Consider the following 56,958-nt stretch of genomic DNA (forward strand, 5'->3'; position numbering starts at 1 on the left):
GCTGGTGGGTTCCACCGTTGCCCAGACCGTGTTCGACGGTGGCCGCAACAGCTCGAACCTGGCCGGCGCGCGCGCGGCGCACGAGGAAAGCGTGGCGCGATATCGCCAGACCGTGCTGGTGGCGTTCCGCGAGGTAGAGGACAGCCTGGCCGACGTACGCTGGCTGAGCCAGCAGGGCACGGCGCTGGACAGTGCATTGGCCGGCGCGAAGCGCGCGCAGCGCACTTCGCGCAGTCGCTATGACGCGGGCGCGGTGGACTACCTCACTGTGATCGACGCCGACCGCACGGTGCTGCAATCGCAACGCGATGCCAATGCGGTGGCCGGGCTGCGGGCGGCGGCAACGGTGTCGCTCGTGCGTAGCCTCGGTGGCGGTTGGGGCCCTCTGCCGGAGAATGTGGCGAAGAACTGAGAGCCGTACGCCGCAGGTAACATTTGGCGGCAATTTCACGCTGGCGTGGCGTTTCCGGAGCACTACACTGGAAACGTCGCGCCAGCTTTCGTTTGGAGGGCCCATATGCGACATCGAACAAGATCACATAGCGGTACGAATCCGCTTGCGATGGCGGTCGCCGTTGTCGCCGTTGCCGCCGTTGCATTTGGCATGACGGTGTCATGGCCCGCCGACGCGCAGCCGGCGAACACTGGCCCGATCATCGTCGGCGGATCGGCGCGGGTCGAAGGGCCGGCCACCATCATGGGCACGCTCCGCGTTGACGGCAACGTCTTCGCCAATGGCCCGCTCACCGCAGACTGGTTTGCCTCGCCTGGCGGCTATGGCCGCCCTTCCTCCCAGGGCTTGCTCAAGGTGTTCCATGGTCCGCTGACCGTGCAGGGGCCAATGGCGGTGCACGGCGACCTATACGTCAACGGCCCCTTGACCGTGAATGGCGCCCTGGAGGCCGCCGGCAATATCAACGCAAACGGACCGATGGTCGAACGGCAGGGCGGACGCTAGCGCCGCCGCCCGGATGACAGCACAATGGCGGCTTCGCACATTTCATCGATTCCGCCATGGCTCACTCCGGCTCGCCACTGGGGCTCAAGGGTATTGCACTGTTCGAAGCCGCCAAGGGGGCGCTCGTCATCCTGGCCGGTGTCGGCCTGATGGCGCTGCTGCACCATGATGCGCAGGAAATCGCCGAGACCATCATCCGGCGGATACACATCAATCCCGCCAGCCACTATCCCACCATCTTCCTGTCCTTGCTGGCGAACCCAGGCGATGGCCGTCTCTGGGCCATCGGCGGGTCCGCGTTCGTCTACGCGCTGATGCGGTTTGCCGAGGCCTATGGCCTGTGGCGGGGGCTGGCGTGGGGTAACTGGATCGGTGTCTGGTCCGGTGCCATCTATATTCCAGTGGAGCTTTACGAGGCGATCCGGCATCCCACATGGCTGCACGGCGGCCTGGCCATTGCGAATGCGCTGGTGGTCGTTTATCTTGCGCAAGGCCTGGCCCGGCACAAGGTCAGTGGCTGAGCCAGCCATGCGAATCTGCTAAGGTAGACGCCATGTGGCGCACGCCGGCGCCGCGCACCGTATCAGACTCCCGTCGACGAAGAACCTGAAGAGAGACCCATCATGATTCACGAAATCGCCCAGATCACCATCAAGCCCGGCATGGAAGCCCAGTTCGAGGCCGGCGTGGCGCAAGCCAAGCCGCTGTTCCTGCGCGCCCGCGGCTGCCACGGCCTGAACCTGCAGCGTTCGATCGAGGAGCCGTCGCGCTACACGCTGGTGGTGGCATGGGAGACCGTGGAAGACCATATGGTCCATTTCCGTGAGTCGGACGACTTCCAGGCCTGGCGCAAGCTCGTGGGGGACTGCTTCGTCGCGCCGCCGCAGGTGCATCACGTTAATACCGTCATCTGATCACTGCTTCAACCGGACCGATTCCATGTCGACGCCTCAACCGCGCCCCCGGCATTTCTCGATGCTGCGCGATCTGCAACTGGCCGATTTCTTCACGCTGGCCAACGCGGCGTGCGGCATGGGTTCGGTGTTCTTCGCCATGTTCTTCGTGGCGGAGCCTTCGCTCCGGACCTTCTATATCGCGGCGGCGCTGGCGCCTGCCGCGTTCATCTTCGATGTGCTCGACGGACGCATTGCCCGCTGGCGCCACGCGCATTCGGCGCTCGGCCGGGAGCTCGACTCGCTCTCCGACATCATCTCGTTCGGCGTCGGCCCGGCCACGCTGGCGTTTGCGGCCGGCATGCGCGGCGGCTGGGATCTGGTGGCGCTGATCTACTTCGTCTGCTGCGGCGTGAGCCGTCTTGCCCGATTCAATGTCACCGCCGAGTCGATGGCCGAGGGCACCGGCAAGGTCAAATACTTCGAGGGCACACCGATTCCGACCAGTGTCGTGCTGACTGGCGTGCTGGCCTGGTGCGCATCCCAGGGCGGGATCGGCGATGCGCTGTTCGGTGGCGCGTGGGAGATTGGCCCCGGCACGCTGCATCCGATGGCGCTGCTATTCGTGCTGTCGGGCTCGCTGATGATCTCGAAGACCCTCCGCATTCCCAAGTTCTGATCGCCTTTCTCCCGCGCGTGTCGTCAGACCGCTCATGGTGGCGGTAATGGTGTGGCGGTATCGGCACGCCATCTGGCGGGATAGGCTCTATCTGTCACCCCCCGGTTTGCCTGACCATTGCCGATGGCTCGCGGTGCGCGAGATTGCCCGCCGCAGCCACGACAACAACAAAGCAAACAGGAGAGAGACAGATGACCCCACGCATTGCGCGCGGCGCGGTCGTGCTCGGCACGGCCACGCTGGCGGCTGCGGCCTTGAGCGGTTGCGCCACTGGCAACGGTAACTGGAGCGAGCAGGGCCTCAGCGCCGAAATCCGCCGCACGTCCTACGGCATTCCCCACATCCGCGCCAACGACTACGCCAGCGTCGCCTTCGGCATGGCGTACGCCTATGCGCAGGACAACGTCTGCCTGATGGCCAGCCAGGTGGTGACGGTCAGCGGCGAGCGCTCGGCGACGTTCGGGCCGGACGGCACCACCGAGGTGTCCTTCAAGCCGATGCGCAATGCGGACGCCGATGCGTTCTTCCGCGCCATTCTCGACGACGATGCCTTGCAGGTCAGCGCGACAAAGCAATCGCCCGAAGCGCATGAACTGCTGCGTGGCTATATCGCCGGCTACAACCGCTACCTGCGCGATACGCCGCCTTCGCAGCGTCCGGCGGCCTGCCGCGATGCGGCGTGGGTGCGCCCGATCACGGCACTCGACATGGCGCGGCTTGCCGAGGAAAAGAGTATCCAGGCCAGCGCCGGCGCGCTCGCGGCCGGCATCGTCGCGGCAGCGCCGCCACAGGTCACCAAGTCCGCCGCCAAGTCCACCGCGTTGACCGCACGTGTCGATATCGCCGCGATCGATTTCGAGGCGGTGAACCGCGACCTGCAACTGCTCGATCCGCCGATCGGCAGCAATGGCTGGGCGTTTGGCAAGGCTGCCACGGCAGATGGCTCCGGCCTGCTGCTCGGCAACCCGCACTTCCCCTGGACGACCACCAACCGCTTCTATCAGGCGCACCTGACGGTGCCGGGCAAGCTCGACGTCATGGGCGCGTCGATTGCCTCGTTCCCGATCATCAGCATCGGCTTCAACAAGGACGTGGCCTGGACGCATACCGTTTCCACAGCGCGCCGCTTCACGCTGTTCGAGCTGAAGCTGGCCGATGGAGATCCGACCACCTATCTGATCGACGGCAAGCCGCGCAAGATGACCACCAAGACGGTCAGCTATGCGGCAAAGCTGGCTGATGGCCGTACCGAGCAGCGTTCGCATACGTTCTACATGACCGAGTACGGTCCGGTCGTGGCCATGCCGCAGGCAGGGCTGCCGTGGACGGCGCAGAAGGCTTACACGCTGCGGGACGCCAACCAGAACAACACGCGCTCGATCGACACGTGGCTCGATATCGCGCGGGCGCATAACGTGGGCGAGATCCGCACCGCGATCGGCAACCTGGGCATTCCGTGGGTCAACACGATTGCCACCGACCGTTCGGGCCGCGCGATGTTTGCCGATGTCTCGGTTACCCCCAATGTCTCGACCTCGATGCTGGAAAGCTGCGCGCCGGCCGGAGACGGTGCCGTGCTGGCGAAGAAGCTGATGGCCGGCACGGGCATGGTGCTGCTCGACGGCTCGCGTGGTGCCTGCAACTGGACCGTCGACCCGGCGTCACCGGTGCCAGGTCTGGTCCCGCCATCGGCCATGCCGGTGCTGGAACGCGACGACTTTGTGGCCAACAGCAATGACAGCTCGTGGCTGGCGAATCCCGCGCAGAAGATGGAGGGCTTCTCGCCAGTGCTCGGGCCGCAGGCGGTGCCGCAGCGCTTGCGCACGCGTGTTGGCTTGATGGAGATCGGCAAGCGCCTGAACGGTGTGGACGGCCTGCCGGGCAACCGATTCGACATCCAGAACCTGCAGACGGTGCTGTTCCGAGATCGCAATCTGGCTGCAGAGCTTGTGCTGGACGACCTGTTGCGGGCCTGCCGCACCAAGGCTGTTCAGGGCGACAGCGATCTGCGTGACGGGTGCACGGCGCTGGGCAAGTGGGATCGCCGCAGCAATCTGGAAAGCCGGGCCGCGCCGCTGTTCCGCGAGTTCTGGATGCGCGCGCACGTCATTCCGAACGTGTATGCCATCGCCTTCAATCCTGCCGATCCGGTCAATACGCCGCGTGGCCTGCGCATGCAGGACGCCACGGTGAACACGGCCGTGCTGAAGGCGCTCAAGGATGCCGTGGGGGCCATGCGCAAGGCGGGCTTCGCGCTGGATGCCCCGCTTGGCGAGGTGCAGGCCGCGAAGTCGCCCAACGGTCTGATTCCGCTGCACGGTGGGGAGGAGTACGAGGGCGTGCTGAACAAGCTCCAGAGCCAGCCGGTGTCGGCCGACGGTCTGAAGGTGTACTTCGGCACGAGCTATGTGCAGACCGTGGGTTTCGATGCCAATGGGCCGGTGGCGCAGGCGCTGCTGGTCTACGGCCAGTCGATCGACCCAGCTTCGCCCCATGCCTGGGACCAGATGCGGCAGTTCTCGGCCAAGCGCTGGATTTCGCTGCCGTTCTCGGAGCAGGCCATCGCGGCGGATCCGCAACTGAGCGTCACCAAGCTGAGCCAGTGACGTAGCTCGGTGACGTAGCCGTATGCCGGCGGCATAAGGTGATATGGGGGCGGCCAGGGCCGTATCCCATGCCGCCGGCAGGGTCAGCAGGGTTTTTCAGTGGCGACTACAATCGCCCGGACCAGAACACCCCGCAAGGATGGCCCTCATGCCTCATCTCTTCGATCCGTACCGGATCGGCAATCTCGAGCTTGCCAACCGCATCGCCATCGCGCCGATGTGCCAGTACTCGGCACAGGAAGGCAATGCCACCGACTGGCACATGATTCACCTGGGCCAGATGGCGCTGTCCGGAGCGGGCCTGCTTATCATCGAAGCCACCGCGGTTTCGCCTGAAGGCCGCATCACGCCGGCCGACCTTGGCCTGTACAACGATGCCAACGAAGCTGCGCTGGGCCGTGTGCTAGACGCCGTGCGCAACCATTCGCCCATCGCGGTGACCATCCAGCTTGCCCATGCTGGCCGCAAGGCATCGAGCGAAGCGCCGTGGGACGGTGGTGGCCAGATTCGGCCCGACCAGCCGCGAGGCTGGCAGACCTTCGCGCCATCGGCAGTGCCGCATGCGGCGGGAGAAGTCCCGCCGGCCGCGCTCGACAAGGCTGGTATGAAGAAGATTCGCGACGACTTCGTCGCGGCTGCCAAGCGTGCGGCTCGCCTGGGTATCGAAGGCATCGAAGTGCATGGCGCTCACGGCTATCTGCTGCACCAGTTTCTTTCGCCCATCGCCAATCACCGTACGGACGAATACGGTGGCAGCCTCGAGAACCGGATGCGCTTCCCGCTGGAAGTGTTCGAAGCCGTGCGAGAGGCGTTCCCGGCCGAACGTCCGGTCTGGATGCGCGTCTCCGCCACCGACTGGGTGCCGAACGGATGGGACATCGAGGGGACGATCGCGCTATCGCATGAACTGAAGGCGCGTGGCAGTGCGGCGGTGCATGTGAGCACGGGCGGCGTGTCGCCGCAGCAGGCCATCAAGATTGGCCCGGGATACCAGGTGCCTTACGCGCAACGCGTCAAGGCGGAGGTGGGGTTGCCGACGATGGCGGTCGGGCTGATCACCGAGGCCGAACAGGCCGAAGCGATCATCGCCAACAATGAGGCGGACATTATCTCGATCGCCCGCGCGATGCTGTACGACCCGCGCTGGCCGTGGCACGCGGCGGCCAAGCTTGGCGCCAGCGTCAATGCGCCGAAGCAGTATTGGCGCTCGCAGCCGCGCGGGCTGGAAAAGCTGTTCAGGGACGCGCACTTCGGCCAGCGTTGATGAACGGCCGTTGAGCGGCTGGCCGGGAACGTAAAAGCGGGAAGGTAGATGCTGCCTTCCCGCTTTGTTCTTTATGGTTCCTGGATCCGACGTGTCAGATCAATATCAAGGGCGCGTCTTGCGCAGAATCGCGTAGAGCTCGTCCTTGATCCGCAGTTTTTCCTTCTTCAGCCTCTCGATCTCCAGCGGTGTGGCGGGGTCCAGACCCGCCTCCATGTTCAGGATCTTCTGGTCCAGATCGTTGTGCATGTCGAACAGCCGGGCGAAATGGGCGTCATGCACCTTGAGCATGGAAATCTGTTCGCGATATTCCGGAAACATTGGCAACTCTCCTGCGATGGATCAATGGATGGGCAAGGCTATGTTTGATTCTAGGCATGTCGCGACGGGTGCTGTTTGATATCGATCACGCCACACCGGGCGAGCTGTCGCCGCTGCGCGCCCGCACAATGCCTCCTTGACTTTTCCCGACGCGGAAAGCGGTGATTCCGGCGCCACGAAGTGCCGCGCCGCAACATCGAAAAATGCCAGAAACGAAGGGATTACCATGATTGTCGCCCCAGGGCGACAAGCGCGACCATGGCCTTAATAGATTGCGTTGGGCAGTAGAGACGGGCTCCCCCCCACGTGCAGGCCCGCCTTCACAGAAGTAGTCGAAGAACGAACTCTGGGAGACATCCATGCAAGTCTATGACGGCCTCGTCTTCGTTTGCGCCATGCTGCTGATCTGCATGTACGCCTATCTTGGCGTGCAGTCGCAGAGCATCGCGCTGAAGTATGTTTCGCCGGCGGTGGTCGGCGTGCTCACGGTCGTCTACTCGCTGTTGCCAATGCGGATGATTGGCTGACAGCCGCGTATCTGCGACAAAAACCCCGCCCATGTGAATCGGGCGGGGATGCGTCATGCGCACGCGCTACTTGTGCGCTACTGCGGCGTGCGCTGCTGTGTCAGCGCTCGTCTTATCGCAGCGAAAGCCAGATTGCCTTCGGTTCGGTGAAGTTCTCGATGGCGGCGTCACCGTGCTCGCGGCCGAGTCCGGAGTCGCCGGCGCCGCCCCAGGGCAGACGCACGTCGGTATAGCCGTACGTGTTGATCCACACCGTGCCCGCCCGCAATTCCCCGGCTACCTTGTGCACGCGCGCGATGTCCGCGCTCCATACCCCAGCGGCCAGGCTGAACGCGGTGCCATTGGCGATGCGCACGGCATCGGCGTCGTCTTCGAATGGAATCACGCTGGCCACCGGGCCAAAGATCTCTTCCTGCGAGATCCGCATTTCGTGCTCGACGTTCGCGAACACGGTTGGCTCGACGAAGAAGCCGCGCTGGCCGATGCGCGCGCCGCCGGTCACCGCGCTGGCGCCTTCTCGCTTGCCGATTTCCACATAGTCGAGCACGGTCTTCATCTGCGCCGCCGAGACGACGGGGCCCATCGTCGTGTCCGGCGAGGCCGGATCGCCGACCCGTATCGCGCGGGCGCGGGCAGTCAGCCTTTCCACCACTTCGTCGTACACCTTGCGCTGCGCCAGGATGCGTGACCCGGCCGAGCAGACCTGCCCCGAGTTGAAGAAGATTCCGGATGCCGCGGCACGCGTGGCCGCATCGATGTCGGCATCGGCAAAGATCACGTTGGCGGACTTCCCGCCCAGTTCCAGCGTGACGCGCTTGAAGTTGGCGGCCGCGCCCTGCATGATCCCGCGCCCGACCCCGGGCGATCCCGTGAACGTCACCTTGTCGATTCCCGGGTGCGCAACCAGCGCATTGCCCACCACGCTGCCCTTGCCGGTGACGACGTTGAAGACGCCCGGCGGCACGCCGGCCTCCAGCGCCAGTTCGGCCACGCGCAGGGCCGTCAGTGGCGTAATCTCGGCGGGCTTCACGATCAGCGTGCAACCGCAGGCCAGGGCGGGTGCGATCTTCCACATGCCGATCATCAGCGGGAAATTCCACGGGATGATGGCGGCGACGACGCCGACAGGCTCGCGCACCGTGTAGGTCAGCGCGTCCGGCCGCGTTGGAATCACCGCGCCGTGGATCTTGTCGCACCAGCCCGCGTAGTACCGCACGGTGTCGATAACCGCGGGCAGATCCTGCCGACGGACGGCCGCCAGCGGCTTGCCGGCATCCAGGCTCTCCAGCGTGATCAGTTCCTCGGCATGGGCTTCCAGCAGGTCGGCGAACCGGTTGAGGATGCGGCCGCGATCGGCGGCGCGCATGCCCGCCCAGCCCTTGAGTGCCGCGCGGGCGGCCTGCACGGCGGTGTCGACGTCAGCGGCGCTGCCTTGCGCCACCAGCGCGATGGGTTCCTCGGTGGCGGGGTTGATGTCGGTGGAATACTCACCGCTGCCGGGGGGCAGCCGCTTGCCGTCGATCAGCAGATCGTGCTTCGGCAAGTCGGGGCGTGTGGCGGTCATGGAAGGCTCCTCGCTTGAGTCATGGTTTGAAATGACGTGCGCGTTGGCCGAGGGAATCAGGCCCGCAGTGCCTTGCAGTGTGGTGGGCCGCCAGACCTAAGTCCAATTAATAGGACTGATCTATTCATGCTTTTAATGCATGAATATGGCTGATGCTTATTGTTGGACCCGATACCATTCGGAGCCCCGGAGCAGGGCGCCAATGGCCGAATGGAGTTCGCCCGGGACCACGGGCTTGTGCAGCAGCGCGGTGCCACCCGCGTGGACGTTGCGGAGCTGATCTGCCGCTGTGTCGCCGGTGATGATGATGGCCGGCAGCGCCTGGCCGGTGCGCTCGCGGATCGCGGCGATGGCTTCGTGGCCGGTGCGATGGCCGCGCAGCCGGTAGTCGGCCAGGATCAGGTCGGGGGCGAAGGTGTCGAGCAGGGCCAGCGCCTCGTCCTCGGATTCGGCGGGCCGGCAGTCGCAATCCCAGGCCGCCAGCAGTTCGGCCATTGCCTGGCGGATTGCCGGATCGTCGTCGATGACAAGCACGCGCAGACCATCCAGGCGGATCACGCTGCCGGGGAACGTGACTTCCTCGGGCGCGCCCCAGGCCAGTGGCAGTTGCAGACGGAATACCGAGCCGCGTTCCGCTATCGAATCCAGTGTTACGCGGGTCTGCATCGTGCGCGCCAACCCGTCGACAATGGCCAGGCCTAGCCCAAGCCCCTTGCGCTGGTCGCGCTCCGGGTTGCCGAGCTGGTGGAACTCGCGAAAGATCTCGCGGTGCTGCGCGACGGGAATACCGATGCCGGTATCCCAGACCTCGATCGAGGCATGGAAGCGCCGGGGCCGGCAGGCGATCAGCACGCCGCCGGTGTGCGTGTAGCGGATCGCGTTGGCGATCAGGTTACGCAGGATCAGTTCGACCAGCGCCGGGTCGCCGAACAGCGTGGCAGTGGTGTCGCGGGTGCGATAGACCAGTCCACGCGCATTCGCCTGCGGTGCGAACTCGTTCTCGAGCTTGTGCAGCATCGGCTGGAGCCTGAACGGGCGCGGCCGCGCGGTGATCACACCGGCCTCGAGCTTCGAGAAATCGAGCAGCGTGTTGAGCATCTCCCGCGCCGCGCCGGACGACGCCTCGATGTGGTCCAGCAACTGGCGCTGGTGCGTATCCAGCGGCGTGCGCCCGAGCGACACGAGAAACAGGCCCAGCGCATGCAGGGGCTGGCGCAGGTCATGGCTGGCCGATGCCAGGAACACCGACTTGGCGCGATTCGCGTTCTCGGCCTCGCGCAAAGCGTGACCGGCGCGCGCGGTCTGGTCGCGTAGCTGCGAGATCAGTTCGACATTCTCGAAACGCAGCGCAATCGAATGACGCGCCACGCGCGAGTAGTTGCGCGCGAAGATCAGCAGCACCACCAGATACAGCGGCGTGCCAAAGAACATCGGCAGGTAGGCAATGTCGCGCGTGAGCAGGAATACGATCCACACCGGCAGGATCGCGGGAATGAAGAAACCGATGGCCACCGGCAAGCAGGTGGAGAAGACCGCCAGCGCCGCCGCGCTCATGCCGGCAATCAGCGACAGCACGCAGATCACCACGGCGGGCGACCGGATATCAAGGTAGAGCCAGGCTACCAGTCCCCACAGGCTGCCGATCAGCACCAGCATGACGGTCATGGCGCGCGCATAGCGTCCCGCGCGAGCCTCGGTCAGACGGTCGGGCACGGCCAGCCGGCCGAAATGGGCGATGGCGCAGAGCACGACCATCGACGCGGCCCATGGCATGGCGCCGGGGTGTCCACCCGTGACCGTCAAGCCGACTGCCAGGATGATGGCTGCAAGCGAGCAGCCAAGCATCGCGATGCCGAAGCTCTGGTCGATCAGCTCCATCTGCGCCGCAAGCAGGCGCGGCTCGTCATAGTGAGGCAGCAAGGAGGGCCACATGCCGGGCGTGGGCGTCAGCGTTGTGCCTGCACCAGACCGCGGCGCTGGGCTTCGAGAATGGCTTCTACGCGGCTGACCACGCCGAGGTGGTCGAGAATCGCCGCCACGTGCACGCGTACGGTGTTTTCCGACAAACCGAGGTGATAAGCGATGACCTTGTTCGAACGCCCCAGATTGAGCTGGTTCAGGACCTCGAGCTGGCGCGGTGTGAGCTGGCTGGGCCTGTAGGCCCGGCTCTGGGGGAGGCGGTTGCAGGGCTGTTCGGTCGGAAAGTACGTGCCGCCCGCCAGGCAGCAGGCAATCGCTTCCTCGATCTCGCGCGGGTCGGCGGATTTCGGCAGGAAACCGGCGACTTCCTTGCGTGCTTCGTCGGGGATCGCGTCGATGCCAGACGTGCCGGAGACGATCACGATCGGTGCGCGGGAGAAATGCCGACGGAGCACCTTGATGCCCTCGATGCCATTCAGCCCAGGCATCTGGATATCCAGCAACAGGATATCGACGGGCTTGTCGCCATGCGCCTCGGTGGCCTCCATGACCGACCCCGCCTCCATGATCGACGCGACGTTCGGGCTGGCGGCCAGCAATAGCTTCAGTCCGGTGCGGAACAGCGTGTGGTCATCGATCAACAGTAGCCGGGCTTGCGACATGAGAAAGTGCGGGGGGCGACAGACAAGGACGATTGGACTCGATTCCAGCGTGCTTGTCCATGATGCTTACCCCCCGGCCGTCTTTCCGGCGTTGCCCCGCATTTGGGGTAGTCCGGAAAGATTATTGGCAACGCGTAAAGTCGCTGCCACGATGCTGACATGGACGAATTCCGCGACTTGTCCATACCACTTTGAGTACCCGCTCCACCCGGCAGCGGGTATTTTTTTGGCCTCGGCGAAGTATGCCGATTGGAATCATTCGTCGGCCTTCGCGCCGGAGCGATGCACGATCTCCGCCCACTTCTTGCCCTCGGAGACGTTGTACCGCGCGAAATCCGCCGGCGAGGACCCGACGGGTTCGGCGCCCATGTCGGCGTACTGCTGGCGCACGTCAGGGCGCTTCAGCGCGGCAGCGGCATTCGCGGCCAGCTTTTCGACGATCGGAGCCGGCGTGCCGCGCGGCGCCCACAGGCCATACCACGTGCTGATGTCGAAGCCCGGCAGGCCCGATTCGGCGACGGTGGGCACGTCAGGCAGGGCGCTGGCGCGGTGCGCGGTGGTCACCGCCACGGCACGCAGCTTGCCCGACTTGATGAACGGCATGGCCGACGGCATCGAATCGAACATCAACTGGATCTGTCCGCCCATCAGGTCGGTCAATGCCGGCGCGCTGCCTTTGTACGGCACATGCTGCATCGGCACCTTGGCCGCCAGCTTGAACGATTCGCCAGCCAGTTGCTGTGCCGATGCATTACCGGCCGAGCCGAAATTGAGCGCGCCACCCTGGCGCTTGGCGTACGCGATCAGGTCCTGCACGGTCCTGACCGGCGAATCGTTGTTGACCACCAGTACCAGCGGCACCTCGGCCAGTTGCGTGATCGGAACGAAGTCCTTGAATGCGTCGTAGCGCATCTTGGAGTAGATGCTCGGGTTGATCACGTGCAGCGAGGCATTGGCCAGGATCGTGTAGCCATCGGGCGTGGCGCGTGCGACCGCCTCCGCGCCGATCATGCCGCTGGCCCCTGGCTTGTTGTCGACGACAACGCTCTGGCCCATGCTCTCGCCCATCTTGACGGCGACCACGCGCGCGAGCAGGTCGGTCGGTCCGCCGGCAGGGTAGGGCAAGACCATGCGTACCGGATGTTGTGGAAACGTCTGCGCGGACGCACCGACGGGCAGCATGGCGATGGCCGTTGCCACGATTGCCAGCGCAACATGCAGCCGTGACCATGCCGGCTTCTTTGTAGATGGATGATTCATGTCTCTGTCTCCTTGATTTTTATTGCCACCTTGCCAACAACCTTGCGGGATTCCAGCGCGGCGAGGGCATCCCCCAGGCCGGTGATCGGATAGACAGCGGACACGGTCGGCTCCAGCTTCCCTTCCGCAGCCCACTGAAACAGGGTGGACATGACCTGCTGCAACGCCGGGGCGTGCTTGGCGCGCTCGTCGGACGGCGTCCAGCCGATGTATTGGCCGAAGAAGAAGCCGTGCAGTGTCAGGTTCTTGACCAGCAGCAGGTTGACCGGCGCCTGCGGGATGGACCCGCTGGCAAAGCCGATGCTGAGAATGCGCGCGTTCGGCGCAGCCGCGCGCAGCGCCTGGGCGAACAGGTCGCCGCCGACCGGGTCCACCACCACATCCGCGCCACGGCCACCGGTGAGTGCCTTGACTTGAGCGGCGAGGTCCTGGGGCGCAACCGCGTGCGTGGCCCCGCGGCGCAGCGCGTCGGCGCGTTTTGCCTCGGTGCTGGCGCAGGCAATCACGGTCGCGCCAAGTTGCCGCCCAATCTCCACCGCCGCGAGTCCGACGCCAGCGCCAGCGCCGAGCACCAGCATGGTGTCCTGCGGCGTCAGCGCGCAACGCCAGACCAGGCCGCAATAGGCGGTGCCGTACGAGAGCGGGATCGGCAGCGCGACCTTCGGCGGCAGCGAGTCGGGGACAGGGTAGACGGTGTACTCAGGCACCGTGAATCGCTCCGCGTAGCAGCCCCAGTCGGCGATGGCTACGACCCGGTCACCTGGGCGCAGTCGCGTGACGGCCTTGCCGCAGGCCACCACGCGTCCCACCGCTTCCGTGCCGGGCACGAATGGCAGCGGGGGGCGGCGCTGATACTGGCCGGCGATCATCAGGCCGGTGGCATGGCTGACGCTGGCGAACTCCACTTCGATCGTGACCGCATGGGGGTCGGCCAAGGTGGGCTCGGGCACGGTCGCGAGTTCCACATCCTCGACGCCGCCGAACTGCTTGCATACGAGCGCCTTCATCATGCAATCGCCTTCGCCGACGTGACCGTTGCCTGTCGCACCACGCCTAGCCGCAACCATTCGTCGATGACGTGGCTGCCGAAACCGGCCTCCTGCAGCAACTGCACGGTGTGTTCGCCATTCTCGGGGGCTGGCCCGGCGGGCCGCCGCATGTCCCGGGCCGGGATCCCGGCGAAGGGCAGAGCGCCCAGCCCTGGTTGCTCGATCGATTGGAATGTCTGGCGGTGCGCCGCCTGCGGGTGCTGCAGCACGTCGGCATAGCTGCGGACCGGGGCGTGAAGCACGTCGTGGCGGCTCAACTGCTCCTGCCACGCACTGGTCGTGCGGGTGACGATGATTTCTCCGACCTGCCGGTTCAGCAGCGCCGCGTGTTCCATGCGACTGGCGTTGTTGACGAAGCGCGGGTCAGCCAGCCAATCGTCGCGGTCAAGGGCGTGACAGAGTTTGGCGAACTGCGCATCGTTCAGGGCCAGCAGCGTCACACTGCCGTCACTGGTGGCAAAGACCCCGTTGGGCGCGCTGACCGGGCCGGCAACGGCCTGGCCCGCGATGGCGTGCTCGAGGAGATTGTTGGCCTGCAGCGCGCAGCAGGCGTCAAACAGATTCAGTTCGACATGGCCGCCGCGCCCGGTGCGGTACCGCCGGCACAAGGCGGCGGCGCAGGCCTGGGCCGCGTAGAGGCCGGTGGCGGCGTCCGCCAGCAACATGCCGATGCGGCGGGGCGTTCCGTCGACGCCACGGTTCGCGAACATCAACCCGCTGTCGGCCTGCATCACCGAGTCCGATGCCGGGTAGTCGGCGTAGGGGCCATCCGGGCCGTAGCCGCTGATCGAGACATAGACCAGCTCGGGGCGCAGCGCCGCCAGCGCGGCATGGCCCACGCCAAGCCGATCTGCCACCTGCGGGCGGAAGTTCTGTACTACCACGTCGGCCTGCAGTGCCAGCTGGCGCAGGACATCCCTGCCAGCTTCGACCGTGGCGTCCACGCAGATGCTGCGTTTGCCGCCGTTGTACGCAATGCTCAGCGCGCTCGTATCACCGCGCACGACCCCGACCTTGCGCCCCCAGTCTCCGGACGGCGGCTCGACCTTGATGATCTCCGCGCCCTGCTGCCAGAGGATATGCGCGCAGTACGGGCCGGCGATGCCCTGGCTGATGTCCAGCACACGCAGGCCGGCAAAAGGTAGGTCAGGCAGATCGAGCACGCCGGGCAGGTCGGGCAGGCCGTCATCGGCTGGATGGGTGGGGGCAAGGGCATTCGACATGGGCGGTTCGGCATGATTTAGCGCGATGCCTATGCTAGGGTTACGCCTCCGCCGTGACAATCCATCGTTTTGTGCCAGTGGTGTTGACTCATGATTGACAATAGCTTGGACCTCAACCTAGTACGGCTGTTCGTGACGATGGTGGAATCGCGCACGTTGACGGCGGCCGCCGAGCGCAGTGGCATGACCCGCTCCAATGTGTCCCGCCGTCTGAAGGTGCTCGAACAGCACCTTGGCGCTCAGTTGATGCGGAGGACAACCCGGCACGTCGAACTGACGGAGGCCGGGCAACTGCTCTACGCCCACGCGCTGCGGATGCTCGACGAACTGCAATCGGCCAAGACCGCGATCGACAGCCTCGGCACAGTGGTGCGTGGCGACGTGCGCATCCGCCTGCCGACCGGGCTCGGCCATCTCTACCTGACGCCGCTGCTGTTGGAGTTCGCCCGCATCTATCCGCAGATTTCGCTGCGCGTGGTCATCAACGACAACATCGGCGACCTGATTTCCGCGGAGGTCGACATGGCGCTGAAAATCACGTCCCAACCGCCAGATGACCACGTGGCGCGACGCATTTGCGACGTTGGCTGGTGCCTGTGCGCGACGCCGTCTTTCCTGGACAGTCGTGGCCCGATCCTGAGCGTGGCTGATCTGGAGAGTTGCGACATGATCGCGCCCGCATCGCTGGGCCGGCGCTTCACGCTCAAGGTGTGGATGGCAGGCACCCCGACGACCTTGCGCGTGTCACCACGTATCCAGTCTGGCGACTATCCGTTTCTGCTGGAATCGATGATTGGAGGCCTTGGCGTGGCACTGCTGCCGCGCTATGCCGTCTGGCGGCAACTCCAGACAGGGCAGGTCCGCGAGGTGCTCGCCGAATGCGAGGCCGAAGGCGTGGGGGATAGCGTTTACATGCTGACGGCATCGAATCGCTATCCGACGCTGGCGACCCGCACGCTGATGGATTTCATCCGCGTGCATCTGGAGCGGCAGGCGGAGAGTTGGCGGCGGAGCGGCAATCCGCGGTTAGTGTCGGCGTAGGCGACATGCGGGAATGACCGACCAGTGGTGGCGCTCCCAATCCCCTACCGCCGCTGCGCCAACCAGATCCCCGCCCCGATACAAACAAGCCCCATCCCGTGATACCAATGCGGCGACTCGCCCAGCAGAACGGTGGAAAGCGCGGCCGCGAACAGTGGCGTGAGGGTAATGAAGAAAACCGGCAATTGCGCCCCAGCGCGCGAGATGGCGCGATCCCAGACGAAATACGCCAGTAGCGACGGCACGGTGCCCACATACAGCAGGATCCACGCGACCTTGCCGCTCCACTGCAGGGGCTCCGTCAGCTGGCCGAGTTCCCACGCGGCGACGGGAATGCTGGCGATGATGCCTGCCACGATCTGCGCAAACAGAAGTACCGGCAGCGGCAGGTCGGGGCGGTGCTTGCGCAATAGCCAGGTGTAGAAACTCCAGGTGATCGTCGCGGCGATCATGTACAGATCGCCGGGCACGAATTCGAGATGGGCCAGCCGCTCGGGCTCGCCGCGCATCAGCACGAACGATACGCCCAGCAGGCAGAGCAGGGCGCCGGCCACCTGCCACGGGCGGAACCGCTCATGGAAAAAGCAGGCGCCGATCAGCAGCAGGAAGAGCGGGGTGGATGCGCCGATCAGGGTGACGTTGATCGGCGTGGAGGTGGTGAGCGCCAGATACTGGAACGCGTTATAGCTGGCGATCGACAGCAGGCCCATGGTGGCGAGCATGGCGAGATGCTGTCGCAGCGCGGCGCGATGCGTCATGACGCCCCGCCACGCGTAGGGGGCCAGCAGCAATGCCGCGATGATCCAGCGCACAAGATTCAGCGTGATCGGTGGCACGGTGCCCGCGGCGAGGCGTCCGACGATGGCATTTCCGGCCCATGCCAGCGGCGGGAATGTCAGCAGGAACAAAGTGGTCGCGTCGATGCGGGTGGTCTTCATCTTGTGAGAGAGCGCGGCTGACGGGCCCCGCGAGTGAACGGGACAGAGACGTTGCGGGTGCCGGCAATATACGTCCGATACGGTGATCCGTGTTGCATCGGACGGTAGCCATCATGGGTACTCCCGTTCGGAGAGCGCTGGCCGGGAGGGAGGTTGGGCGGCGCAGTATACTTCCCGCCTTTGTCACGCCATTCAGGACTCCCCATGAGCGCATTGCCCGCCTGCCCGAACTGTCATTCCGAGTACACCTACGAGGATGGCGGCCTCTTTATCTGCCCGGAATGCGCGCATGAATGGTCGGCGCAGGCGTCCGCGCCGGCCGAGGCGGAAGTCCGGGTTCATCGTGATTCGGCGGGCAACGTGCTGCAGGACGGGGATACCGTCACCGTTATCAAGGATCTCAAGCTGAAGGGATCCGCCGGCACGATCAAGATGGGTACCAAGGTGAAGAACATCCGCCTGGTCGACGGCGATCACGATATCGATTGCAAGATCGACGGATTTGGCGCCATGAGCCTGAAATCGGAGTTCGTCCGGAAGGTGTGACGGCCTACTGATTCCGTTCCGGGGCAGCGGCTGATCCCACCTATCCGCCTCCGGAATGATGCCCCGGCGCCTTGCTCAATAGATGCGTTCTCTGGTCCGCGCTGAGCGACAGGTGCCGCTCGTAGTGCCGCAGGATGTCGGCAATGATTTCCTCGTCGCGCAGATACTGTATGTCGTAGCCCTCGCGGCCATCCTCGAAGAACGTGATTGGTTCGAAGACATGAGCGCGGCGATTCTCGGGTTCCGCCGCTTCGCGCACCAGGAATGCGGGCAGGGCGCGGCGGACAGGCCGGGCGCCGTAGAGGAAGTCGCGCACGCCCTCGAACGGAATGGACAGCCAGACGGCGCCATCGGCTTCGTTGTGCTGCACGCTTGATGCAATACCGCGGCGTTCCAGCTCCTTGCTGACTTCCCGCATGGCGGCCTGCACCGGGCCGGCAAGGAAGCGGCGCACGTCGGTCTCGGTGGATTGATGGACGATTTGCGTCAACCGGCGGCGCCAGTGCTGGCCGCTCCAGAACGTCGTGGCTGGCGCAAGCTCCTGTGAATAGTGCGCGCGGTCGGCAAGCAGGCCGAGCCAGAGCCCGTAGCAGAGCGCCATCATGATGACGGCGACCGGCAGGGCGGCCACCAGCGTCATCGCCTGCAGCGCCTTGAGCCCGCCTGCCACCATCAGGACAGCAGCCGTGATGCCCAGCACGAGCGCCCAGAACAGCCGTTGCCAGACGGGCGAGTTGGGCGCGCCTCGCGACGCGATGGTGTCGATCACAAAGGCGCCCGAGTCCGCGGAGGTGACGAAGAACACCGCGATCAGCACGATGGCCAGCGCGGCCAGACCCTTGGCAAGCGGAAAGAACTCGAAGAAGCGGAACAGCAGCGCGTCGACGTTGCCGGCTGTCTGGGCTAGCGCACCCATGGCCTGATGGGTGTCGATCCAGATCGCCGTGTTGCCAAAGACCGTCATCCACAGCAGGTTGAACGCCGTCGGCACAAGCAGCACGCCAAGCACGAACTGACGAATGGTGCGTCCGCGAGATATCCGCGCGATGAACATGCCGACGAACGGGGACCACGAGATCCACCACGCCCAGTAGAGAATCGTCCAGCCGCCATACCAGCCGGACTCCTGCGGGGGTACATAGGCATAGGTGCGGAACGACAGGCCGACGATGTTCGACAGATAGTTGCCGATGTTGTCGGTCAGCGCATCGAACAGAAAGCTGGTCGGCCCCTCCACGAGGATAAAGAGCAGTAGCAGGATGGCCAGCATCAGGTTCAGTTCACTCAGCCGGCGAACGCCTTTGTCCAGGCCCGATGCTGCCGAAATGCCGGCCAGGGTAATCACCACTGCGACCAGGCCGATCCGGAAGCCGGCGGATTCCGTTTCCCAGCCCGCTACCTGATGCAGGCCGGCGCTCAGTTGCAGCACGCCGTAGCCGAGCGTCGTTGCGATGCCCGCGATCGTGCCGACCAGCGCGAAGGCATCCACCGCGTGGCCGGCTGGCCCCTCGATGCGATGCCGCAACACGGGGTACAGGCCGGACCGCATGGTCAGGGGCAGGTTGTAGCGGAATCCGAAGTAGGCCAGCACCAGTCCCATCACGCCATAGACAGCCCATGCATGAAACCCCCAGTGAAAGAAGGTCATGAGCATCGCCTCGCGTGCCGCGAGCGGGGTTCCGCCCTCGACCGTGGGTGGTTTCAGGTAGTGTTGCATCGGCTCGCCAACGCCGAAGTACATCAAGCCGATGCCCATGCCTGCCGCGAACAGCATGGCGGTCCAGGACAGGAAACTGAACTCGGGCTCGGCATTGTCCGGCCCGAGGCGGATGTCGCCGAAACGGCTGGCTGCAAGCAACAGCAGGAAAAGGAGGAAGCTGGTGACGGCCAGGGTATAGAACCACCCGAAACGCAGTGTGACCCAGGCTTGGGCGACGGAGAATGCCTGGTCGGCGATCTTCGGATACACGCCGCAAAGCACAAGCAGACCACCGATGATCAAGAGGGATGGCACCACGACCTGTTTGCTGAGCGTGGTGCGAAGCCAGCCGGACGAGGATTGGGCCGCTGGCTCGGGATCCGGTGTGTCCGATGGGGACGCCTTGGGGTCAGGAACTTGCGCTTGCGCCATCGAGGACTGGTCAGGCGCGGCGCCATCGTTTGGGCGTGGTGTCATGACATCCACCTGAGGGCAGCAACACGCACATTATCGATCACATGCCGCCGACGCGATATGCAAGGGCCACGATAATGGGCCCAAGCACCGGCAGCATCACGTTGGCGATGGCATACGTCACCGTGTAGCCGAGCAGCGGCACCGAACTCTGGCTGGCGGCCAGCACGGCACTGATCGCCGGCGTGCTGACGTGCTGCCCCGCGATGGCGCCGACCAGCAGTGGCCCCTGGATTTTCAGGAACTTGTGGCCGATCCAGAGTGACATGCAAGCCGGCGTCAGCGACACGGCCAGGCCGACGAGCGGCAGCACGGCGCCATGCTCGCGAATCAGCGTGACGGCATCAGGTCCGGCAGACAAGCCGACACAGGCCACGAACATCGCCAGTCCCAGGTCTTTCAGCAACTGGACCGCGGCGCTTGGCATGTCGCCCACGCCGGGCCGTTTGAAATTGATCCAGCCGAAGACAAGACCGCTGAGCAGCGCGCCGCCGCCGCTGCCGAGCGAGATCGGGATGCCGGCTGCCTTCAGGGTGACGCTGCCGATCAAGAGGCCAATCAGGATGCCCGCGCACAGGAAGACGAGTTCGGTGGTATCGGTGGTGCGTAGATCCCTGCCCAGGTTGCGGGCCGCTGAGGTCAGTGTCGGTTCCACGCCCACCAGGCTTACCCGGTCGCCATGCTGCAGGCGTGTGGCGGGCGTGATCGGCAGGCTCATGCCGGATCGAACGATCTGCTGGACCCAGACGTAGCGGAGATGCTGCTGGGCGGCTTCCCGGCCAAGTTCGGCCAGCGAGCGGCCATTGACAGCGGGATTGTTGACGATCACCTGGTGCTCTTCGAGCCGCAGCACGTCGGACTGGCTCAACGGCAACGACACCTCCTGGCCAATCACCTCGCGAGCCGAGACGAGTTTGTCGCGCACGCCGATCAGCGCCACGATGTCGTCCCGTTCTATGGTCAGATCAGGCACCGACTCCATGAGCTTGCCGTCGCGCACCAGCCCCATCACCAGTGTCCGCCCGCCAAGCGCGGTTTCCAGTTGGCGCACGGTCAAACCGGCCGCATGTTCCACGCGGTGAGCACGTCCCACCAGGCGGGGCAGCACCGGCTGCGTGGCGACGTCATCGTCGGAGGCGGCCTGCAGTTCCTTGGCCAGTTCGCTCGATGCCTCGCGCAGGTTGAAGCGAAGCAGGAAGGGGGCCACCTGGCTGGTGAAGAACACGATGCTGATCAGGCCGACGAGGTAGGTCAGCGTATAGGCCGTGGCGATGTTCGATTGCATCCGGGCCAGTTCTGTCGGGACCAGGTTCAGATGCTTGAGCGCCTCCGCAGCCGTGCCGACCACTGCGGATTCCGTCGCCGCGCCGGCTGCGAGGCCCGCCGCCGTGCCAGGGTCCAGATCCAGCATTCGCACGGCCACCAGCACGATTGCCAGTACCACGAACGCTTCAATGAGCGGCAGAACCATGAACCGCAGGCTGGAGCGGTTCAGGTTCGCGAAGAACTGCGGCCCGCCCGAATATCCCATCGCGAAAATGAAGAGCGCGAAGGCAACGTCCTTCAGCTCGCCGTGCATCTGGCACCCGGTCTGCCCGACAAGCAGCGCCACGATCAGCGTGCCACAGACACCGCCGAGCACGATCGGGCCGACGCGAAGCTTGCCGATGGCGTAGCCAAGGCCGACGGTGATGAACAGCACCGCCGTGGGCATCTGGTTGAAGAATCCGATCGAGCATTGCATGGGCGGGAGATCCTGTAGACACGAGGGTCGTGCGCAAACGCCTGCGGATACCGGAGGATCCTGACTCGCGGCCAGGGCTGTGGCTGGCGCCCCCTGGCAAGGCCGGACTCTCCCAGTCTCGACAGCATATCAACGCGAGTATCGGCAACCCGGAGGTCGGGCGCCATTGGCACAAAGGGTAATCCCGCTGCCGTTCAGTCCATTTTGGTCTGGCGAAGCTGGCGCTCGCCCATACCGTCACCAATAATGTGGATGCGGCTTACCACCGGACCGACCTGTTGGAACCGCGGCGGCCCATGGTCGAACATGTCATGGCGAATCAATAGCCCATGCGCCAACGCCCCTTAAGGGTTAAACAATGTTGGCGATTTCAACGCTCAGGGCCATTGAACGCCCTGAACTTCTTCACGTCTGCCACCTTGTAGAACAATTTCAGCGTGGCCCCCTTCGATGGGGAGATACGACCTGCAAAGGCCGATCTCACAAATGCGGCGCTGCCATTGCCATTGCTTTCCATCACACAAACATATTGCTGCCCATGCTGGCGCAGCACCGCAAAGGCCGCAAGGCTCGGCTGTTCAACGCTCCTCGGCTGAAACTTTCCAAGGGCGACCGCGCGCTTGATGTAGCCGCGACGTGAACCGACGAAAACATAGTCAGTGTTTCCGTGCTTACTGGTTGCATAGCCAACCCGAAGCTTGTTGTTATCACTGGCGGGCGTAAACAACTGATAACCAGGCACCATAACATCATCTATCAGTTGCGCCTCCCCTTCAATTGGAGTGATGGAAACTGAAGAATCAGTAGGTTTGTCGAATAGCAGGCAGCTATCGATGACCGCATCGGGCACCTGTTCAGCATGGGCGAAAGCGGGAAACATCAACAGGAAGGGTAGAATAACGGTGCGTATCATTTGTACTCCTTCGCACGAGTGACTGTGAGCCAGTCTCGACCATAACGCCAGAAAATCGTGCCGCCCACGCCTGCGGTAGATTCATAGACCCACGAGTAGCGACCGACCTCTTTCTGCTCATTCTTTATATGCCCATCTACCTTCTTCTTTACATTCTTATACAGAATTTTCGTCTTCCCTGAATCGCTGATTCCATAGATGTTGTGGGCGGGGTCCGTGATATGGATTCCAAACTTTACCTTCTCGTGATTCTTGTAGTTTGACTTGATGTCTGCCCCATCTCAAAAATACGCGCCATTCGAGTAGTCAGTACCCCCTGCAAAGGCACTTCTTGCGGCCTTGACTGCATCAGACATGGCCGGACTTTTCTCAATGTCCTTCTCCGTGGCCTGCATTAACTTAGCGTAACGCTTGTTGCCATCTGTTCTCACAAACGAAAAATTCTTGTCCTTTGATGTGAAGGCTTCGATGGTCGAATAGCCCCGGGCCTTCATTTGGCGAAGCCGGCGCTCGCCCACACCGTCGCCGACCTGTTGATACAGCGGTGGCCGATGATGGAAGGGTGGTCGAGCATGTCCTACAGGACTGAATTGCTTGTGTACCAATCTGGCTGGCGCGGGTTCGCAACTGGGTAGCCTACCGATCTACGGATCGCGATGGCGTGGGTCCACGTCTCCTGTGATCTGACTATTTCCCGATCTTGCGAATGTCCCGCACGGTGTAGTAAAGAGCGCTCATTTTTGGCGCCTTCCCGGAAGTACTCAGAGGGGCGACGTAGGCAACTCGTATATTTTGAAACGAGCCGCTTCTCCCCAGCCCTTCAAAGTTAGAGGCCACACAATAGTATGCTCGCGCGTTGTAATGAACTATTCCATAGATCGCCTGAGTTGGGTCGATTTTCTCTGGCCTCTCGTTTCCCGTACGCTTGGCAGTTAGGATTGATACCCTTTGTCGGCCAACTACCAGTAAGTCCGGTTGATTCGTGGTGCCGGATGCGTACCCATAGCCGCTTCCTTTATGCTGATAAATCAGTAGCAAATGGCCAGGTATCTCGTCGTCGCTGATGACGGCGTCGCCGGTAAATTCTTGGTACGTTGCCGTTTTGTAGTCTTCTGCCAATACGCAGCTATCGAATACCGACGAAGGTACTTGTGCGATTCCCAAGGGAGAAAGGGCGATGCCAGCGAGCAACGTTAATGTTTGCTTCATAGGTACTCCTTTGCATGCGTATATTTAATATAATATGGATTTTGCTTCCAAAAAATTGTTCCGCCGTATGCGGCTGTCGATTGATAAATATAAGTGTATCGCCAGAGTTCCTCTTTTTTTGTTTCGATTTTTCCATTGATCTTGATCTTTGTGGTTTTCTCCTTCTTTACTAATCTGGTGGATTCATTGATTCCATAGATATTGTGTAATGGATCTGTAAATTTTATTCCATTTTTTACCTTGAAATGGTTTTTGTAGTTTGATTTAATGTCCGCGCCATCCCAGAAATAGGCTCCGTTCGAATAATCTTTCCCGCCATTCAGCGCATTATTAGCTGCCTTCACCGCGTCCGACATCGAAGAGGATTTTCCTATCTCCAATTCCTTCGATTTCATGAATTTCGCAAACCGTTTATTTCCATCAGTAACAACGTAGGAGAATGATTTTTCCTTTGATGTGAATGCGGAAATAGTATTGTAACCTCTCGCTTTGCTCTGCCGAACCATGACATTTGCCAGTGCGGCCATTTCCTCAAAGACATCTGCCGTCGAAGACTCACCATAAACAATAGCCGCAAGCAAGCGAGTTTCGGCGTCGAGTTTGTCAGTCATGCGCATTCCTGCCCATTTTTGTCCAGCCACATAACGATGTGAAGATCATGGCCGCCATCCACAGAGATTGTGCGCCCACCATTCATTTTGGTGTTTCTTGCTACTTGCGCACCACTCGCAAACAGGTCATAGCGATAGTCTTCAACTGGCTGCCCATCCTCTCCTGTAACTTCGAAATATTGCTCTATAATTTCGGCCGAATCAGTGGAGGCGAGTGAAGCGTAAGATGCCGATTCAGTGTTAACTATTCCTCGGCTAGAGCGATTAACCTCAATCGTGAAATTGGTCTGAGAGTGGATGACGAGCGGTGGCTCTGGGCACTTGCAGTAGACCCTCGCGCCACTGACCAGTATCTGTTTGCCGTGGACATTGAATGCGGGATAACAATCATTCATAACGGGACCGCCAACCTTGCAGACCGGGCAGGTTGCATGGTCACCTTCGACGCCAACCTTGACTCCGTGATGGATCATGCTTTCGCCCGTGGCAATCAGGATGCCGTTCGTTGTGGTCTTGTCCCCATTGCGCAGGGCATAGCGAGTATCAGGCATTACGCCTCCTTGTCGTTCATGATCTGATCAAAGACTTCGAGGGAGATGAAATGCCATTGCGCAGCGTCGAAGTCCTACATTGCCATCTGGTTTATCTCGCAGCCCACCGCCACCTTGCCGGGGATGGCATCGATAGCGCGCGCGACGTGTTGCATTCGCTGACGTTCATCAAGCGCCAGCACCCGGCCATGGGAGTCAGCGTGCGCAAACAATCCAGCGCTCTGCCTCATCCGGTCGTAGCGCCCAAGGTCTTTCTTGTCGATGTTCAGGTCGATGGCGTTCCTGCCAGCGGACGGGACTTTTACCGTGTCGATGGCATATAGGCTCACGAGACTGCCTTTTCTCCGGGTGACCAAATGCTCGTCACTCGCCCCCCAGCCGCAATGCAGGAAGAAATTCAGATTCCCGTTGTTATCTGCAACCATTTCGCGCGGGTCGAACTCATACGCGGGGATGGTGTGGTATTGCTCGCCGGGACTGGAACGAAAGACCGCATCAATGCAAGCATCAAACGGGGAGAGGTAGACAGACATGCCGCTACCCTTGTCCTTTTTTTCATCATCGACGTATTCGCACGATACCCGGCAATAATCCGGCTGGCCTTTCTTTGGCTGATAGCGGACGAGGATGTGCAAGTCCGGCGTGGTGTGTAGGACATGCCCGCAAGGGCGGACCGCTGTAGGCTGCGTATTCAAGGCTTGGCACTCCTTTAAGAGAATTGACGCCAAAATTTGACGTAACCTATGTTTTCAGAAGTACCGCCCGCTTTCTATAGCGCTACTCCGATTCGAAATGAAGTAATTTGAGAACAGGGTTTAGAAAGACTAAATACCCATTCAAGACGCAAGGGCACGCCGGCATCGTTCTCGGCGTCATTGGCGAACGAGTCCCGGATAGCGGTCAGGTCGCATGGGGGAGAGGGATGCCAAGGCAGACGCGGCCTTTCTTTGCTGAACGGCATGATTGCCGCCTAGTAGGCTGCTGAAGTGCTCCCCGCCAAAACAACATGCTTCATACCCATGCGGGCGAGGGACTCTTAGTTTCACAATGCGGAAACTGCGCGCTCTTGAAGCGATGTTTTCAGTCGTTGAGCAGCCAATTCCGGCATTCTTTGCTCGTTACTGCAACTGCAGACGGACTTGTCCCAGGGGGCGCATGCGCAAGGGGTTTTAGGTGGGCCATGCTCAGCACGAACATCTGGTCGACGCGCTTCCGGTCGCCCACCCAAGCCACAATGCTCAGCGGAGCCCAGCCTCCGCGCTGAAATAGGTCTTCAGCAAGGCGGCGCCGCGCTCGCCCACACGCGTCTGCCAGACGCCGACGGCGCTCAGCCCGGCGGCTTGCAGGGCCTGTTGCACGGCGGGCGCTGGATTGTCGTCGATGGTCACACCGTTGGTGCGCATTCGGGCGGTGTTCTCGGTCAGGCGGGTATTCAGCCGCGACCATTGTTTGTCTTCGGTCGCTTTGGCGGCGGCGGTCACGGCGTCTCGCTGGGCGGGTGTCAGGGATTGCCAGGCGGCTGCGTTGACGGTCGTAAACGACAACGGCATGGCGTAGCCGATGGCCGTGAAGTAGGGCAGGTAGTCCCAGAGCTTGCGGCCCGCGCCGCCATCGCCCGACGAAAGCACGGCATTGACCGAGCCATCCTTCAGACGCGGCATGGCATCGGCGAACGACAGGTTCTGCGCCTTTGCCCCCGCGGCGCGCATGACGTCGGCGGACGTCTCGTCATAGGCGCGCACGGACAGCGAGCGCAGGTCGTCCAGCGTGCCCACGGGCTTGCGTGTCCATAGGCCCGTTGGCGGCCACGGGGTGATGTAGAGCAGGTGCTGGCCCTGCTTCTCGAATGCCTGCGCGTAGTCCGCGCGGGCCAGATCGGCGAGGCGATGGGCCTTGTCCACCGACGTCGCCACGAATGGCAGCGATGACAGCAGGAAAATCGGATCGACCTCGCCCAGCGCGCCGCCGAATGCATCGCCGGCCTGCAGTTTGCCGTTGCGGATGGCGGCCGGCATCTGGGCGGACTTGATGCCCGCGCTGGCGTCGAAGGTTGGCTGCGGCGCCAATGTGCCTTGCGTGCGGGTGGTGACTTCCTGGGCAAACGTGGTCAGTCCTTCGCCGGGCATCGATGTGGCCGGGTACTCGGTCGCCATCTGCCAGACGACGGGCGCGGGCTGCGCGTGCGCGATGGGTGCGACGAGTGGGAGCAGGGCGGAGGCTGTGTAGCCAGTGGCAATGGCAAGCGTCAGCGTGGCCAGGGATAGACGATGGCGAAGAGGATGCATGGCGGGGCGAAGGATGGGTGGGCGATGTCGGCAAGCCGGGCTTCGCCTCTGCGGGCGACGCCGGCTGCCAGTGCATTATAGGCATCGCCATGGCGGGATGCCGCGTCGTCTCCCCGTCCCCCCCCCATCCCGTACCGGGCGCGCCGACTGGGCAAGCGCGGCCTATCGCTTCAGCGAAGCCTGAAGACTGAGCAGATTCTGCGGCAACACACGGATCAGGCCGCCGCGCGGGCTGTCGATATCCGAGATCAGCGCCAGCGACAGCGACACCGTAAACGGAAGCACCAGCATCAGGATGATCTTGGCGTTCTCAGATCGGGCGCCGTAGCCCTGCATCATGCTGCTGAAAAAGGCGATGACGATCATCAGGCCCCAGGCCGAGACCGGAATCCGATTGATCCACGCGGCCTCGGAGTAGCCCTGGCTGTTGATAACGTCGTTCATACCGGACACCACCAGGCCCGTGATCGGCGTGGGTTTCGCGCGTGCCGCCGAGCGCATCAGCTTCCACATCTCGTCCTCGATCTGCGAGGTGGCCGCTTCGATTTCCTGCATTTGAGCGCTGTCGCGCGTGCGGTAGTAGAGAATGCGCTGGTCCAGGTATCGGACCAGAAGCGCCTTGACCTGTTCGGCTTCCGGCCCCTCGATCAGGTCCGCCCGCAGATATTCGGTGCCGATCGCATTCGCTTCTTCTTCCTCGAGGTTCTTGCGCTGATCGTACCGTCCCACGGCCATCGACAGCGTGAATCCAATCAGCAGGGCCAGCAGGGTCAGCGTGGCGCCCTGGACGATGCCGAAGTCGTCCTTGACTTCGGCAGGGAGCGGCCGGATCCGGCGCAGCACCAGCGCGCCAAGCGCCGTGGCCGACGACATGACCACCAGCATGACAACAAAAAGGACGGCTGGATGATTGATGAGCGGGTTCATGGGAATCTCTGCTCGTCGCATCGACGTCGCGCGGTTGCGGGAGTCCTACTTTGGCACGATCCGGGCGTTTTGGCGCGGCTCTTGTTTCTCTTTCATGCGTTTGAATGTGGCGTACCGAACGCGGCATTCCGGCCGGCCACCCCATCAATCAATCAGTTTCCCGTTCGCGTCGAAGAACGGATGCAGCGCGCCATAGTCGCCACTCGCGGCAAGGTGCGTCACCATCCCGTGCACGGGATGCCACCAATGCAACAGGTACCCCGGCGGCTCCATGCGGAAGCGCGACGCGGCCTGAGGGTCGAGATCGAGGGCAACCTGATGCGCGGGCCCTGGCGCGGTCATGGCGATGGTGCCGCCGAAGCGGCGCGTGATATGCCGGTGCAGATGGCCGCAGACCACGCGCTCCACTTGCGGGTGCCGCGCGATGACCGCCTCGAACGCCGGCGCGTTCTCCAGCCCCTGGTCGTCCATATGGCCAATGCCGGTGTGGAACGGCGGGTGATGCAGCATCACCAGCGTCGGTTGCTTCGGTGCCGCCGCCAGTGTGGCATCGAGCCAGGCCAGCCCGGCATCTTCGGCCCGGCCCCCCGGTTTGCCCGGTACCGTGCAATCGAAACCGACCAGCCGCAACGGTCCGGCGTCGATGGCGTAGTGAACCGGCGCGTCGCCATCACCATACGCGAACAGGTAAGCGTGATCGGCGAACACGGCACGCAGCGACGGACGATGATCGTGATTGCCGGGTAGCAGCCTGACAGGCATCGGCAGGGGCTGCAGGAGATCGCGCAGGAAGCGGTACTCCGAATCGCTGCCGAAATCGACCAGATCGCCGGTGACGATGACGATGTCGGGCTGCTGCGGCGCGGCCAGCAGGGTGTCGATGGCGGTGCGCAACGCGCCGGCGGTATCGACTCGGCGGTACGACAGCTTGCCGCCCGCCTTGATATGGAGATCGGTCAGTTGCGCGACCAGATAGGGAGCGGCGTTCATGCTGTCTGTCCAGGTCGTGCGGGTCATGCCGCCTCGTGAAGCGTGATCAGATGATCCGTGTCGATCCGCAGGCCGACACGTTCACCGGCCCGCCATGCATCGCGGCGGGCGGTTTCGACAACCATCGGCTGGCCGGTCCCCACGTCCACCAGCAGGCGGGTGTGGTTGCCAAGAAAGAGCGCGGTGACGACGGTGCCTTCCACATGGGCTTGATCGGCCTGAACCAGCGCCACGTCCTCGGGGCGGAACATCAGGCGCGCCAGCGCTGAGACCGGGGCGTCGTTCGGGGGGGGCATCGGCACCGTACCGCCCGGCACGCGCCAGTGTCTGGCTTCAGCCACTGCGGGCAGATGGTTCATCGTGCCGATAAAGTCGGCCACGAACGCATTCGCGGGCGAGCGGTAGATCTCCTGCGGCGTGCCGGCCTGCGCAATGCGGCCCTTGTCCATCACGATGATGCGGTCACCCAGCGCCATGGCTTCGGCCTGGTCGTGTGTCACATAGACGGCCGTGATGTGCAGACTGCGTAAAAGCTGGTTGATGTCGGCGCGCAGCGCGTCACGCAGCTTGGCGTCGAGCGCGGTCAGCGGCTCATCCAGCAGCAGCACGCGGGGCTGCACGGCGATGGCGCGTGCCAGCGCCACGCGCTGGCGCTGGCCGCCGGAGAGCTGGTCGACGCGCCGGTCAGCGAATGGCTCCAGGTGCATCATCGCCAGCATGTCATTGACGCGGCGCTTGCGCGTGGCCGCATCGGTGCGACGCACCCGCAGGCCATATGCGATGTTCTCGGCCACGGTCATGTTCGGGAACAGCGCATAGTTCTGGAACACCATGCCGACGCCGCGCTGTTCGATTGGCTGGTCGGTGACGGCGGTGTCCCCGAACCAGACTTCGCCCCCGGCATCGGGTTGCTCCAGGCCGGCGATGATGCGCAGCGTGGTGGTCTTGCCACAACCGGACGGACCGAGCAGTACCACGGTTTCCCCCGCGCCGATATCGAGGTCGAGTGGCTGCAGGGCGGACGTCCCATCGGCAAAGGTCTTGGCGCAGTGGCGCAGGCGGATGGCGGTGGGCTCATGCATGGCGGGTCTCGGCGGATTGGGGTACGGCAGTCACCGGCAGGTCGGCGGTGGTTTCAGGTTGGGGCGCGTGGCGGCGGGCACGCGCGCCCAGCGCGCTCAGCGCCTGCATGAACACCAGCAGCGGAATAATCATCACGAAGAAGACGATGGTGTAGGCCGAGCCGATTTCCAGTCGCATGGACGCGTAGCTGTCGGCCAGCCCAACCGGAAGCGTTTGCGTGGTGGGCGTATGGAGCATCCATGTCAGGTTGAATTCGCCCACCGACAACGTCACCACCATCAGCGCGCCGGCCAGGATGCCCTGGCGGCAATTGGGCAGCACCACCGTGAAGAAGCGCTGCAGGCGCGTGGCGCCCAGACTGGCGGCAGCATCCTCGAGCGTGCGGATGTCAATGGCGGAGAGAATCGCCAGCACCGATCGGACCATGAACGGCAGCGTGAACAGCACGTGTCCGATCAGGATAAACACCCAGCTCGTCCGCAGTGCCTGCCAGCCGCCGTACAGCAGGATCAAGCCCAGCGCGGTGGCCAGCCCGGGCACGGCGACGGGCAGCATCAGCAGTTCCTCGATCAGCCGGGTCACGCGGTTGCGCCGCAGCGCCATGTAGTACGCGGCCGGCACGCCGATCACAAGGGTGCAGGCCAGACAGGCCAGCGCGATACCCAGCGAAAGAAAGATCGTGTTGCGGTATAGCGACCAGACTTCGACCAGCCAGCGGGTAGTCAGGCCGCTGGATAGCCCGACAAAGATGTTGTTGGTCAGGCCGGCCAGCACGGACAGCACCACGGGCACCGTCATGAACGCGCAGACCGCGAGTGTGAGTGTCAGTTGCAGCCAATAGGCGGCGCGGCGGGGTTTTGAGATCATCGGGCATCCTCGGCAGGCTTGGAGGCGCTATCAACATACAGCGAGGCGGTTCTGGCTAGACGCGCGGCCGCCGGCAGTACAAGTGGTACGGCAAGGCCGCGCAACGACGCCAGAATCATGTTGATAGGGCCTCTCAGGCGGTAGCGGCGACCGCATCGCCGGAGTACCAGCGGGCCAGCGCCAGCAGCATCCAGGTGACAGCACCAAGCAGGATCGACAGGGCGGCGGCCATGCCGAAGTTCGCGTAGTTGGTGAACTCGTTGTAGATCGTCAGCGGCAGCACGTCGAGTTGGGTGGCCAGCGTGAAGGCCGTGCCGAACGCGCCCATGCTGGTGGCGAAGCAGATCGCGCCGCTCGACAGCATGGCCGGCATCAGCGCGGGCAACATCACGTCGCGCACCACGTGCCAGCGGCTGGCGCCGAGCGATCGTGCCGCTTCCTCCAGCGAGGTGTCGAGCTTGTCGACGGCGGCCATCACCGTCAGGATCACGCGCGGAATCGAGAAATACAGGTAGCCAACGAACAGGCCGGCGAGTCCATAAGCGAAGGTCCAGCGTTCGCCGGTCAGCGCATCGCCAATCGAAGCCAGCAGGCCGTTGCGGCCCCCAAGCATGATGACCATGAAGCCGATCACCACGCCCGGGAAGGCCAGCGGAAACGTCAGCATTGCCACCAGCACCGGTTTGCCCAGCACCGGATGACGTTGCAGGAACGTGCCCGATATGCCGGCGATCACCAGCGTCGCCAGCGTGACCAGCGCCGAGAGCAGCACGGTCACCATCAGGCTGTGCAGGTAGCGGCCGCTGGTCAGCACGGTCCAGTAGACCCCCGCGCCGTCCTTGCCGGTCAGGCTGACTTCGATCAGCCGTGCCATCGGCAGGCAGAAGAACGCCAGGAACACGACGAGCGCGGGCAGCGCGAACAGGAAGAGGGCGGGGGATCGTCTGGTCATGATGGAGTCTGGCGGCGCCTGGATCAGCGGACTTCCTTCAGGTACTGCTCGCTGAAGGCTTTCTGCACCTGAGCCATCTTGCCGAAGTCGACCGGCTTGGCGCGAGCGTACTCGGCGGCGGGCAGGAAGCGCGACTGCACGTCTTTCGGCATCGGCACGTTGCGCACCGGACGAAGGTAGGCGTTGGCCCACAGCGCCTGGCCCTGGTCGGACAGCACGAAATCAAGCACCTTGCGGCCTTCGGCGGCATGGGGCGCGTTGTTGACCAGGCTCATCACGTAGGGCACCACCAGCGTGCCTTCCTTCGGAATCACGAACGCCACGTTGGCGTGATCCTTGTACTTGGCGCGATAGGCGTTGAAGTCATAGTCGAGCAGGATGGGAATCTCGCCCGACAGCACGCGCGCATAGGCGGTCTGCTTGGGCACGATCGGCTGGTTCTTCTGCAGCTCGCGGAAGTACTTGAAGGCCGGGCCAAAGTTGTCCAGCGTGCCACCCATTGCCTGGTTCACCGCCACGGCGCCCACATAGCCGACGAAGGCGCTGGCCGGGTCGAGGTAGCCGATCAGGCCCTTGTACTCGGGCTTGAGCAAGTCAGCCCACGACTGCGGCACGGGCTTGCCACGCAGTGCGTCGACGTTGACCATGAACCCGAGCGTGCCGGAGTGGATCGCGAACCAGTTGCCCTGCGGGTCCTTGAGGCCGTCGGGAATGTCGTTCCAGTTGGCCGGCTTGTACCCCTGTGTCACACCATCGGCCTTGGCCTGGATGCCGAACGTCACGCCCAGGTAGGTGACGTCGGCCACCGGGCTGGCGCGCTCGGCAACCAGCTGCGCCAGCGACTGGCCGGAGTTCTTGTTGTCGAGTGGCACGGTGATGCCGGTCTTCTCCTTGATCGCGCGAATCTGCGCGGCCCAGTCGGCCCATTCGGGCGGGCAGTTGTAGCAGATGGCGGTTTGCGCGGCCACGCCCTGGCTGAAGGCCGCGGCGGTTGCGGTGATGGCCAGCCAGCGCAGCGGACGGCGCCAGAAGGATTGCGTCGACATGTGAAGCTCCCTGGTTGAAGGTTGAGACGGCAAGTGGTGCGTATGGCGCTTGTTGGCAGGTTTTATCGCGGCGCGCTGACGGTACCGTCAAGGCGCAGCATGTGTGGCAGCAGGAAAGCGCCTTCCGCTGCGTCATCGTGGTTCAGGTTGCGATGCTGGAGCCGTTGCAGAAGCTGGTGAACGGCTTGCGCGCCGATCTCGGCGTTCGGCTGCATGACGGTGGCCAGCGGCGGCTCCACCAGCGCGCCAAGCGCGATGCCGTCATAGCCGAGCACCGATACGTCGCCCGGCACGCGGCGGCCCAGCCGCTTGAGATCGGAAATCACGCCGATCGCCAGCAAGTCGTTGGTGCAGAAGAATGCGGTGGGGGCGTCGGCACGCGCCATCAATTCACGAATCTGTGTGGCATTGCTGGCCGTGTGCGAGGGCAGGCAGACCGGCTCGAGCGGCGTCAAACCATGCGCGCGCATCGCGTCCTCATAGCCCGCGAAGCGCTGCCGCGCGCGATCGGAGGCCATGAAGGCGCCGGAGATCACGGCGATGCGCCGGTGGCCCGCGGCGATCAGCGCCTTGACGCCCTCGCACGCGCTGACGCGGTTGTCCACGGACACCGAGTGCCGGCCTGGGACCGATACCTGGTTATAGGCCAGCACGTAGGGCACCGACTCCTTGTCGAGCTGGTCGAGAACGAGGCTCTGGGCGGCATCCGCAACGGTCAGCACCATGCCGTCGACACGGTGACGCAGCAGATACTCGATCCGCTCGCGTTCGCGTTCGGTGTTGTAACCGCTCGTGACAAGCATCAGCGAGTAGCCCGCGACCATCGCCGATTCCTCGATGCCGCGCCAGCATTCGGCGAATACCGCGTTTTCCAGCGTGGGCAGCATGACGCCGAGAATGCGGGTCTGCTGCGCGCGCAGCTTGGCGCCGAGCAGGTTGGGGCGGAACGACAGCCGCTGCGCGGCCTCGTGCACGCGCTTGGCGGTGGTGTCCCTGACGAGCTGGGGATGGCTGAACGCACGCGAGGCGGTGGCCAGCGATACCTTCGCCGCGAGGGCGACGTCGGCCAGTGTCACACCGTGGCCGGGCTCGGCGGAGGCAACGCTTTGCGGCAACACGGTTCGGCGGGACGTCGGCATGGGCTTCCTCGTCGGGGGTTGGGGGCACGCAGCGATGAAAACGTTTTCATTGAAGCGCCGAAAAATCAGGCGTCAAGGTTTTCCGTTGCTGCGATGCCGCATCGTCGATGCGATTCGCCCGGGCCCTGCGCCTGTGATGAACCCGGATTCTGGGATGCGAGTGTGACCGGGCGATGACAGGCCCAGGCGGAAAGCTCTCGTAACAGACTCGGTACCTTTGGCCGTCAACCAACCGCATCGTCCAGGCGTCAAACCGGCATTCCCATCTGTATCTGTCATAGAAGAGGGTGTCCTCATGGTTAACCCCAAGTCGAACGCGCGGAAGTGGCAGCGCCTGCTGGCGCTACTGGCCACGGCAACGTTCCTGGCGGCCTGCGCTCAGACGCCGCCATCTGGGGCGACGCAGCCCGGCAGCCTGTCGTCGGCCGACCTGCGCTGGCTGAATACGGTCAGCTTCGGCGCTGACCAGGCCAGCGTGCAGCGCCTCCAGACGATCGGACGCGAGCGTTATCTGGAAGAGCAGTTGCACACGCCGCTGGCAGACCCGCAACCGGTGGCGGCGGCAATCGCGGCGTTGCCTGTCAGCCAGGGCGACGCCGTGCAGCGCCAGCAGGCCGTGCGCGCCGAGCGGGAGCGCATCAACACGCTTACTGACGAAACCGAGAAACAGCAGGCGCGTCAGGCGATCAACCGCCAGACGCGGGAGCTCGTGCTCGACACCGAGCGTCGTCATCTGCTGAGGGCGTTGTACTCGCCCGGCCAGCTGCGCGAGCAGATGACCTGGTTCTGGATGAACCACTTCAGCGTCTATGCGGCCAAGGGGCAGGTCGGGTCGATGCTGCCCGAGTATGAGGAGCGCGCGATCCGTCCGCACGCGCTGGGCAAGTTCCGGGACCTGGTAATGGCGACGGTGACCTCGCCGGCCATGCTGGTGTATCTGGACAATGCGCAGAGCGCGGCCAATCGCATCAACGAGAACTACGCGCGCGAGCTGATGGAGTTGCACACGCTGGGCATATCGGGCGGACCCAGCGGCTCGCGCTACACGCAGCAGGACGTGCAGGAACTGGCGCGCGTGCTGACCGGGCTGGGCGTGAACCTGCGCGGAGAGCCGCCGAAGCTGGGGCCGGCGCGCGCGGCCATGTATCGCAGCGACGGGCTGTTCGAGTTCAATCCGAATCGCCATGATTTTGGTTCCAAGGTGCTGCTGGGGCAGCGCATCGAGCCGACCGGCTACAGCGAGGTGGAGCGGGCCGTGACCATCCTGTCGCGCGATCCGGCCACGGCGCGGTTCATCTCGGCGAAGCTGGCCACGTACTTCGTGTCCGATAGCCCGCCGCAGGCATTGGTCGACCGGATGGCCGCCACGTTCACGCGTACCGATGGCGATATCGGCGCGGTGCTGCGGACGATGCTGCTGTCGAAGGAGTTCGACAGTGCCGCGGCCCACGGGGCGCGCAAGTTCAAGGATCCGATGGTTTTCGTGGTCTCGTCGATGCGCCTGGCCTATGACGGGCGGCCGGTCACCAATCTGCGTCCGGTGATCAACTGGCTCAATCAGTTGGGCGAGCCGCTTTACGGGCACGTGACGCCGGACGGCTACCCGGCCGCCGAAAGCGCGTGGGCCAGTTCGGGCCAACTGGTGCGGCGCTTCGAGATCGCGCGGACCATCGGCAATGGCCCGGCGGGCCTGTTCACTGGCGAGGATGGCCAACCCACGCAGCGGCGTGGTTTTCCGATGCCGAATAGCCGCATGTTCTACGACACGATCGAAGCCACGCTGGGCCCCGCCACGCGCGGCGCGCTGGCGCAGGCTGGGTCTCAGCAGGAATGGAATGCCGTGTTGCTGAGTTCGCCCGAATGGATGCAACGTTGAATGCGCAAGGAGCATGTCATGAATCGACGTGATTGGCTCAGGACCCTGGGTGGCGCGGGGCTGGCCCTGACGCTGCCGACGATGTCGTCGCGCGTGTTCGCGCTGCCCGCGCAGGCCGATGCGCGCTTCTTGCTGGTGTTCCTGCGCGGTGGCTACGATGCGGCCAACGTTCTGGTGCCGGCGGGCAGCGACTTCTACTATGCGTCGCGGCCGACGATCGCCATCAAGCGTCCGGTGGCCGACGGTGCGTCGCCCGATCCGGCTGCGGCGCTGCCGCTGTCGGCAGACGGTTGGGCGCTGCATCCGGTACTGGGCGCGACGATGTTGCCGCTGTGGCAGCGCCAGCAACTGGCGTTTATCCCGTTCGCAGGGACCAGCGACATGTCGCGCAGCCACTTCGAGACGCAGGATGGTATCGAGGCCGGACTGGCGGGTGATGGGCATGGCGGCGGCATGCCACGCGGCAGCGGTTTCCTGAATCGACTGGCGCAGTCGATGGGTGGACAGGCGGCTCCGGTCGCGTTTACCGATGGCCTGCCGATGGTGATGTCGGGCGCGCTCAGCGTGCCGAACGTGTCGTTGAAGGGCACTGGACGCACGCCGTTTGACGCGCACCAGACCCAGATGCTGGCGCAGATGTACAAGGGAACGCGGTTCGAGTCGCTGATCGCCGAGGGCTTCGAACTGCGCCAGACGGTTGCCGAGCAGGCCGAGGCGATGCGAAAGCACGAGGCCGCGATGCGCAGCGCGGAAGGCGAGTCGATGTCGGGCCGCATGGAGGAAATGCAGGCGGCCAACCGGCGCGCGCTGAGCGCCCGTGGCTTCGAGCAGGAAGCCCGGCGCATGGCCGGGCTGATGCGCGATAAATTCAATATCGGCTTTATCGACGTGGGCGGCTGGGACACTCACGTCAATCAAGGCGGCGCGCAGGGTCAACTGGCGAACCTGCTCGACAACCTGGGGCGCGGCATTGCCGGATTCGCCGAGGAGATTGGCCCGACCTGGCGCAATACGACGGTGGTGGCGATCTCGGAGTTCGGCCGAACGTTCCGCGAGAACGGCACGCGCGGCACCGACCACGGCCATGGCACGGTGTACTGGGTGGCAGGCGGCAATGTACGTGGTGGCCGCATCGTCGGCGAGCAGGTCGCGGTGACTCAGGCCTCGCTCAATCAGAACCGGGACTATCCCGTGCTGAACGACTACCGCGCTGTGCTGGGGGGTGTCTTCCGTCGTCTGTATGGCCTGGACGATGCGCGTCTGGCGCAGGTGTTTCCGGGGACGCGCTCGCGGGATATCGGTCTGGTGTAGCGCAGCGGTTGTGGTGGCAAATGTGGTGGCAAATGCGGTGGCAGCCGGGGGTAGGGGGGGCGAAAGTAGGGGGTGATGCCCCCGTCAAGTAGGGTGCGTTGTGGCTCAAGTGGCAGCGGGGTTATGCCGATAGCTGCGGTGGGAGCGGACTCTTCCGATCACAAGATCCGCATGAACCAACGCCAGTTTGAGTGCAAGCCTTGTCGCCACCATGACGCCAACCATCGCCGATTGCCTCGAACAAAGGTACCTGCGACCGGTTTTCCAGCCGATCGGGTCGCTCGCCACTGGCGACATCCTCGGGTATGAGGCACTGATACGCGGGCCGGTGGGCACGCCGCTGGAGAACCCTGTCGCACTGTTCGCGGAAGCGGCCAGGGCGGGAGCGCTGGTGCGCATGGAGCGGCTTGCCGCGCGCACCGCGATTGCCGCATTCATGCAGGTGCGCCTGCCCGGCAAGCTATTCCTGAACTACAGCGCGGACTCCCTGCGTGATATCGAGGACACGCGGGAAGATGTGCGCAACTTCCTGCAGCGTGTGGACATACCTTCGGACCGCATCGTGCTGGAGCTGACCGAGCAGGCACCCCTGGGGCCGCTGGAGTCGCTGACCAAGGCGGTCTTCTCGATCCGCGCGCGCGGCGCGCAGTTCGCGCTCGACGACTACGGCACTGGGCATGCCAACCTGGGCCAGTGGATTGCGATGAAGCCCGATTACGTGAAAATCGCCCGCGTCGTCATCGACGGTATTGCCACGTCGACGTTCCAGCTCGAAGCCGTGCGCGCGCTGTGCAAGCTGGCGAAGCTCAGTGGCACGAAGCTGGTGGCCGAGGGCATCGAGCGCGTGGACGATCTGCTCGTGTGCCGCGAACTCGGTATCGACTATGCGCAGGGTTACCTGTTGGCACGTCCCGCCGAGGTACCGGCGCTGACGTTGTCGGAGGAGGCGCTGCGCGCGTTGCGCGTGGCGCCCTGAGTCACCAGCGTCTGGGTGTCTGTGTGGCTGTGTCAGTGCGCTGTAGCTGGCGCAGCATCCGACTGAGCCGGCTCGCCGGCCACCGAAGGTGCCACTGGCGGTGCGGGCGAGACCACCGGCACGGACGGCGCCGATGCCGGGATGGCAGGCGCGGTTGGAGCGGCCGGGGCGGCCGGGGCGCTTGCGGAAGACGACGGTGGCGTGGCTTCCACCACTTCACCTGGGTCGAGTGCCATACCGCCGTCGGCGATTGCCGCCGATGCGCTGGCCGGTGGCAAGGCGTCGTTATCGGTCTCCGGCAGTGCCGGACGGCGCGGCGCCGGACGTGGAACGGGCGCGGCCTCTTCCTTCTTGCCGGCACCGAACAGCTTCTGGTACCAGCCCTTGATCTGATCGGTAATCGCGGAGTACCAGGTCTTCTCGTCGGACTCCGCGAAGCGTACACGCGGGTCGATGATCCGCGCGCGCAGGGCCCGCTGGTAGAAGTCACCGACGATCGGCAGCGCGCTGTGTGCGCCCTGGCCCCAGTAGTCGCTACGTAGCGTCACGCGGCTGTCGTTGAAGCCGACCCATGCGCCGGCCACGAGCTGGGGATGCATCAGGATAAACCAGCCGTCGGCATTGTCCTGGGTGGTGCCGGTCTTGCCCGCCACGTCGGCGCGGATGCCGAAGCGCGTGCGGATCGCCGTGCCGGTGCCGCGGTCGATCACGTCGCGCATCACGTCGACGAGCGTCTCGTTGGCCGAGGTCGATAGCGCGCGTTGCGGTGACGGCTCGCGGAACTGCGCCAGCACATTGCCTTGCTGGTCCTCGATCCGCGTGACCATGGTCGGCGCGAGGTATTGCCCGCCATTGGCGATGGTGCCGTAGGCGCTGACCATTTCCTTGAGCGTTACCGGACTCGTGCCCAGCGCCAGCGATGGCACGGCTTCGAGCTTGCTGTCGCGCACGCCCATCGCACGGGCCAGTTGCGCCACGCGGTCCGCGCCAATCGTCTGCACCAGTTGGGCGGTGATCGTGTTCTTCGAATAGACCAGACCGTCACGCAGGCTCAGCGCGCGGCCCGTGGGCGGCGATTCATCGGTGGGGCGCCAGATTTCGCCACCGGCCAGCTTGATCTCGACCGGCTGGTCGATAAAGGTCTCGTCGGGACTCTGCCCGCGCGCGAACGCGGCGCCATAGACGAAAGGCTTGAACGTGGATCCGGGCTGGCGACGCGCCTGGGCCACGTGGTCGAACGCGTCGACCGTGAAGTCGCGGCTGCCGACCCAGGCCTTGATTTCGCCGGTTGTCGGGTCCATCGCCATGAAGCCGGCCTGGACGCGCGTCTTCTGCTCTCGCAGCGCCTGCATGAAGGGGCGATCGGCCATCAGGTGCTTCAGCGCGTCTTCCTCGCTCTGGCCGCCAGCCACCGCAGCGCGGAACTCCGGCGTTTCGCGCACGAATGCCTGCACCAGACCCCGGCTCTCGGACCATCCCGCGCGCGGTGCCCAGGCAGCGTTGGCGATCGATTGCAGCTGGTTGCCCTGGCGCGTCAGTGCCTGGGTGGCCATGGTCTGCAGGCGCGAGTCGATCGTCGTATGGATGACCAGGCCGTCGGTATAGAGGTTGTAGTCGTTGCGGTCAGCCCAGGTAATCAGCCATTTGCGCAGTTGCTGGGCGAAGTGGGGCGCGGGGCCGGGTGCCTCGATCTGGCGCTCGAAGTCGATGCGCAGTGGCCGCTTCTTCAGCGTCTCGAAGCGGGCCGGGTCGAGCTTGCCGCGTTTCACCATCTGGGCCAGCACGGTATTGCGGCGATCCAGCGCGCGCTCGGGGTTCAGCACCGGGTTGTAGTAGCTGTTGCCCTTGAGCATGCCGATCAGCGTCGCGGCTTCCAGCACGTCGAGCTTGTCGGCGGACTTGTCGAAGTACGTGCGCGCGGCCATCTCGATGCCGAACGCGTTGTACAGGAACGGCACCGTGTTGAGGTAGGTCTCGAGGATCTCGTACTTCGAGTAAAGCGCTTCGATCTTCAGCGCCGTGATCGCTTCCTTGAGCTTGCGCGTCAGCGTGGGCGCGCGACCGATCTCGTCCGGGTAGCGGTTGCGAGCCAGCTGCTGCGTGAGCGTGGAGCCGCCCTGGCGGTCACCGGAGAACGTATGCAGGGCGGCCGAGGCGGTGCGCCGCCAGTCGAGCCCGTGGTGCTGGTAGAAACGGTGGTCCTCGGTGGCGATCAGCGCGTCGACCACATAGGGCGAGATCTCGGAAAGCTTGACCCAGTCGCGGTTGGCCCAGCGGTAGACCGCGATTTCCTTGCCGTCGGCCGACAGCACCTGCGCGGGCTGTTCGGACTTGGCCTTGCGGATGTCGCTGATGCCCGGCGTGAAGGGGATCAGCAACAGGATATAGAGCAGCACCAGCGCCGGGATGGCGGCCACCGCCAGCACGACCTCGCGCCGCGTGGGACGGCGCAAATGCTGACGAATCAGCGACAGGCGTGAGGCGATGAAAGTCTTGATGGAATCCAGGCGCATTGACACAGGCACCGCGGTCCCGTTGCGCGTTGTCATCGGGGCGTCAAATGCCGTTCTCGGAAAAGTGTGAATGCTACCAAATTGTGGGCAGGGAAAACCCGGATCACGCATCGTCTGAAAGCACAACCCTCTATGAGGGTGGATTCCTGATATGGCAATAACTCTAGTTGCGACACAAGAATTTCATACTGGATTGGAATAATTGCGATGCGCCCCCATCGGTCGCCGCTCGACGGCGTTGTGTTGCAAGCACTTTCCGGACGACTGCGGAGCGGGGAAGCATCTCAATGTCTTAAACAAAACAGAGAAATTTACAGTGAAGAAAGCTCTATTTGCCTTGGCGGCTGCGGGTACGTGCGCCCTGTCCGGCGTTGCATCGGCACAAACCGCCTCGAACGTGACCCTGTACGGCATCGCCGACGCAGGTATTGAATTCGCTACCCACTCCCCGGGCGGCAACGGTGGTACCGCGGTGCGCGTGAGCTCGGGCAACATGTCCGGTTCGCGCTGGGGCCTGCGTGGCGTGGAAGACCTGGGCGGTGGCCTGAAGGGTATCTTCACGCTCGAGTCGGGTTTCGACATCGACACCGGTTTGTCCGGCCAGAGCAGCCGACTGTTCGGCCGCCAGGCCTTTGTGGGCCTGCAGGGCGGCTTCGGTGCCGTGACCCTGGGTCGCCAGCAGAACGCGCTGTATGACCTGTTCGGTGCCTACGACCCGATGGGCGTGGGTCCGAAGTACTCGCTGAACTCGGTTGACTCGGGCTTCAATGGCCGCGCCGACAACTCGCTCAAGTACACGGGCAAGTTCGGCGGCCTGACCGGCACCGGGTACTACAGCACGGGTGCCAACAATAACGGCGAAGTGCCGGGCAACTACAAGGCTGGTCGCGGATTCGGCGCCGGCCTGGCCTACACCGCCGGCGCCTTCTCGGTCGGCACCGCCTATGACCAGACTCAGAGCGGCACGCCGGCCATTTCGGACCGCGCCATCAAGCGTCTGGCCGTGGGTACGTCCTACGACTTTGGCCCGGCCAAGGTGTTCGCCGGCTATCGCTGGATGCGTGACGATGGCGTGGCCACGGCTGCTACTGCCGCCGCGCGCAACAATGTCTACTGGCTCGGCGGCCTGTACCGCGTGACCCCGGCCCTGTCCCTGACTAGTGCCGCGTACTACACTGATGCGCATGAGAGCAACAACGATTCGTGGATGTTCGTGCTGTCGGCCGATTATGCCTTCTCGAAGCGCACCGATGCCTACCTGAACGTGGGCTACGTGACCAACAAGGGCGCATCGAACCTGGGCCTGAACGGTGCTGGCACGGCTGTCGCCGGTGCCAACCAGACCGGCGCCATCGCAGGTATCCGTCACCGCTTCTAAGCAACCACGATCCGGCTAAAGGGAGGCACCGACAGGCGGGGCCTTTCCCCCCGTCCTGCCGGATAAAAAAACGCCCCTGGACCGACTTGGCGGCCCAGGGGCGTTCTTCGTTTTCAGCGGGGGCTTTTACTGGGCGGGGGGCAGCGCGGCGCGCGCATCATGATCGCGCAGGCGCTCCAGCGCGCGTGTCAGGCGGGCGCCTTCCTCCACGTCTGTGGTGGTGTGTAGCGTTTGCACCGCGTGCAGCAACTGTTTCTTGTCGGTCGCATTCATCTTGCCACCGGCTTCCATCGCTTCGAGTTCCTTGTCCACGCGTTTGCCAAGCTTGCGTACGAATTCGGGATCGAGCTGCCCCTGACTGGCACTGTGGGCAATGTGATAGATCAGGGCGGCCAGCCCCTCTGGAGTTGTCTCGGTCACGGCAACGGCATCGCGTTTCATACGTACTCTCCGGGAAGCAGGTTGTTTCATTCTAGCGAGTGGATGGCCCCACGATAACGGATGCAACAGAAATAAGCGTGTATCTGATCCGCGTGTGCAGTAACAAGCATTGCAGCGTCTTATTTCCTAAATATTGCAGGGTCAGAATGTCATCCGTTGTTGGCCCGCTGAATAAGTCGGGAATCCAGATGCGACCGGAGGGGTTGCCGCGGGCCGACTTCGCCATCGCCGGTATCTTCCATGGAGGCCCGCAGAGGCACCAGGATGGGCAGGTGGCGAGTTGACACAAAGTACGCGGGGCATGGAGCCGTCTTCCGAGACGGCTCTATTTGTTTCCGGACCACCACAGCCAGCTCGGCACTCTCTTTTCAGGGCGCTACCAACGCCCACCTCCTTTCGAGACCCCGCTCAGCAATCAACTGGCACGTCCGCGTCGCCAGGTTCATGACGCACGCTTGTCTCAGTCGTGCATCTGTCCACGCTGCGCATTGGCGTGATTGAAGCCAGTCCGGTCGGTCTTCGAATTTGATTATCGTCAATTGCACGATGACATTTTCGTAATGAATGAATTCTTGATTTCATGATGTGAATGTGGTTGCGATCGTTCACTGGATTTCATTTTTGGTGCCTATCTCCAATGAATACAGGTGCCTCCGTCGTCAGTAGGTGGTCGTGGAAATCAGGCGGGACGAATACTAGTGATTTCAAATTGCGTTGACTATCGGTTCAATTTAAATAATTGAATTATCGCAATGCCAATCTCAACGTAGAGTGCAAAGCACTTCAGTTCGATGCATTACCGAGATCGAAAAGGAAGTACGCGAGAGAAGCCAACCTATCTGCCCGGATGCAAGGAATCGGGGCGACCTGTTCCGTCAAGACGCGCTAGCGGCGGTCTAGGAGTCCCGTTCTCGGATTCCTCGGGTCTCCATTTGATCGTGCGAAATCCCCACCTTCATATCCATTCATTTGCGTGGCGGCAGCGGTTTTTGCAACCAATCACAAGGAGTTATTTGTTCCATGAACATCGTAAAAACTTTAAAACGTTCCGTGCTGGCTGTTGCGGTATCTGCTGCTATGTCAACCAGCCCGCTGATGGCACAAACGAACACGACGCCGAATAGCTTCTGGTGGCCAGAACAACTGGATCTGCGGCCGCTGCGGTTCAATTCAGCGGAATCCGATCCCATGGGTAAGGCCTTCAACTATGCGGAGGAATTCAAGACGCTGGATCTCCAGGCCGTGAAGCGGGATATCGCGGCCGTCATGAAGACCTCACAGCCCTGGTGGCCGGCAGACTTCGGCAACTACGGTCCGTTCTTCATTCGCATGGCCTGGCATGGCGCAGGTGTCTATCGCGTCCTCGACGGCCGGGGCGGTGCTTCCGGCGCCCAGCAGCGTTTCGATCCGCTCAATAGCTGGCCAGACAACGTTGGCCTGGACAAGGCGCGGCGTCTTCTGTGGCCGGTCAAGCAAAAGTACGGCAAGAAGATTTCCTGGGGCGACCTCATGGTTCTGGCCGGTAACGTTTCCCTGGAAGAGATGGGCTTCAAGACCTTTGGCTATGCCGGTGGGCGTGTGGACGACTGGGAACCCGAAATGGTGAACTGGGGGCCGGAGAAGAAAATGCTGGCCCACCAGCGCAGCGATGCGAAAGGTGCGCTGCAGAAGCCGCTCGCGGCGACGGAGATGGGTCTGATTTACGTGAATCCTGAAGGGCCGGGAGGAAAGCCTGACCCCTTGGCATCGGCGAAGGAGATCCGTGAGACCTTTGGTCGTATGAGCATGGATGATGTGGACACCGTGGCGCTCATCGCCGGCGGGCACACGTTCGGCAAGTCCCACGGCGCCCACAAACCGGCGGACTGTGTGGGCAAGGAGCCAGCCGCCGCGGGTATCGAAGAGCAGGGGCTGGGCTGGGTCAGCAAGTGCGGCACGGGCCATGGTGTGGATACCGTCAACAGCGGTCTGGAGGGCGCATGGTCGACCAACCCGACGCGCTGGACTCATGAGTTCCTGACATGGCTGTACAGCTTTGACTGGGAAACCACAACTGGCCCGGGCGGTGCGACTCAGTGGGTGCCCAAGAACAACGTCAGCGCCAATTTCGTTCCGGATGCCCACGATCCGAAAAAGCGGCACAAGCTGATGATGTTCACGACCGACATCGCGCTGAAGATGGACCCGGAATACCAGAAGATCTCAAAGCGCTTCCTTGAGAATCCGAAGGAATTCGAGGATGCGTTCGCGAGGGCGTGGTTCAAGCTCATGCACCGTGACCTGGGGCCGAAGTCACGCTACCTCGGTGCCGACGTACCGCAGGAAGATCTGATCTGGCAGGACCCAATCCCCAAGGTCGATCACAAACTGGTGGACGACAAGGACGTTGCCAAGCTGAAGGCCACCATCCTGGCGTCCGGCCTGACCACCCAGGAACTGGTCCGGACTGCGTGGGCGTCGGCGGCATCCTTCCGCGTGACGGATATGCGCGGTGGCGCCAACGGGGCGCGTATTCGCCTGGCACCGCAGAAGGACTGGGGGGTGAACGATCCGGCGGAGCTTGCCAAGGTACTGGGCCGTCTGGAAACCATTCAGAAGGACTTCAATCAGGCACAGAAGGGCAGTGGCAAGAAGGTCTCCCTCGCTGACCTGATCGTGCTGGGTGGCACGGCTGCCGTGGAAGAAGCGGCTAACAAGGGCGGTCACAAAATACAGGTGCCGTTCACACCGGGCAGGATGGACGCGTCAGCGGAACAGACGAGTGTCCAGTCCTTTGCGGTGCTTGAGCCGGTTGCGGATGGCTTCCGTAATTACTATGGCAAGCAGAGTCCCCGTTCTCCGGCCGAAATGCTGGTCGAACGTGCGAGCTTCCTGAACCTGAGAGTGCCCGAGATGACGGTGCTGCTCGGTGGCATGCGGGCGCTGGACGCCAATGCGGGAAGCTCCCGCTACGGAGTGTTTACGGATCGCCCCGGTACGCTGAGCAATGACTTCTTCGTCAACCTGCTCGACATGTCGACCAAATGGTCGAAGTCTTCTTCGGATGAGGGCATGTACGAGGGGCGCGATCGTGCGACCGGCAAGGTCAGGTGGCAGGCCACACCGGTCGACCTGATCTTCGGTTCGAACTCGGAGCTGCGTGCCGTCGCGGAAGTCTATGGCTCGGACGACAGCAAGGAGAAGTTTGTCCAGGACTTTGCCAAGGCATGGGTCAAGGTCATGAACCTGGATCGCTTCGATCGGCTGTGATCGGCTTTGATCGGATCGGCGCTGATAGTTGAACCGAGGGGCCCGATTCGACGCAATCCGCCGAATCGGGCCTGCGAACAAGTTGCTCCCGCTGATCATCGGGTCACTTGCCAGCGTCTTTTTGTTCACCCGCTGTAGGAGATAGGCCGATGGCGGTGCGCCAGTGCCGCTATCTATACTGGCCGCGTATTGTCTTTTTGCACATCCAGGAGGGACACACCATGTCCAGACTCATCGTGATCCTGATGCTGCCGATCTGCCTTGCCGGTTGCGTGTCGTTCAGCAGCAGCGATCCCAGTCCTCCACAGAAGACCACCGTGGTGACACCGGCCCCGGGTACCACGACAACGATCTGCAGCCCGGCGCCGTGCTAGTGGTCTAGCGCGCGGGCTGCGCAATCTGCCGGACTTGTCGCATGACACCGTCGGCGAACAGCACGGGACCAGGAATCGGGATGCCGGCCGCACGCAAGGCGTCGGCGGTCCAGGTATTGCAGGTATAGAAGCCGTCATAGTCCGCCGTGGCGCCGAAGTAGAGGCCACCTGGATAGGGACCCTCTCCAAGGCTGATCGGGGCGCCGGTACCGTCGGTCTGCACGGCGTTGCCCAGAAATTCCCGTAGCCGTTCCATGCCGGGCTCGCCGACGTCGAGCCGCACCACGTTGTCCGCGCCGAATGCGGCGGCCGGCGTATCGCGCAGGACCGTCAGCAGGATGGCGCCTGCGCCTGGGAGCAGCGCCGACAGCAGCGTCATCGGGCCGCGCTCGCGACTGAGCAGGTAGTGTCGATCGCCAAAGCCGAAGCACAGGTAACGCGAGCCCTCGTACCCGACCACCAGCCGCATCAGGCGCGTATCCGCATCCTCGGTGCGGATGCAGACGTCGGTGTGCCAGTCGCGCTCGACCACGTCGATGGTGGTGGCCGGGTCATTCGCAGCAGGGGTTTCGGTGGAGGCGGCGCAGCCCGACAGCAGCGTGATCAGCGCGGCGATTGCCACGCGGGCGCAAGGGCGAGCCAGCCCCGCGCGCTTCATTGGCTCAGGCCACCCCGCCCACATGCATCCCCCAGCCCGCCAGCGCGCAACCCGTCACCACGGCCCACGGCGGCACGCGCCACACGGTCAGCGCCGCCAGCGCGAGCAGTGCGAGCGCGAAATCGGCGGGGGCATGGATCGCGCTGGTCCAGACCGGCTGATAGAGCGCGGACAGCAGCAGGCCGACCACGGCCGCGTTGACACCCGCGAGCGCCGCGCGTGTGCCAGCATGGCGGCGCAACCGCTCCCAGAACGGCAGGGCGCCGAAGACCAGCAGGAAAGACGGCGCGAAAATCGCCAACAGGCACACGATGCCGCCGATCCAGCCAGTCGGCGCGGGACCACCGGCTGCGCCGAGGAACGCCGCGAACGTGAACAGGGGGCCCGGTACTGCCTGCGTTGCGCCATAGCCGGCCAGGAAGGTGTCGTTGTCGACCCAGCCTGTGGGTACCACTGCCGCCTGCAGCAGCGGCAGTACCACGTGTCCGCCGCCGAACACCAGCGCGCCGGCACGGTAGAACGCATCGACCAGCGCCAGGGCATGGTTCGGAATCATGCTGGCAACCACGGGCAGGCCAGCCAGCAGTCCCGCGAACAGCAGCAGGAATCCGATTGCCGCGCCATGCCCAACGGGTATCGACAGTGGTTCGTGTGGCGGGACCTGTGCGGTGCGGAAGCGCTGCGCGCCGACCATCCCGGCGACCACCATCACACCGACCTGGCACCACGGCGAGGGGATCAGTGTCACGGCCACGGAGGCGAGAATCATCAGCGTGATGCGCGGAGCGTCGGGGCACAGCGAGCGTGCCATGCCCCAGACCGCCTGCGCGACCACCGCCACTGCCGCCACCTTGAGCCCGTGCAGCGCGCTTGGCGGCACCAGATTGCCGTAGTGCGACAGGCCCAGCGCGAACAGGATCAATGCGATGGCCGATGGCAGTGTGAAGCCGACCCATGCGGCCAAGGCGCCGGGGTAGCCGGCCCGCGACAGACCGACCACCATGCCTACCTGGCTGCTGGCGGGGCCGGGCAGGAACTGGCACAGCGCGACGATATCGGAGTAAGCGTGTTCGCTGAGCCAGCGACGGCGCGTGACGAAGGCGTCGCGGAAGTAGCCCAGATGGGCGACCGGCCCGCCAAAGGAGGTGAGACCGAGCCGCAGGAAGACGAGGAAGACCTCCCAGGCGCTTTGGGTGGCGCGATTGGTTTCGGAGGCGCGGAGCGTGCTCATGCCGGAAGCTGGTTCTGACGATTTCCAGTCATTGTGGGCCAATGCCGATCAATACATGCCATTGAGCCGGATGGCGGCCACCAGTCCACTGCCGTCGCCATCCTGACGGTTGGCGAATTCCAGCGCGAGCCCATGCAGCACGGCCACGCGGCGCGCGATCGAGATCCCGAGTCCGTTACCTTGCTCCTGCTGGCCTGCCGCGCGGAAGAAGCGGTCACCGAGCCGCCGCAGCAGTTCCGGTGCCACGCCGGGTCCACGATCGGACACGGTAATCCGGTCCGGTTCGAACGCCAGCGTCACCACCGTGCCAGCCGGACTATAGCGAATGGCGTTGTCCACCAGATTACGAAGCATCGTGCCGAGCAGTGTCGGGTCGCCGTTGACAGGTAGCGGTTGCTGGCCTGCCGGCGGCCACAGCACTTCCATATCGACGTTGCGCCGTTCGGACAGCAGCAGGCAATCCGACAGCACCTGCCGCGACACCTCCCGCCAGTCCACCGGGCCGCGCGTGGGCGGTGCCTCTTCGTCCTCGAGCCTGCTCATCGTCAACAGTTGCGAGACCAGCCGGCTCATACCGTCGATGCCGGCCTCGACGTTGGCGGCGGCGCGGGACCGCTCGGCCGGATCGTCGGAGCGGCGTGCGACTTCCCACTGGGCCTTCAGGGCCGCCAGCGGCGTGCGCAGTTCGTGCGCGGCATCGGCGGTCAGGCGGCGTTCATGCTCGAGCAGCGCCGTGGCGCGGCTCAGCAGCTTGTTCATCTCCGTCACCAGCGGCACGAGTTCGCGCGGCACCTCGTGCAGTGTCAGCGGGGTGGGATCGCCTGGCACGCGCGCGGCAATGGCCTTCGACAGCGTCAGCACGGGATGCAGGGCGCGGCTCACGCCCCAGAGCAGCAGCGTGGTCAGTAGCGGCAGCCCAAAGACCCAGGGCAATACCTGCGCCTGCAGATACGCGACGATCAGTTCGCCGCGCTCGGCCTTGACCTGACCGACGCAGACGCGCCAGCCTTGTGCCGGGTCGTTCAGGTAGTAGAGCCGCCAGGGCACACCGTCGATCTCGCGCTCGGTGAACCCCTGGACGTCGGGCAGCAGGGGCAGGTGATCTCCGTCCGGGTCGATGTGCAGGGGCTCCCCGTCGGGGCGCCATGCGGCGATCGCCAGATCGCCAAGCCCGGCCGACCCCTCGTCGACCAGATCGGCATCTCCGGGGATCGGCCCGTTCCCCGACGGCGGCGCTGGCGAGGTTTGCGTATGCACGCGCGGCAGCAGCGCCTGCATCTGCTGGGCCATGCGGACCATCGCGGTGTCATAGAGCTCGTTGATTTCTTCCTGGGCGCTCAGGTAGATCAATGCGCTGGTCAGTACCCATGCAAACGTCACGGCGGCCAGGACGGCCAGGATCAGCCGCCGCCGCAGCGTCATGCGCGATCCTCGCCTTCAGGTTCCGAGGTGCCGATCTCGATCGCCTCGAGCGTGCCCAGGGTGTAGCCGGCCCCGCGCAGCGTGCGCACGATGCCGGGATGGAGCTTCTTGCGCAGGTGATGGATGTGGACTTCCAGCGTGTTGCTCTCCGAGCCCTTGTCCCAGTCATAGAGCTTGTCGCGCAGGAATTCGCGCGTCAGCACGCGGTTGGGGTAGGTCAGCAACAGTTCCAGCAGCATGGATTCCCGGCTGGTCAGGTCCACGGCCTTGCCGTGCCAGAGCGCCAGGCGCGCAGCGGGCTGGTACTCGAGCGGGCCATGGCGCCAGACGGGCTCAGGCATCCCGGCCGCGCGGCGGGTGACCGCGCGAAGGCGGGCGGCCAGTTCGTCCAGCTCCACTGGCTTGACCAGGTAGTCATCGGCGCCAGCGTCTAGCCCGGAGATCCGGCTGGCCACGGCATCGCGCGCGGTCAGCACCACGACCGGCATCTGTCGGCCCTGCTGGCGCCAACGGCCGAGCAACGCCACGCCATCGTCGTCTGGCAGGCCAAGGTCCAGCACCACGGCGTCGTAGTGCATCATGCCGATGGCACGGTCGGCTTCGGCGGCGGTGCCGAACCAGTCCACGGCATGACCTATCAGTTTCAGGCCGCGCTGGAGCCCGTCGCCGAGCATCGGGTCGTCTTCAACAATCAGGATTCGCATCTTATAGTGACTGAAACGGCTGTTTGAGATAGTGGCACCAATCGCGCCGTAAGGTCCATATCAGCCGGTGGAAAGCGTAGCATCGCAGGCAGTGTGTCGCATTATTAATCTGACGTTAACGTTTCTCTCATAATCTGCGCGCTATTTTTAGCCGGTGTCATCGCGAGCGCCGGCTTTTCTGGGCATGGCGTCGCGCCAGAGATTTCCCTGATAGCCCACCATTCCATCCCTCCCTTTCATGCCGCAACCCACCTCTCAGCAACGCGCGTCCGTCGCATCCTCGCAGTCGACCCAAGGGGCGGTCGGCTGGTCGGCCGCCACAGGCTGGGTCGTGTTGTTCGTCGCCGTGGCCCTGGTGGTCTGGTTCGTCTCGCTGGACATGCGCCATCTGGTCGGGCCCGACGAAGGCCGCTATGCGGAGATTTCGCGCGAGATGTTCGCCTCGAGTGACTGGGTGACGATTCGTTATAACGCGCTGAAGTATTTCGAGAAGCCGCCATTCCATATGTGGGTGACGGTGGTGGGCTATGAACTGTTCGGGCTGGGCGAGTGGCAGGCACGGCTGGCCGTGGCGCTGTCCGGGTTGCTCGGCATCGGCGTGTCGATGATGGCCGCGCGTCGCTGGTTCGGCGCGCGTGCCGCGGCCTTCACCGGCCTGGCCCTGCTGGCCGCGCCGATGTGGAGCGTGGCGGCTCATTTCAATACGCTCGACATGACCCTGGCGGGCGTGATGTCCTGCGTGCTGGCCTTCATGCTGATGGGCCAGCATCCGGACGCCTCCGTGGCGGCGCGGCGCGGCTGGATGGTCGCCTGCTGGGCCGCGATGGGCGTGGCCATTCTGACCAAGGGGCTGGTGGGCATCGCGCTGCCGGGGCTGGTGCTGGTGGTCTATACGCTGGTGACGCGGGATTGGGGCCTCTGGCGCCGCCTGCATCTGGCGCTGGGCGTCGTGGTGATGCTCGTGATCACGGTACCGTGGTTCTATCTGGTATCGGTCCGTAACCCCGAATTTCCGAACTTCTTCTTCATTCACGAACACTGGCAGCGCTACACGTCGAATATCCACTCGCGCTCGGGCTCGGTTTTCTACTTCCTGCCGCTGGTCATCGGCGGGTTCCTGCCGTGGGCGGGCATCTTCCCGAAGCTGTGGACCGCCATGCGCGCGCCGGTCGAAGGCACGCAGGCACGCTTCCGTCCGGCGCTGATGGCCGGCATCTGGGCCATCGCGATCTTTGTGTTCTTCAGCATTTCCCGCTCGAAGCTGCCGGGCTATATCGTGCCGGTCATCCCCGCGCTGGGCATTCTCGCTGGGGTGGCGCTCGATCGCCTGAGCCCGCGTAGCTGGGGCAAGCAACTCATCGGCATGGCGATCGTGGCGGCCTGCGGGCTGCTGGCCAGTCCCGTGGTGGCCACGCTCAATGCCAACCACATCCCCAATTCGTTCTACCGCGCCTACGCAGTCTGGGTGGCCGTGGCCTTTGTCGTGATGCTGGTGGGCATCGCGGCGGCCCGCCTGCTGCTGCGCCGTGGCGTGCTGCCCAGCGTGGCGGTCTACGCGATGGGCATGTACCTGGGCTTCACCGTGGCGCTGCTTGGCCACGAGACGGTCGGCCGCCCGGCGTCGGGCGCCGATATCGCGCCGCAGATCGCGCAGAAGTTGACGCCGGAGATGCCGCTTTACGGCGTGCAGATGCTCGACCATACCTTGCCGTTCTACCTGCGTCATCCGCTGACGATGGTGGGGCAGGCCGACGAACTGACGTTTGGCGCGACGGTGGAGCCGCAGCGCGTGGTGCCCGATGTCGAAGGTTTCACCAGGCTCTGGAAGAACGGCCAGCCGGCCATGGCCGTGATGTCCCCGGAGACCTATCTGGCGCTCGCGCCGACCCTGTCGATGTACGTGGTGGCGCGCGACTGGCGTCGCGTGGTGGTGACTAACGTGGCATCGCTTGCCGGTCCCCAGTAAAACCTGTTCCGAATAACTCCCTGGCCGGCTTCAGGCCGGTCACTATCAATCTGGTTTCATATATATCCATGCAGCAGAAGCGAGTCCTGATTCTTGGCATCAACGGCTTCATCGGCCACCATTTGACGCGCCGCATCCTGGAAACGACGCAATGGGAGGTCTACGGCATGGATATGTCGTCGGACCGCCTGGGCGATCTGGTGAACCACCCGCGCATGCACTTCTTCGAGGGTGACATCACCATCAACAAGGAGTGGATCGAGTACAACATCCGCAAGTGCGATGTGGTGCTGCCGCTGGTGGCCATCGCCACGCCGGCGACGTACGTGCGCGAGCCGCTGCGCGTGTTCGAACTGGACTTCGAGGCCAACTTGCCGATCGTGCGCGCCGCGGTGAAGTACGGCAAGCACCTGGTGTTCCCGTCGACCTCGGAGGTGTACGGCATGTGCGCCGACGAAGAGTTCGACCCGGAAGCCTCGCCGCTGATCTACGGTCCGATCAACAAGCCGCGCTGGATCTACGCCTGCTCCAAGCAGCTGATGGACCGCGTGATCCACGCCTACGGGATGCAGGAAGGGCTGAACTACACGCTGTTCCGTCCGTTCAACTGGATCGGCGCAGGGCTGGACTCGATTTTCGAATCGAAGGAAGGTTCGTCGCGGGTGGTCACGCAGTTCCTGGGCCATATCGTGCGTGGCGAGCCGATCAAGCTGGTGGACGGTGGCGCGCAGCAGCGTGCGTTCGCCGATATTTCGGACGGCATCTCGGCGCTGATGCGCATCATCGAGAACAAGGACGGCGTGGCCAACGGCAAGATCTTCAACATCGGCAACCCGGGCAATATCCACTCGGTGCGCGAGCTGGCCGAGATGATGCTGAAGATGGCGGCCGAGTATCCGGAGTACGCCGAGGAAGCGCGCAAGACGAAGATCGTTGAGACGTCGTCGGGTGACTTCTACGGCAAGGGCTACCAGGACGTGCAGCATCGCGTGCCGAAGATCGACAACACAATCGCGGAACTGGGCTGGAAGCCGGAGGTGTCGATGGAGCAGGCGCTGCGCCGGATCTTCGAGGCGTATCGCGACAAGGTGGTCGAGGCACGCACGCTGGTCGACGCCGACAACTGAGCGTCGCCCCGGACGGGGCGCGGCAGGCCATCGAAGATGGCTCCCGGCCCCCGGTTTTCAGGATGGCGGCGCCGCCCGCACGGCTTGTGGACTTGCCAGCGCGGCCGTGCGAGCCTATGGTTGCGGTTCGTCCCGTGCGCAGTAGGGCGCACGCACCGCCTCCAGCCCATGTCCACAGCCACGCCTGCCGACCACCCGTCCACGATGCCCATCGACCGCCGCCTGCGCTTCATGCTGTGGGTGGTGGCGGTGGGCTTCTTCATGCAGACGCTCGACTCGACGATCGTCAACACCGCCTTACCTTCGATGGCGCACAGCCTTGGCGAGAGCCCGCTGCGGATGCAGTCGGTGATCATCGCCTACTCGCTGACCATGGCGGTCATCATTCCCGCTTCGGGCTGGCTGGCGGACAAATTCGGCACAAGAACCATCTTCCAGATCGCGATCGTGTTGTTCGTGGCCGGATCGCTGCTTTGCGCCGCGGCGCCTTCGCTGCCGTTCCTGACCGTCGCCCGCGTGGTGCAGGGGGCGGGCGGGGCGATGCTGCTGCCCGTGGGGCGACTCTCCGTACTGCGTACGTTTCCGCGCGAGCAGTATCTGCAGGCGCTGAGTTTCGTGGCCATCCCGGGCATGATCGGTCCGCTGATCGGCCCGACGCTGGGTGGATGGATTACCCAGACGTTCTCCTGGCACTGGATCTTCCTGATCAATGTGCCGGTCGGCCTGCTGGGCGTGCTGGCCACCATCCGCTATATGCCGAACTCGCGCCTGCCCGGCATCGGCACGTTCGATGCGGTTGGCTATGCGTTCCTGGCAATTGCCATGGTGACGCTATCGTTCTCGCTCGATGGACTCGCGGAGATGGGCTTCCAGCACGCCACGGTGCTGATGCTGCTGATCGCCAGCATGGCCGCGCTCAGCGCGTACGTGCTCCACGCCAACAAGCGCAAGCAGCCGCTGTTTCCGCTGAGGCTGTTCCGGATTCATTCGTTCAGCGTGGGCCTGCTCGGCAACCTGTTCGCGCGTATCGGCAATGGCGCCATGCCGTTCCTGATTCCACTGACCCTGCAGGTCAGCCTCGGCTATTCCCCGTTCGATGCCGGCCTGATGATGCTGCCTGTCACGGCCGCCGGCATGGCGTCGAAGCGTCTGGCCACGTGGCTGATCGAACGGCACGGCTATCGCCGCGTGCTGGTGACGAACACATTCGTGGTTGGACTTGTCATGGCGTCGTTCGCGCTGATCACGCCGACGCGCCCATTGGCGCTCATCGTGGTGCTACTGGCGATTTTTGGCGCGGTCAATTCGATCCAGTTCACCGCGATGAACACCGTGACGCTCAAGGATCTGAGTGGCACTCGGGCGAGCAGCGGCAACAGCATGTTGTCGATGGTGCAGATGTTGTCGATGAGTCTGGCGGTGACATCCGCCGGCGCATTGCTGGCGACGTTCCAGGAGGGTATCGGCGAGCATCACCTCGACGTCCTGCCGGCGTTTCATGCGACGTTCGTCTGCGTCGGGCTGATTACGTCGGCATCGGCGTGGATCTTCATGCAGCTTTCGCCCGAGAAGGCGGAGCGGCACAAGGCCAGGGAAGACGTGAAGCAGGGCGGGGAGGTTTGAAGCAGGCCGGGGATGCAATTCCCGGCCCGGGGTTCGATTCGATGTTCGGTTTGATGCGCGGAAGGATCAGGCCGACAGCAGCGAGCAGAAACGCTCCAGATCGACGTTGCCGCCGCTGATCACCACGCCCACGCGCTTGCCCTTGAGCGCGTCCTTCATCTGCATGACCGCTGCCAGGCCCAGGCAGCCGGTCGGCTCGACAATCATCTTCATCCGTTCGGCATAGAAGCGCATGGCCTCGACCAGTTGCGCGTCAGTCGCGGTCAGGATGTCAGTCACGTCGCGCTTGATGATGCTGAACGTGTAGTGCCCCAGATGCTGCGTCTGGGCGCCGTCGGCGATGGTCTGCGGGGTGTCGATATGGACGATCGAGCCGCTGCGGAATGATTGCTGGCCGTCGTTGCCCGCCTCCGGCTCCACGCCGTAGATCTGGCACTGTGGCGCCAGCGCGCGCGTCGTCAATGCGGTGCCGGAGAGCAGTCCGCCGCCGCCCAGCGGGGTGAAGATGGCGTCGAGCGCGCCCACTTCCTCGAACAGTTCCTTGGCGGCGGTGCCCTGGCCCGTCAGCACATCCGGATGGTCATACGGCGGGATCAGCGTCATGCCGTGCATTTCGGCCAGGTCGCGGCCGATGGCTTCACGGTCTTCCTTGTAGCGGTCATAGCTCACCACGGTCGCGCCATACCCCCGCGTCGCCGCTACCTTCAAGGCCGGTGCGTCGTGGGGCATCACGATCGTGGCAGGCATGTTCAGCAGCTTCGCGGACAGCGCGATGCCCTGCGCGTGATTGCCGGACGAGAAGGCGACCACGCCGCCACGGCGTTGTTCGGGGGTGAATTTCGCCAGCGCGTTGAACGCGCCACGGAACTTGAACGCGCCCATGCGCTGGAAGTTCTCGCACTTGAAGAAGACTTCTGCGCCGAGCATTTCGTTGAGCGTGCGCGACGTGTTGACCGGCGTGCGGTTGGCAAAGCCTTCGATCCGTTTGGCGGCGGCTTCGACGTCGGCGTAGGTGGGCAGTTGCAGGGTCGTCATGGTGGGCAGGGAGAGAGGAGTTGTTACCAGGGCCAGGCCAGGCGCGTGCCGGTGCCATCGGCCCGGGCGCGTTGGTCCAGGAAGCGGGCGACCGTCAGGTCCTGCAGGGCCAGTCCGGTCATGTCGAATACGGTGATATCGGCGGGCTCGCGCGTGATCGTGGCCTTGCCGGTCAGCAGGTCGCCAATCTCGATGCATGGGAGATCGGGGGCCCATTGGCATTCGCCGATGCGGCGCGCCTGTTCGCTGTCATCCACGACGATGCGCGCGCGTTCCAGCACGCCCGCAGGCAGTTCGCGCTTGCCGGTGGTATCGGCGCCGACGCAGGTCAGGTGTGTGCCCGGCCGCACGGCCTGGGCGTCGAACAAGGGGCCGCCGCCCGGGGTGGCGGTGATTACCACGTCGCTGTTGGCCACGGCGTCATCGCGGTCCGTCGCCAGTTGGATTTCACACCGGTCCTGGAAGGCTGCCTCAAACGCCGCATGGCGCTGGCCACTGCTCGAAACATAGCGCACCGTTTGCAAGGCGGGCATCAAGCGCAAGGCAAATTCGAGCTGAACGCGAGCCTGGACGCCGGTGCCAAAGACGCAGAGGCGCGTGCTGTCGGGCCGGGCCAGTTGTTGCAGGCCGATGCCGCCGGCGGCGCCGGTGCGTGCCGTGGTGATGGCGTTGCCGTCGACGATGCAAAGGGGCCGCCCCGTGGCGGGGTCGATCAGGACGATTGTGGCCTGGTGGGTGTCTCCGCCCAACTGGCGATTGCCGGGCCAGAACCCGGCAGCCTTGAAGCCAAGCAGGTTCTGGCTGCCCACGTCGCCGGCCTTGATGCCGAATACCCCGCCTGTCGCCAGCTTTTCCCGCACCACGGGGAAGACGCGTCCCTCACGCTGGCTGTGCAGCACGAATGCCTCGCGCACGGCGGCCAGTACGTCGTTGGGTAGCAGCGCCGCTTCCACGGCGTGCTTGTCGAGCAGAAGCAGTTCTGCGGATCGTTGATTAGCGGACATAGCTGTAGGCGGCTGCGCGCGATACACCCAGATGGGCCGCGACGGTTTCCATGGCGCGTCGGACATCGAGCAGCCCCGATGCCTTCAGCTCACCCAGCAGCGCGCGCCGTTCCTCGGTTTTCAAGGCGC

Annotated in this window: 52 protein-coding genes (2 of these 52 only partly in view); 19 read left to right on the forward strand and 33 right to left on the reverse strand. The window is 64.0% G+C overall.

From position 1 onward, the window contains the following. The 7 genes from K6G35_RS25075 to K6G35_RS25105 all read left to right on the forward strand — a co-directional run. Positions 1–412 carry the final stretch of an efflux transporter outer membrane subunit gene (locus K6G35_RS25075; protein WP_035883801.1) on the forward strand. It extends 1,070 nt beyond the left edge of the window, so 412 of the gene's 1,482 nt are visible here — the last part of the coding sequence; the start codon falls outside the window, past its left edge; it ends in the stop codon at positions 410–412. A gap of 150 nt (positions 413–562) precedes the next feature. Continuing rightward, positions 563–958, forward strand: a complete 396-nt coding sequence (locus K6G35_RS25080) for a hypothetical protein (protein WP_008641448.1) — start codon at positions 563–565, stop codon at positions 956–958. A 56-nt stretch (positions 959–1,014) separates the two neighbouring features. After that, positions 1,015–1,479: a DUF2127 domain-containing protein gene (locus K6G35_RS25085; RefSeq protein ID WP_008641447.1), complete on the forward strand. Its 465-nt coding sequence runs from the start codon at positions 1,015–1,017 to the stop codon at positions 1,477–1,479. 102 nt (positions 1,480–1,581) lie between these two features. Further along, a complete protein-coding gene (locus K6G35_RS25090; protein WP_186425907.1) occupies positions 1,582–1,872 on the forward strand; it encodes an antibiotic biosynthesis monooxygenase family protein in 291 nt (96 codons plus the stop codon). Between the two features lie 25 nt (positions 1,873–1,897). Next, on the forward strand, positions 1,898–2,530 hold the full coding sequence (locus K6G35_RS25095; RefSeq protein ID WP_495676508.1) for a CDP-alcohol phosphatidyltransferase family protein: 633 nt from the start codon (positions 1,898–1,900) through the stop codon (positions 2,528–2,530). 191 nt (positions 2,531–2,721) lie between these two features. Continuing rightward, entirely contained in the window at positions 2,722–5,136 is a 2,415-nt protein-coding gene (locus tag K6G35_RS25100; protein WP_495676509.1) for an acylase, read from the forward strand. A 148-nt stretch (positions 5,137–5,284) separates the two neighbouring features. Continuing rightward, the gene (locus K6G35_RS25105; RefSeq protein ID WP_035883800.1) at positions 5,285–6,400 is read left to right on the forward strand and encodes an NADH:flavin oxidoreductase/NADH oxidase; all 1,116 of its coding nucleotides are present in this window, start codon (positions 5,285–5,287) and stop codon (positions 6,398–6,400) included. Between the two features lie 105 nt (positions 6,401–6,505). Here K6G35_RS25105 and K6G35_RS25110 read toward each other — a convergent pair whose 3' ends face one another. After that, complete coding sequence (locus K6G35_RS25110; RefSeq protein ID WP_008641439.1) at positions 6,506–6,721, reverse strand: HP1242/YdcH family protein; 216 nt, start codon at positions 6,719–6,721, stop codon at positions 6,506–6,508. 359 nt (positions 6,722–7,080) lie between these two features. On the opposite strand from K6G35_RS25110, the gene K6G35_RS25115 reads away from it, so the two are divergent. Next, a complete protein-coding gene (locus K6G35_RS25115; protein WP_008641438.1) occupies positions 7,081–7,248 on the forward strand; it encodes a hypothetical protein in 168 nt (55 codons plus the stop codon). Positions 7,249–7,360: 112 nt separating this feature from the next. Here K6G35_RS25115 and K6G35_RS25120 read toward each other — a convergent pair whose 3' ends face one another. The 6 genes from K6G35_RS25120 to K6G35_RS25145 all read right to left on the reverse strand — a co-directional run bounded on the left by K6G35_RS25120 (position 7,361) and on the right by K6G35_RS25145 (position 14,926). Then, the gene (locus K6G35_RS25120; protein WP_008641437.1) at positions 7,361–8,812 is read right to left on the reverse strand and encodes an aldehyde dehydrogenase family protein; all 1,452 of its coding nucleotides are present in this window, start codon (positions 8,810–8,812) and stop codon (positions 7,361–7,363) included. A gap of 156 nt (positions 8,813–8,968) precedes the next feature. Further along, positions 8,969–10,744, reverse strand: a complete 1,776-nt coding sequence (locus K6G35_RS25125) for an ATP-binding response regulator (RefSeq protein ID WP_186425911.1) — start codon at positions 10,742–10,744, stop codon at positions 8,969–8,971. A 14-nt stretch (positions 10,745–10,758) separates the two neighbouring features. Beyond that, on the reverse strand, positions 10,759–11,394 hold the full coding sequence (locus tag K6G35_RS25130; protein WP_495676510.1) for a response regulator: 636 nt from the start codon (positions 11,392–11,394) through the stop codon (positions 10,759–10,761). Positions 11,395–11,649: 255 nt separating this feature from the next. Next, positions 11,650–12,654, reverse strand: coding sequence for a Bug family tripartite tricarboxylate transporter substrate binding protein (locus K6G35_RS25135; protein WP_035883765.1), 1,005 nt, complete (start codon positions 12,652–12,654; stop codon positions 11,650–11,652). Further along, a complete protein-coding gene (locus tag K6G35_RS25140) occupies positions 12,651–13,661 on the reverse strand; it encodes an NADPH:quinone oxidoreductase family protein (protein ID WP_186425929.1) in 1,011 nt (336 codons plus the stop codon). The genes K6G35_RS25135 and K6G35_RS25140 overlap by 4 nt, the downstream gene beginning before the upstream one ends. Then, on the reverse strand, positions 13,661–14,926 hold the full coding sequence (locus tag K6G35_RS25145; protein ID WP_495676511.1) for a CaiB/BaiF CoA transferase family protein: 1,266 nt from the start codon (positions 14,924–14,926) through the stop codon (positions 13,661–13,663). The genes K6G35_RS25140 and K6G35_RS25145 overlap by 1 nt, the downstream gene beginning before the upstream one ends. A gap of 90 nt (positions 14,927–15,016) precedes the next feature. On the opposite strand from K6G35_RS25145, the gene K6G35_RS25150 reads away from it, so the two are divergent. Further along, on the forward strand, positions 15,017–15,967 hold the full coding sequence (locus K6G35_RS25150; RefSeq protein ID WP_035883763.1) for a LysR family transcriptional regulator: 951 nt from the start codon (positions 15,017–15,019) through the stop codon (positions 15,965–15,967). Positions 15,968–16,011: 44 nt separating this feature from the next. Here the strand turns inward: K6G35_RS25150 and K6G35_RS25155 are convergent, their stop codons facing one another. Next, positions 16,012–16,905, reverse strand: coding sequence for a DMT family transporter (locus K6G35_RS25155; RefSeq protein WP_035883758.1), 894 nt, complete (start codon positions 16,903–16,905; stop codon positions 16,012–16,014). 204 nt (positions 16,906–17,109) lie between these two features. Between K6G35_RS25155 and K6G35_RS25160 the strand changes: the two genes are divergently transcribed. Then, a complete protein-coding gene (locus K6G35_RS25160) occupies positions 17,110–17,451 on the forward strand; it encodes a zinc ribbon domain-containing protein YjdM (protein WP_008641427.1) in 342 nt (113 codons plus the stop codon). Positions 17,452–17,491: 40 nt separating this feature from the next. Here the strand turns inward: K6G35_RS25160 and K6G35_RS25165 are convergent, their stop codons facing one another. The 16 genes from K6G35_RS25165 to K6G35_RS25240 form a co-directional block, all read right to left on the reverse strand. Next, positions 17,492–19,582, reverse strand: coding sequence for a BCCT family transporter (locus K6G35_RS25165; protein WP_495677131.1), 2,091 nt, complete (start codon positions 19,580–19,582; stop codon positions 17,492–17,494). Between the two features lie 82 nt (positions 19,583–19,664). Beyond that, positions 19,665–21,368 (reverse strand): aspartate-alanine antiporter, encoded by a 1,704-nt coding sequence (gene aspT / locus K6G35_RS25170; protein ID WP_008641419.1) that lies wholly within the window; start codon positions 21,366–21,368, stop codon positions 19,665–19,667. 370 nt (positions 21,369–21,738) lie between these two features. Further along, entirely contained in the window at positions 21,739–22,281 is a 543-nt protein-coding gene (locus K6G35_RS25175) for a hypothetical protein (protein WP_051705471.1), read from the reverse strand. Positions 22,282–22,562: 281 nt separating this feature from the next. Then, the gene (locus K6G35_RS25180; RefSeq protein ID WP_234707051.1) at positions 22,563–22,799 is read right to left on the reverse strand and encodes a hypothetical protein; all 237 of its coding nucleotides are present in this window, start codon (positions 22,797–22,799) and stop codon (positions 22,563–22,565) included. Positions 22,800–22,968: 169 nt separating this feature from the next. Next, positions 22,969–23,490 (reverse strand): hypothetical protein, encoded by a 522-nt coding sequence (locus K6G35_RS25185; RefSeq protein ID WP_017515179.1) that lies wholly within the window; start codon positions 23,488–23,490, stop codon positions 22,969–22,971. Continuing rightward, on the reverse strand, positions 23,487–24,101 hold the full coding sequence (locus K6G35_RS25190) for a hypothetical protein (RefSeq protein ID WP_495676512.1): 615 nt from the start codon (positions 24,099–24,101) through the stop codon (positions 23,487–23,489). Before K6G35_RS25190 ends, K6G35_RS25185 begins: the two co-directional genes overlap by 4 nt. After that, positions 24,098–24,652 carry a PAAR domain-containing protein gene (locus K6G35_RS25195; protein WP_035883754.1) on the reverse strand — a complete coding sequence of 185 codons (555 nt, stop codon included), beginning with the start codon at positions 24,650–24,652 and terminating at the stop codon, positions 24,098–24,100. Before K6G35_RS25195 ends, K6G35_RS25190 begins: the two co-directional genes overlap by 4 nt. A gap of 74 nt (positions 24,653–24,726) precedes the next feature. Next, positions 24,727–25,347 (reverse strand): hypothetical protein, encoded by a 621-nt coding sequence (locus tag K6G35_RS25200; RefSeq protein WP_495676513.1) that lies wholly within the window; start codon positions 25,345–25,347, stop codon positions 24,727–24,729. Positions 25,348–25,890: 543 nt separating this feature from the next. Then, positions 25,891–26,937, reverse strand: a complete 1,047-nt coding sequence (locus K6G35_RS25205) for a TRAP transporter substrate-binding protein (protein WP_495676514.1) — start codon at positions 26,935–26,937, stop codon at positions 25,891–25,893. A gap of 162 nt (positions 26,938–27,099) precedes the next feature. Continuing rightward, positions 27,100–27,864 (reverse strand): bestrophin-like domain, encoded by a 765-nt coding sequence (locus tag K6G35_RS25210; protein ID WP_008641414.1) that lies wholly within the window; start codon positions 27,862–27,864, stop codon positions 27,100–27,102. A 144-nt stretch (positions 27,865–28,008) separates the two neighbouring features. Beyond that, on the reverse strand, positions 28,009–28,881 hold the full coding sequence (locus tag K6G35_RS25215; RefSeq protein WP_495676515.1) for a phosphodiesterase: 873 nt from the start codon (positions 28,879–28,881) through the stop codon (positions 28,009–28,011). After that, a complete protein-coding gene (locus tag K6G35_RS25220; protein ID WP_495676516.1) occupies positions 28,878–29,936 on the reverse strand; it encodes an ABC transporter ATP-binding protein in 1,059 nt (352 codons plus the stop codon). The genes K6G35_RS25215 and K6G35_RS25220 overlap by 4 nt, the downstream gene beginning before the upstream one ends. Continuing rightward, a complete protein-coding gene (locus K6G35_RS25225) occupies positions 29,929–30,804 on the reverse strand; it encodes an ABC transporter permease (protein WP_008641403.1) in 876 nt (291 codons plus the stop codon). The genes K6G35_RS25220 and K6G35_RS25225 overlap by 8 nt, the downstream gene beginning before the upstream one ends. Positions 30,805–30,937: 133 nt before the next feature. Beyond that, entirely contained in the window at positions 30,938–31,756 is an 819-nt protein-coding gene (locus tag K6G35_RS25230; protein ID WP_495676517.1) for an ABC transporter permease, read from the reverse strand. Between the two features lie 23 nt (positions 31,757–31,779). Further along, positions 31,780–32,802, reverse strand: a complete 1,023-nt coding sequence (locus K6G35_RS25235; RefSeq protein WP_035883746.1) for an ABC transporter substrate-binding protein — start codon at positions 32,800–32,802, stop codon at positions 31,780–31,782. A gap of 62 nt (positions 32,803–32,864) precedes the next feature. Further along, positions 32,865–33,941 carry a LacI family DNA-binding transcriptional regulator gene (locus tag K6G35_RS25240; RefSeq protein WP_008641397.1) on the reverse strand — a complete coding sequence of 359 codons (1,077 nt, stop codon included), beginning with the start codon at positions 33,939–33,941 and terminating at the stop codon, positions 32,865–32,867. A 295-nt stretch (positions 33,942–34,236) separates the two neighbouring features. Here K6G35_RS25240 and K6G35_RS25245 point away from each other — a divergent pair, with 295 nt between their 5' ends. From K6G35_RS25245 to K6G35_RS25255, 3 genes are all read left to right on the forward strand, one after another. Then, positions 34,237–35,817, forward strand: a complete 1,581-nt coding sequence (locus K6G35_RS25245; RefSeq protein WP_035883744.1) for a DUF1800 domain-containing protein — start codon at positions 34,237–34,239, stop codon at positions 35,815–35,817. Between the two features lie 18 nt (positions 35,818–35,835). Beyond that, positions 35,836–37,128: a DUF1501 domain-containing protein gene (locus K6G35_RS25250; protein ID WP_495676518.1), complete on the forward strand. Its 1,293-nt coding sequence runs from the start codon at positions 35,836–35,838 to the stop codon at positions 37,126–37,128. 211 nt (positions 37,129–37,339) lie between these two features. Continuing rightward, on the forward strand, positions 37,340–38,104 hold the full coding sequence (locus K6G35_RS25255; protein ID WP_008641393.1) for an EAL domain-containing protein: 765 nt from the start codon (positions 37,340–37,342) through the stop codon (positions 38,102–38,104). 32 nt (positions 38,105–38,136) lie between these two features. On the opposite strand, the gene K6G35_RS25260 is transcribed toward K6G35_RS25255, so the two are convergent. Beyond that, a complete protein-coding gene (locus K6G35_RS25260) occupies positions 38,137–40,617 on the reverse strand; it encodes a penicillin-binding protein 1A (RefSeq protein ID WP_495676519.1) in 2,481 nt (826 codons plus the stop codon). Between the two features lie 316 nt (positions 40,618–40,933). On the opposite strand from K6G35_RS25260, the gene K6G35_RS25265 reads away from it, so the two are divergent. Further along, complete coding sequence (locus K6G35_RS25265; RefSeq protein ID WP_495676520.1) at positions 40,934–41,995, forward strand: porin; 1,062 nt, start codon at positions 40,934–40,936, stop codon at positions 41,993–41,995. A 126-nt stretch (positions 41,996–42,121) separates the two neighbouring features. On the opposite strand, the gene K6G35_RS25270 is transcribed toward K6G35_RS25265, so the two are convergent. Continuing rightward, positions 42,122–42,436 carry a hypothetical protein gene (locus tag K6G35_RS25270; protein WP_008641381.1) on the reverse strand — a complete coding sequence of 105 codons (315 nt, stop codon included), beginning with the start codon at positions 42,434–42,436 and terminating at the stop codon, positions 42,122–42,124. A gap of 1,020 nt (positions 42,437–43,456) precedes the next feature. On the opposite strand from K6G35_RS25270, the gene katG reads away from it, so the two are divergent. Further along, on the forward strand, positions 43,457–45,685 hold the full coding sequence (gene katG, locus K6G35_RS25275; protein ID WP_495677132.1) for a catalase/peroxidase HPI: 2,229 nt from the start codon (positions 43,457–43,459) through the stop codon (positions 45,683–45,685). A 221-nt stretch (positions 45,686–45,906) separates the two neighbouring features. Then, positions 45,907–46,059 (forward strand): hypothetical protein, encoded by a 153-nt coding sequence (locus K6G35_RS25280; RefSeq protein ID WP_495676521.1) that lies wholly within the window; start codon positions 45,907–45,909, stop codon positions 46,057–46,059. Positions 46,060–46,063: 4 nt separating this feature from the next. Here the strand turns inward: K6G35_RS25280 and K6G35_RS25285 are convergent, their stop codons facing one another. Genes K6G35_RS25285 through K6G35_RS25300 form a run of 4 tightly spaced genes read right to left on the reverse strand, consistent with a single transcriptional unit; the run spans position 46,064 to position 50,074 of the window. Beyond that, positions 46,064–46,717 (reverse strand): DUF2459 domain-containing protein, encoded by a 654-nt coding sequence (locus K6G35_RS25285; protein ID WP_495676522.1) that lies wholly within the window; start codon positions 46,715–46,717, stop codon positions 46,064–46,066. 4 nt (positions 46,718–46,721) lie between these two features. Further along, positions 46,722–47,948 (reverse strand): chromate efflux transporter, encoded by a 1,227-nt coding sequence (chrA, locus tag K6G35_RS25290; protein WP_495676523.1) that lies wholly within the window; start codon positions 47,946–47,948, stop codon positions 46,722–46,724. Between the two features lie 48 nt (positions 47,949–47,996). After that, complete coding sequence (locus K6G35_RS25295) at positions 47,997–49,370, reverse strand: ATP-binding protein (RefSeq protein WP_008641361.1); 1,374 nt, start codon at positions 49,368–49,370, stop codon at positions 47,997–47,999. Beyond that, positions 49,367–50,074, reverse strand: a complete 708-nt coding sequence (locus K6G35_RS25300; RefSeq protein WP_495676524.1) for a response regulator — start codon at positions 50,072–50,074, stop codon at positions 49,367–49,369. Before K6G35_RS25300 ends, K6G35_RS25295 begins: the two co-directional genes overlap by 4 nt. Before the next feature lie 238 nt (positions 50,075–50,312). Between K6G35_RS25300 and K6G35_RS25305 the strand changes: the two genes are divergently transcribed. The 3 genes from K6G35_RS25305 (at position 50,313) to mdtD (ending at position 54,790) form a co-directional block, all read left to right on the forward strand. Further along, complete coding sequence (locus tag K6G35_RS25305; RefSeq protein WP_495676525.1) at positions 50,313–52,040, forward strand: glycosyltransferase family 39 protein; 1,728 nt, start codon at positions 50,313–50,315, stop codon at positions 52,038–52,040. A 68-nt stretch (positions 52,041–52,108) separates the two neighbouring features. Next, on the forward strand, positions 52,109–53,167 hold the full coding sequence (locus tag K6G35_RS25310) for a bifunctional UDP-4-keto-pentose/UDP-xylose synthase (RefSeq protein ID WP_317915480.1): 1,059 nt from the start codon (positions 52,109–52,111) through the stop codon (positions 53,165–53,167). A gap of 168 nt (positions 53,168–53,335) precedes the next feature. Beyond that, the gene (gene mdtD / locus K6G35_RS25315; protein ID WP_411860104.1) at positions 53,336–54,790 is read left to right on the forward strand and encodes a multidrug transporter subunit MdtD; all 1,455 of its coding nucleotides are present in this window, start codon (positions 53,336–53,338) and stop codon (positions 54,788–54,790) included. Positions 54,791–54,856: 66 nt separating this feature from the next. Here mdtD and K6G35_RS25320 read toward each other — a convergent pair whose 3' ends face one another. The 3 genes in view from K6G35_RS25320 to K6G35_RS25330 are tightly spaced (at most 23 nt apart) and all read right to left on the reverse strand, a layout consistent with a single transcriptional unit that may run on beyond the window. Next, positions 54,857–55,825 carry a threo-3-hydroxy-L-aspartate ammonia-lyase gene (locus K6G35_RS25320; RefSeq protein WP_035883711.1) on the reverse strand — a complete coding sequence of 323 codons (969 nt, stop codon included), beginning with the start codon at positions 55,823–55,825 and terminating at the stop codon, positions 54,857–54,859. Positions 55,826–55,848: 23 nt separating this feature from the next. Beyond that, complete coding sequence (locus tag K6G35_RS25325) at positions 55,849–56,829, reverse strand: ornithine cyclodeaminase family protein (RefSeq protein ID WP_035883710.1); 981 nt, start codon at positions 56,827–56,829, stop codon at positions 55,849–55,851. Next, positions 56,819–56,958, reverse strand: partial view of a helix-turn-helix transcriptional regulator gene (locus K6G35_RS25330; protein ID WP_035883708.1) — the 3' portion only. Its footprint extends 487 nt past the window's final position; only the last 140 of its 627 coding nucleotides appear in the window; its start codon lies off the right edge, out of view; its stop codon occupies positions 56,819–56,821. The genes K6G35_RS25325 and K6G35_RS25330 overlap by 11 nt, the downstream gene beginning before the upstream one ends.

This window comes from Cupriavidus sp. HY129, from assembly GCF_059492215.1.

Coding starts and splice junctions, on each gene's coding strand:
- aspT (WP_008641419.1), bottom strand. CDS start 21,368: ATGCAATGCTCGATCGGATTCTTCAACCAGATGCCCACGGCGGTGCTG.
- K6G35_RS25220 (WP_495676516.1), bottom strand. CDS start 29,936: ATGCATGAGCCCACCGCCATCCGCCTGCGCCACTGCGCCAAGACCTTT.
- K6G35_RS25280 (WP_495676521.1), top strand. CDS start 45,907: ATGTCCAGACTCATCGTGATCCTGATGCTGCCGATCTGCCTTGCCGGT.
- K6G35_RS25260 (WP_495676519.1), bottom strand. CDS start 40,617: ATGCGCCTGGATTCCATCAAGACTTTCATCGCCTCACGCCTGTCGCTG.
- K6G35_RS25210 (WP_008641414.1), bottom strand. CDS start 27,864: ATGAACCCGCTCATCAATCATCCAGCCGTCCTTTTTGTTGTCATGCTG.
- K6G35_RS25310 (WP_317915480.1), top strand. CDS start 52,109: ATGCAGCAGAAGCGAGTCCTGATTCTTGGCATCAACGGCTTCATCGGC.
- K6G35_RS25165 (WP_495677131.1), bottom strand. CDS start 19,582: ATGGCGCAAGCGCAAGTTCCTGACCCCAAGGCGTCCCCATCGGACACA.
- K6G35_RS25100 (WP_495676509.1), top strand. CDS start 2,722: ATGACCCCACGCATTGCGCGCGGCGCGGTCGTGCTCGGCACGGCCACG.
- K6G35_RS25125 (WP_186425911.1), bottom strand. CDS start 10,744: ATGTGGCCCTCCTTGCTGCCTCACTATGACGAGCCGCGCCTGCTTGCG.
- mdtD (WP_411860104.1), top strand. CDS start 53,336: ATGTCCACAGCCACGCCTGCCGACCACCCGTCCACGATGCCCATCGAC.
- K6G35_RS25245 (WP_035883744.1), top strand. CDS start 34,237: ATGGTTAACCCCAAGTCGAACGCGCGGAAGTGGCAGCGCCTGCTGGCG.
- K6G35_RS25230 (WP_495676517.1), bottom strand. CDS start 31,756: ATGACCAGACGATCCCCCGCCCTCTTCCTGTTCGCGCTGCCCGCGCTC.
- K6G35_RS25250 (WP_495676518.1), top strand. CDS start 35,836: ATGAATCGACGTGATTGGCTCAGGACCCTGGGTGGCGCGGGGCTGGCC.
- K6G35_RS25160 (WP_008641427.1), top strand. CDS start 17,110: ATGAGCGCATTGCCCGCCTGCCCGAACTGTCATTCCGAGTACACCTAC.
- K6G35_RS25325 (WP_035883710.1), bottom strand. CDS start 56,829: ATGTCCGCTAATCAACGATCCGCAGAACTGCTTCTGCTCGACAAGCAC.
- K6G35_RS25115 (WP_008641438.1), top strand. CDS start 7,081: ATGCAAGTCTATGACGGCCTCGTCTTCGTTTGCGCCATGCTGCTGATC.
- katG (WP_495677132.1), top strand. CDS start 43,457: ATGAACATCGTAAAAACTTTAAAACGTTCCGTGCTGGCTGTTGCGGTA.
- K6G35_RS25150 (WP_035883763.1), top strand. CDS start 15,017: ATGATTGACAATAGCTTGGACCTCAACCTAGTACGGCTGTTCGTGACG.
- K6G35_RS25190 (WP_495676512.1), bottom strand. CDS start 24,101: ATGACTGACAAACTCGACGCCGAAACTCGCTTGCTTGCGGCTATTGTT.
- K6G35_RS25120 (WP_008641437.1), bottom strand. CDS start 8,812: ATGACCGCCACACGCCCCGACTTGCCGAAGCACGATCTGCTGATCGAC.
- K6G35_RS25235 (WP_035883746.1), bottom strand. CDS start 32,802: ATGTCGACGCAATCCTTCTGGCGCCGTCCGCTGCGCTGGCTGGCCATC.
- K6G35_RS25270 (WP_008641381.1), bottom strand. CDS start 42,436: ATGAAACGCGATGCCGTTGCCGTGACCGAGACAACTCCAGAGGGGCTG.
- K6G35_RS25140 (WP_186425929.1), bottom strand. CDS start 13,661: ATGAAGGCGCTCGTATGCAAGCAGTTCGGCGGCGTCGAGGATGTGGAA.
- K6G35_RS25095 (WP_495676508.1), top strand. CDS start 1,898: ATGTCGACGCCTCAACCGCGCCCCCGGCATTTCTCGATGCTGCGCGAT.
- K6G35_RS25195 (WP_035883754.1), bottom strand. CDS start 24,652: ATGCCTGATACTCGCTATGCCCTGCGCAATGGGGACAAGACCACAACG.
- K6G35_RS25240 (WP_008641397.1), bottom strand. CDS start 33,941: ATGCCGACGTCCCGCCGAACCGTGTTGCCGCAAAGCGTTGCCTCCGCC.
- K6G35_RS25255 (WP_008641393.1), top strand. CDS start 37,340: ATGACGCCAACCATCGCCGATTGCCTCGAACAAAGGTACCTGCGACCG.
- K6G35_RS25080 (WP_008641448.1), top strand. CDS start 563: ATGGCGGTCGCCGTTGTCGCCGTTGCCGCCGTTGCATTTGGCATGACG.
- K6G35_RS25320 (WP_035883711.1), bottom strand. CDS start 55,825: ATGACGACCCTGCAACTGCCCACCTACGCCGACGTCGAAGCCGCCGCC.
- K6G35_RS25175 (WP_051705471.1), bottom strand. CDS start 22,281: ATGATACGCACCGTTATTCTACCCTTCCTGTTGATGTTTCCCGCTTTC.
- chrA (WP_495676523.1), bottom strand. CDS start 47,948: ATGAGCACGCTCCGCGCCTCCGAAACCAATCGCGCCACCCAAAGCGCC.
- K6G35_RS25205 (WP_495676514.1), bottom strand. CDS start 26,937: ATGCATCCTCTTCGCCATCGTCTATCCCTGGCCACGCTGACGCTTGCC.
- K6G35_RS25145 (WP_495676511.1), bottom strand. CDS start 14,926: ATGTCGAATGCCCTTGCCCCCACCCATCCAGCCGATGACGGCCTGCCC.
- K6G35_RS25305 (WP_495676525.1), top strand. CDS start 50,313: ATGCCGCAACCCACCTCTCAGCAACGCGCGTCCGTCGCATCCTCGCAG.
- K6G35_RS25155 (WP_035883758.1), bottom strand. CDS start 16,905: ATGAAGACCACCCGCATCGACGCGACCACTTTGTTCCTGCTGACATTC.
- K6G35_RS25135 (WP_035883765.1), bottom strand. CDS start 12,654: ATGAATCATCCATCTACAAAGAAGCCGGCATGGTCACGGCTGCATGTT.
- K6G35_RS25185 (WP_017515179.1), bottom strand. CDS start 23,490: ATGAAGCAAACATTAACGTTGCTCGCTGGCATCGCCCTTTCTCCCTTG.
- K6G35_RS25130 (WP_495676510.1), bottom strand. CDS start 11,394: ATGTCGCAAGCCCGGCTACTGTTGATCGATGACCACACGCTGTTCCGC.
- K6G35_RS25225 (WP_008641403.1), bottom strand. CDS start 30,804: ATGATCTCAAAACCCCGCCGCGCCGCCTATTGGCTGCAACTGACACTC.
- K6G35_RS25085 (WP_008641447.1), top strand. CDS start 1,015: ATGGCTCACTCCGGCTCGCCACTGGGGCTCAAGGGTATTGCACTGTTC.
- K6G35_RS25105 (WP_035883800.1), top strand. CDS start 5,285: ATGCCTCATCTCTTCGATCCGTACCGGATCGGCAATCTCGAGCTTGCC.
- K6G35_RS25110 (WP_008641439.1), bottom strand. CDS start 6,721: ATGTTTCCGGAATATCGCGAACAGATTTCCATGCTCAAGGTGCATGAC.
- K6G35_RS25295 (WP_008641361.1), bottom strand. CDS start 49,370: ATGACGCTGCGGCGGCGGCTGATCCTGGCCGTCCTGGCCGCCGTGACG.
- K6G35_RS25090 (WP_186425907.1), top strand. CDS start 1,582: ATGATTCACGAAATCGCCCAGATCACCATCAAGCCCGGCATGGAAGCC.
- K6G35_RS25285 (WP_495676522.1), bottom strand. CDS start 46,717: ATGAAGCGCGCGGGGCTGGCTCGCCCTTGCGCCCGCGTGGCAATCGCC.
- K6G35_RS25215 (WP_495676515.1), bottom strand. CDS start 28,881: ATGACCCGCACGACCTGGACAGACAGCATGAACGCCGCTCCCTATCTG.
- K6G35_RS25300 (WP_495676524.1), bottom strand. CDS start 50,074: ATGCGAATCCTGATTGTTGAAGACGACCCGATGCTCGGCGACGGGCTC.